Origin of the sequence: Nostoc sp., assembly GCF_036917195.1 — a bacterium.
In the GTDB taxonomy this organism is placed as follows: Bacteria; Cyanobacteriota; Cyanobacteriia; order Cyanobacteriales; family Nostocaceae; genus Nostoc.
Genome location: NZ_JBALDG010000032.1, coordinates 1 through 57,671, shown reverse-complemented (window position 1 = coordinate 57,671; position 57,671 = coordinate 1). Strand labels below are relative to the sequence as shown.

The window sequence follows — 57,671 nt, the reverse complement described above, 5'->3', positions numbered from 1 at the left end:
TGGCAAATTCCTAGCTTCTGGCAACATGGATCGTAGTGTCACCGTTTTGGAATGGAACAATCCTGACCCTTGGGTAATGCGTGGCTTCCCTGGTAAAATTCGCCAATTGGCATGGTCACAAGCTACAACCAAAGTGGGTGCGCCGATACTGGCATCTTCTAGCGTTGAAGGTATTGTGGTGTGGGAAAAGCTAGAGGATGATTCCTTAGGTTGGGAAGCGCGAGTCTTAACTAATCATGTAGATGTGATCAATGCGATCGCCTTTGCACCCAAAAGCTTCCTTCTCGCTTCTGCTGCTGCTGACGGCTGGTTGTGTTTGTGGAACCAAGCCAAGGAAGTATCCCAAATTATCACAGGTGTCTCAGGAGGCTTTTCTAGCCTGGCTTGGCATCCCCAAGGCAAGTTACTAGCCGCAGGTGGTGAGAAGGGCGAATTAGTTGTTTGGTCAAAGGTTTTGCGGGGTCAAGGATTTGGGCGTAGTTAAGCAATACTCACTACTTGAAGTTGAACCCTGGCAATTTATTAGCTATCCTGTATCAGCAAACGTATCTTTGTGAGAATTATGAAAATAGTCAAACTGATTTTACTTGCCTGTCCTGCCCTTCTGGCATTTATGCTGTTGGTAGTCAATCCAGCACACGCATCCAGCCTGAAATCTGCATATGCTACACAAATTATTCCGGTAGCATCTACACTACAAATTCCTGATTTAGCAACACCAAAGTTGACTCAAATATCTAATCCGATTATTGATCAACTTGGTTGCAATTGTGCAAACTGTGTTAAAGCTAAATTTCAGTCGCTACAAGGCAAACTGCCATCTGTCGATTTTTAATAAAGTTAGTAGTTATGAAAACTATAGGGGCACAGCAATGCTGTGCCCTTATTAATTTTAATCAGCTTTTTGTCCGTGGCGATTGCCTACGGCACGCTATGCGAACGCCTACAGCACGCTACGCGAACGCGCTGGCTGTGGCATGATTATTTATGTAATCAAGATATTCGCTGAAGGTCACACCTTAAAAAAGAAGTAGGAAAGCTGTTCAGTGAATTCTTAGATACTGAGAAAGCCACTGAAGTTGGTGCAATCGCCTATCTCTACCCAAGCTGTTAAGCTCTTGAACAAAAGAGCTAGTTTCTTAATTAGAAAACTTGCTAGAGTGAACAGAGTTAGCCTTAATGTCTAATCGCCAAAACCTATACATCTCATGGATTTTGCTAATATTGCATCCCAGTTAAATGCTGGAACGATTTTACCAGAGGGGATTGTTATTCTCACCCTCTTGGGGGTTTTGATCGTTGATTTGATTTTAGGGCGTACATCCGCACGCTGGATTGGATATCTAGCGATCGCAGGTTTGCTGACTTCGATCATCGCCCTATACTTCCAATGGGATGCGCCAAATCCCATCTCCTTTACTGGTGCTTTCATTGGTGATGACCTCAGTATCGTCTTTCGCGGCATCATTGCTTTATCTGCCGCTACCACTATACTGATGTCAATCAGCTACATTGAACAGAGTGGCGCTGCTTTAGCAGAATTCATCGCTATTTTGTTGAGCGCTACTCTAGGAGGAATGTTTTTATCCGGGGCTAGTGAGTTGGTGATGATTTTCATCTCCCTAGAAACCCTGAGTATCTCCTCTTATTTATTGACAGGTTATACTAAGCGTGACTCTCGCTCCAATGAAGCGGCGCTGAAATACTTGTTAATTGGAGCTTCCAGTACGGCAATATTTTTGTATGGGGTATCACTGCTGTATGGACTATCTGGAGGACAAACGGAACTGAGTGCGATCGCTAATGGTATTGCTACAGCTAAAGTTGGTCAATCTTTAGCTTTAGTGATTGCCCTCGTTTTTGCGATCGCAGGTATTGGCTTCAAAATCTCCGCTGCACCCTTCCACCAGTGGACACCAGACGTTTACGAAGGCGCTCCCACCCCAGTAATCGCCTTTTTATCTGTCGGTTCCAAAGCAGCTGGGTTTGCCCTAGCCATCCGCTTACTGACAACAGCCTTCCCCCTTGTTGCTGACGAGTGGAGGTTTGTCTTCACTGCTCTGGCCGTTCTCAGCATGATCTTGGGTAACGTAGTCGCCCTAGCCCAAACCAGCATGAAACGGATGCTAGCTTATTCATCCATTGCCCAAGCTGGGTTTGTGATGATTGGTTTGATTGCTAGTACACAGGCAGGGTATGCCAGTATGATATTTTACCTACTGGTTTACCTGTTCATGAACCTATGCGGCTTTACCTGCATCATTCTGTTCTCACTACGGACAGGAACCGACCAGATTGCCGAATACTCTGGTTTATACCAAAAAGACCCACTCCTAACATTGGGGTTGAGTATCGCCCTGCTTTCCTTGGGTGGTATTCCACCATTGGCTGGGTTTTTCGGCAAGATTTACTTATTCTGGGCTGGTTGGCAAGCAGGACTTTATTGGTTAGTCTTACTGGGCTTAGTTACCAGCGTCGTCTCCATCTACTACTACATTCGCGTAGTCAAGATGATGGTAGTCAAAGAACCCCATGAAATGTCCGACGCGGTGAAGAATTATCCACAAGTGCGTTGGGACTTGCCTGGGCTGAAACCTTTGCAAGTTGGGTTGGTGGTAACATTAATTGCTACTTCCATAGCAGGAATTTTGTCAAATCCACTGTTTACATTGGCTAACAATTCCATCTCCCATACCCCAATTTTGCAAGCAACAATCAACAGTAATCTAAAAGCACAAAATTTACTGCTTGTACCAAAGTTAGATTCGGTTAGTCAGTCTCAACCTTCAGTTGATTCTACTACCAAGATTTAACCGAGTCTCACTCAATAGAACTTTGTGCTATAGGACACGCCTGTCTGCTAATTAGCAGACAGGCGTTTGTTATATCTTTTAACTTAATATTGAGAAAAGCTTGAAACGACCAATTTTGGTTAATTCATATTCCTGGAGTAGAAAAACACCTAAGTTGTTTTCTTGGCTAAAATAGAGCGAACTTGCTGCCGTAACTGCTGAGGGAATAGCCACATAGTTAAGTACAAGTATATGTCAATCGGTCGGAGCTTGCCCCATCGTATAGCTTCCCCCAACAAAGGAAAGAAGGCTTTCCAATCACCTACAAAGGATGCAGAAGGAGCGATAATTGTTGCAATGAAGCCTGAATAAGCCTTTGGTGTTACTAAATTGCGGTTGTAACGAATCCAATCCAAGGAATATTGCCAGTCCTTGATGTTGCTTAAACGCTTGATTCCCATTTCTGAATGCCAGATTGACATAGGCTCAGGCACAAACTCTATTCCTACACCTTCGATAGCACTAACCCGAAGCAACCACTCCCAATCCTCATGTCTGTAAAATTTTTCTTCTAAAGGCATTTTTTGCATTAACTCTTTTTTCACGAAAAGAGTTGAGGTTTGTATGCAGCCCTCTCCTTTAAAAAAGGAGTTACGCGCAAAAAGATATTCACTTAAATGTTCCGAGAGGTTAGGTAACCTTCTCGGACAAATAAACTTACCTTTGTGAGTATGGGAAATGAAACGACTGGCGACAACTGGAAAATCATAATGGGAATTATTTGCTACTTCAAGTTGACGCTCCAATTTTTCTGGAAGCCATTCATCATCATCATCTAAAAAGGCTATCCAAGTGCCTTTAGCCTCTCTCACACCAGTATTTCTAGCCCCTGATGGCCCAACATTTTTTGGTAGTTCTATTACTCTCAATCTTGGATCAGCTATCTGAGATAGTCCATTGACTGTTTCCTGATCGGGACCGTCTATGATCACAATCACTTCAATTGATTCCAGCGTTTGAGTTAATGCAGTCATGACACTCTTTGCAACAATTTGTGGTCTATTGCGCGTAGGAATCACGACGCTGACTATTATTTGGTTAGTTTCATTTACCATTGCTAATTTTTTGGGTAGTGATTAAGATGGAATGATAGATAGAATAGAGGTGATTGCTATTACTCTTTACCCATGCCTGTCTGCCCAAACTGTGCTTCTTGTAAAAGGGTTAAAAATGGTCGCATCCACAACGGGAAACAACGATTCAAGTGTCATGAATGCGGACGGCAATTCGTTGAGCATTCGCCAAAGAAAGTGATTGATTTGGGGACACGAGAATTGATAGACTAACTGCTGCTCTCACGTATCTCACTTGCAGGAATTGCTCGTGCCACGCAGGTTTCTGAGCCAAGGCTGAAAACTACGTGAATGAGAAATATACGTTAATGCCCCGAAGCGTACAAGTGGCATCCAAAAAAAGGGAGTTTAACGATTCAATGCGATGAATTGCGGTCATTTGTGGACAATTTGAGTAACAAGCAATGGGTTTAGTTAGCGCTCGATGCAGACACGGGCGAAATTGTTGGTATTTATATTGGCGCGGGACCAAGCCTCTGCCCGTCAGTTATGGAATACCTTACAATACGGTCTATCGCCAGTATGCGATCTTACATCGATTTTTGTCCTGTATATGCGGCAGTGTTACCGAGCAAGCGGCATCGAACAGTGAGAAAAAAGACGGGAAAAACGAGCTACATTGAGCGATTTAACAATACAACATTGAGACAATGTATGTACTGATTAGTCCGAAAAACCCTGTCCAATTCTTACGTCGTTAGAGAATCACATTGGTGCCATTTGGTATTTCATTCATTACTACAATACATCATTACTTGTTTAGTACTTCCACAGTCCGAATCCTGATGTGATTCGGATTGTTAGAAGTTGTTTGAAAAGTGTTTTTCTGTAACTTTAGGCACTTTTAGATACCCTATAATCCCCCTTAAAAAGGGGGAAACCGGAATCAAAGTTCCCCTTTTTAAGGGGGATTTAGAGAGAACTAGAACTTTTGATACCGACAAGAGGACTTTTCAAACATCCTCTTATACGGTCGTTTTTTTTACTTATAAAATAAACTTAGCACATTGTCAAACATTCACTGACATCTTGAGAAATTAAATATTAATTGACTGAAATGGCTGATTCACACCCGAAAATCCCCGAATCGGGAAAGAGCAAGTCACGCAGGGGATACCTGCAAAAGGAAGATATAAAACTGCTTCGATAAACAATCGATTGTCTTTAGCGGTAACTCCCACATCACCCTCTCGCCCAGGTAGCAGGTCTTTGATTCTCTCCCACTGGTCATCTCGTAGTGCTTATCGGCGTCTTATCGTTTTTTTATTGTCTATTCTTCTTTAGCAGTTCTGATTTCAGTTTAAGTAATTGATGACACGCCCTAGCGCTGTTTTATTACTCTCGTTAGAAAATATTATAAGCCTTGTTTTTCCATGCTTGATTAGGAGCAAAGATTTTTTTTGGTTTGATAAAACAAGGCTTTAAACAAGATTCTAGGTCAGCATCTTTTTTCTCTTGGCAGAGACATAAAAGAGCGCTAGTTACGATACTTCCCGTCTGTCGATGTTGTTTGAGTAATTTTTCAATAAAACTTAACGCAACTTAAAATTGCTTGGCTCTCACTGGATCGGGAAACACTATATGTAAATTTTTGTAACGAAAATTAAACTTTTGATGCATTTTTTTATATTATATATTTGCAAGTTTTGTTAATCAGTAATTATGCGTAAATAAACAAAGAACTTCTAAGCAAGACTAAATTAGTCTAACTAAACATGCTAAAGTTGGGATTCAAATAGGAATCACTAGCTGTCCAAGGTATTTATCGAGAAAGTCAAAAACGCTATGACTATTTCAATATTATCAAATCACTAACTTTTGCTCATGGATTAATACTTTTTGCTTGTTTATTGTATAAACCAGTTGTTGATATTACATGTCCCAGATTATTATCTTGGATGCTAAGTATATTATTTATTTATACTGGTATATATGCTGTAAATATTACTCTTGAATATCTACACAAGCAGGGAAAAATAGTTCGCTCTTCTGTATTCATTATTTATGAACCTTAAGATCATGAGCAGATTGCTAGCTTTATAAAAAAGAAAAGCATTATATTGTATTTGGAACGGCGAATGCTAATTCATTAGACAAATATCAACGTCAGCAAACCTTGAATTAACTTAATCAATTAGCTGTAACAGAAGTTTTTATACTTTGGGATGCTCTAAAAAACAGAATACTTTTATGCTATCCATTGGATGAGAATACCAGAATCCTTGCTGTCAAATCATTTCAGCAAAGTTTTTGTATCTCACTCAACTGCACACCGCTATATAAGTGCAATCGCATTGCGAGGTATTATTGCTTCGACAGCTATTCTGCGAGCAACAGTACCTTGCTGAATATTTAGAGTCAGTAAGCGAGTATTATATATAACTCTTAATTTCAGCAAATTAACTTCATAGTACACACGTTCGTATCTGAGCCAAATGTTTACTGCTATAAGTAATTCCCTATCAATGATGATCAATCGGTTAGCACAAAGCATTACAGCCTTTGTATTAACCGCTGCTATTGCTAAGACTCTAGGAGTTGAGGCTTTAGGGCAGTATCTACTAGCGTATAGCTTCTACTATATGTTTATGGGCATTGCTTCACAAGGGCTAAAAGTATTGTTTACCAGAGAACTAGCCCGTGAACCAGAAAAAACATCTGTTTGTTTAATAAGTGGTAGCTGGTTGCAATTAATATTTAGTTTTTTCAGTTATGGGGCTTTGGTAATTGTAGTGTTTTTACTTCCCTATAGCTCTAAAACCTCGATGATTTGCTACATCATGGGCTTCACGATCATTCCTTTTGCACTTTCCAATATTACTGAGGCAATTTTTCAAGCTCAAGAAAAGATGCATCTGATTGCCATCGCTACAGTGCCAGTGTACATTGGACGCGTAATCGTAATGATTTGGGCGATGCAACTGAAATATGGAATTGAATATGTGGGGGCAATCCTATTTTTTTCAGAAACACTAATTCTGGTAATTGAATGGATTTTTATTACACAGTCAGTCAAAATCCAATGGCAGATTGATAGAATTTTTGTATGGAATACAATTAAAAATGTACGGACATTTGTTGCTATTGAAGCAATGGCTGTAGTCAGTAGCAGAATGCAAATCTTGATTCTTTCATTGTTAGGAAATGAATTTTTAGTTGGTCTTTTTGGTGGAATAGGACAAGTGCTACAACCCTTTTTGATTATTGCCAACAGTATCAGTGTAGGAATGTTCCCGACACTCTCAAAAGTAGCAAATCAAGGACAGGAAAAGCAGCAGCAGATCGCTGAAAACTTTATTGAAATTATACTAACTATGGGATTACCCTTATTCCTTGGATTGTTATTTTTTGGTAAAGATTTGCTGGTTTTTATCTATACCCCTAGTTTTGCTCAAGGAAGTTTAGCTCTGAGTATAACTGCTGTATCATTGCTTTTATTGCCCTTCATACGCACACTGTGCAATCTACTTGTAGCCAATCATTTTGAGATAGTGAACCTGCGTGAAGTCTTTATTACAACTATATTAGCAAGCTTGGTAGGTGTGGCATTAGTTCCGCAATATCATTTACTAGGTGCAGCTATAATGACATTGGTAATGACTGTTCTTGGCTTTGGCCAGTATGTTTACTTTACTTATACTCTCTTATTTCCATTAAATTTTTGGCGAATTATTCGCCGTCCAATTATAATCGGCACTTTGATGCTAGTTATATTTTTAATTTTAAAAAATATTAATTTAGACTTTTTATTAACTCTGATTATTGCGACTTCCTTTTATATTTTATTTGTTATTTTGATGAGTATTCATGTTTTAGGTGGAATTCATATTATCTGGGAAAAGTTTGTAAAAAAGGTAAAAAAGGGATGAAGTTTCAATGCTTGGCCCTGCTTAAAAAATAGCAATTTTGCAAAATCTTAAAATAACTAAACTAATGAATATTGAATATCTTCAACCAGAAAAAGGAGCAACCAAAAAATTAGTAACGGTAAATGAAACTAACCAAACCATCTAGGGCAAACGCATCTATATAAAAATCATTTTTCTGCAAGAGTTCCAATCTTGAGCATCAAAAACTATTTTTGAATTAAGATTTTTATCAAGTAAGCATTTTATAAATCACGTGCGTTTATCCTGACGGATAAATCCGCTAGATTCATAAATACCTGATTCAGTTGTGCTGGGAAGCATTTTACTAGAGGAAATTTACCATAATCTTTAACTACTTGAATATCAGGACGAATCTTATTAGCTTTCAAACGATGCTTGAGAATTAGGAGAGTACTGTTAATACCTTCATGAAGGTTAAAGAGAACTTTTTGTTCTGTATCTCCTCTAGAGAAAGTTTGCAAGCTGTTACTAATGTTATAAATGCGATCTGTACCCACCAATCAACTCAATCCCCGAAAAAGCCTGATCAATTTGCTGCAAAATGAGGGAATGTTCAAAGTCAATTGCAGCAAAAATAATCCTAGCTTTTGGTATATCTCCTGCAAAAGAATTGGTACATTCCTGAAGAACTTCTTCAACTGCTGATAGAGAATCTGGATCGTTACTGTGACTTACTACTGCTTTGAACATAAATTTACCTTTTATATTGATGAACGTGATTTGCTATGATTCTTAAATGGGAAGCTTGATAATAAACTCTGAACCTTGTCCTATTGCTGAATTTACCTCTAGAGTTCCTCCATGTTTTTCGACAACAATTTGACGGGCAATTGATAATCCTAATCCTGTACCTTGACCCACAGGCTTGGTGGTGAATAAATGGTCAAAGATTTTTTGCTGGATATCAGCAGACATTCCCATGCCATTATCTTTAATGCGAATCAAAATATGATTTTTGTTTTCATTGAGGGTAGTCTGAATCAAAACTTGGTTGGGATTTGCTTCAATTTCAATATAGGTGCGTCCTACATTAGACTCCTCTAAAGCATCAATAGCATTAGCTAACAAATTCATAAATACCTGATTTAGTTGTCCGAGAAAGCATTTTAATTCTGGCAAATTATCGTAATCTCTAATTACTTGAATATCGGGTCGATCCTTAGATGCTTTTAAGCGGTATTTGAGGATCATGATTGTGCTGTCTATGCCATCATGAATGTTGCAAGAAACTTTGCGATCGCTATCTGCTCGAGAAAAGGTTCTCAGACTAGTACTAATGTTGCGAATACGCTGAACACCCTCTTTCATTGAGGAAATTAAATTAGGTAGATCAGAAAGCATATACTTCAAATCTATCGCTGCAATTTCCTCTTGAATTTCTGGAACCGGATTAGGATAGTGCAGCTGATAGAGATCAATGAGGTTAATCATGTCTTGGAAATATACTGAAGCGTGTCTGAGATTGCCATGAATGAAACCAACGGGATTATTAATTTCATGAGCAACTCCTGCTACTAATTGACCAAGAGCAGACATTTTTTCCGTCTGTACAAGCTGAAGTTGAGACTCTTGTAGGTCTTTTAATGCCCTAGACAACGCTGTTGTCCTTTCTGCAACTCGTTTTTCTAAAGTTTTTGTGAGATTTCGTAATTGAAGATGGGTTTTGATTCTAGCTAATAACTCTTCTTCATGAAAGGGTTTTGTAATGTAATCAACTGCCCCGATACTTAGACCCGTTACCTTACTATCTGTATCAGAATTTGCCGTCATAAAAATTACTGGAATATCACAAGTTGCTGAATTTTGTTTCAACTTTTTACAGGTTTCAAATCCATCTATTCCCGGCATCATTACATCTAATAAAATCAAATCGGGTAGTATAGATTCAGCCTGTTGAAGCGCTTTTTTACCATCCATCTCTGTAGCAACTTCAAAGCCTACATTAGTCAATATCTCAAAGACCATTTTTAAATTAGTATTAGTATCATCTACCACTAAAATTAAACTATCTTCTGGTACATTCGGCATTTTTATAACTCTCTTATAATTCATGTATTGAAATTAATTTAACTCCTTGTTACTTGTTCACTATTCGCCCTGTGAGCGCAGCTAAGTCACCTCTATTTTATTGGCAGACTGATTGAGAAATTTCTAGTCTGACAATCCTATAGTTCCCAAAAACTCTGATAACAGCAACATTCTCATACTAAATTGCCCTATGCAATCACGGAGGCGATCGCTACAGGGTGGAAATTAACCAGCAATCTGCGCTTTCACTGAAGTTGAAGATCCTCTTTCATGAAGGCGATCGCTCTGATATTAGCGATTATTACCCTTGTCTTTTTATAAAAGTAGTGCTATATAGAATAATATTGTTGATGCCACAAGTTAACTTTTTCAGTTAATAAAGAGTATTATTATGAGTTCATACAACCATAACTATTTTTCAAAAAAATTATAATTCCGGATAATTTCGGTTATTTTTTCTAAAAAAATTTAACAGCAAGTAGGTAAACTTTGAAATATTCATATATTTACATATCAATGATGAAGATGTAAGTCATATATTATCTACTGAAAAAATATGTGGATATAGTAAATTTTTAAAAAAGGTCTTTATCAACCCTTAATAAATATATCGTCTTTGTTCTCCTATAATTCATGTTTTTTGCTTTGAACTAATACATACATTTTTTATGAATAAATTACTTCTTAGCGAGTTTATAATGCCCATACTCACCCCAGATCAATAACCATATTGATATTTTGAAAAAGCACACTCTGGAATGGGTACTTCACTTTAACCTCTTGGTCAATGAATTATTACTACCAAATTTATCTGGCAAATATTGGCTCTTGCTGCTTTCGATCTGTGGACTAGCTATCAAGTTTTGATGCAGATTTTGGATGCAAGAGACTAAACAACAAAAAAGCCTGCCGTTCTCCTTACCCTAAGAGTAAACTGTGGCAGGTTTAGTGAGTTTAGAAGTGCTTTGCTAAACTGTCAACCTCTTCTCCTGCGAAGACGCTGCATAAACGGGGAATTCAAAATTCAAAATTTATAGAGGCGCAGATAATTACTAGTACAACATGGCGTAAATCCACCTACTATCTCAATTAACAATACTTGGGGCTTAACAAGGGGCAAAATCCCTTGTTAAAGGTAGTCAAACTCGCCACAGTGTACTAGTTATTTTTCCCGGTTTTTGAATTTTGTTGTCAATCATGATTTTTCAAGATAAGTGTTTTTGAACTAACCATTTTTACCCGCTTTTAATGGGACACGCGTTATTAGAGACGGGGTATTTTGGCTGTGATAATAACGAGTACAAATGCTACTTGATTTTTTGTTTAATAAAAGTCACAACCTGAGTTAGCTGTTTCTTCAAACCATCAATTTCTGCTTGCATTTTGACAATTTTCTCGTTCAACGCATTAATTTCTGTGTCAGAGACTTCTCCAGCGCTAGGAGTTGCGATCGCAGTATTTGCAGCAGTAGGAGTTGCGATCGCAGTATTTGCAGCAGTAGGAGTTGCTACCGTACCATTGGTGACACCAGAAGTTGTATTTGTGCCATTTTTAACAGCAATTCCTGCTGCTACTGGGACTAATTCGGGGCGTGGCTGTTTCGCCTTGGTCATAGCTAACTTAATCGCACTAATTAGTTGCTTCTGATCAAAAGGCTTGCCTAGAAATTCAAAATATTCAAAAGGTTCTGTGATTTTCTCGGTCACCTCTTCCTTGCGACCAGACATGATCACCAAAGGAATTTTTCTTAACTCCGGGTGGGCTTGAACTTGCTGAAAAACCTCCCAGCCACTCATTTTAGGCAACAGGAAATCTAGCATAATCAGGCTGAGTTTTTCCTGAAGGATGAAATTTAGTCCTTCCACACCGTCTTTTGCTTCCAGTACCTCAAAATTGCCCGGAGGCAACATTTCTCGTACTTTTACCCTGACAACTGTAGTGTCATCGATAACTAAAATCTTGTTGCTTGCCACGACTGTTTGCTCTAACAGAAACTTTAAGTGTAAATAGCGGTTTTGCTGATTGTCCTTGAGAATTCTCCCACTATATACAAAATTTCTATGAATTGGGGGATAGTATATTTCGGTATAAATGACATTGCTAGAAGTGTTTTGCAAAACTTTTGCTTGCGCTGTTTTCAATTTGTGTCATGGTGATATTTAAGGCTTTAGCTTTGATCTAGGGCATAAGGGACATGAGGACACAAGGACACAAAGACATGGTGACTTTATTAAGAGCGTCCCTGCGTCTGGCGCTTCCTGCGTCTATATCTTATGCATCATTTGTTAATTGACAGACCACTACTCTATATCCGCATCTTGCTTGGATGTCTATGATTTCATCACAACAAGCCGAACTAAAGTCTGAAATTACGGCAATGCCTAGCTGGTTACGTCGCCCTATTGGCAAAGCCAGTGAAATCTCTACCGTACAACGCATTATTAAGCAGCGCCAAATTCACACGATTTGTGAAGAAGGACGCTGTCCCAACCGGGGAGAGTGCTATGCCCAAAAAACTGCAACTTTCTTACTAATGGGGCCAACATGTACACGCTCTTGTGCTTTCTGTCAAGTAGATAAAGGTCATGCACCAATGCCTATTGATTTAGAGGAACCCCAAAAGGTAGCACAGGCGGTGCAGCTTTTGGGATTGCGTTATGTGGTGCTGACTTCTGTAGCCCGTGATGACTTGCCCGATCAGGGCGCAGTCCACTTTGTGAAGACGATCGCGACTATCCGCCAGTTGAACCCAGAGACTCAAATTGAAGTGCTGACCCCAGATTTTTGGGGTGGTGCTGGTGTTGGGGAGTCAGGTCAACGCCTGCGGATAGCTATGATTGTAAAAGCCAAACCAGCTTGTTTCAATCACAATATCGAGACAGTGCGACGGTTAACTGGGCCGGTACGCCGGGGAGCCAAGTACGATCGCTCGCTTTTGGTACTGGCTGTGGTCAAAGAAATTGATCCGACAATTCCCACCAAATCAGGTTTGATGCTGGGACACGGTGAAACTACCGATGAAGTCGTCGAAGCAATGGCTGATCTAAGGGCTGTGGGGTGCGATCGCTTGACTATTGGGCAGTATATGCGTCCTTCTCTAGAACATCTGCCAGTCCAAAAATATTGGACTCCAGAGGAATTCGATCAACTCGGCAGATTAGCATGGGAAATGGGATTCAACCACTTTCGTTCTGGGCCTCTGGTTCGCAGTTCCTATCATGCTGGAGAGGAGGGAGTAGGGAGTGGGGAGTAGGAGAGAGGCGGGAAGCAGGAAGCAGAGGGAAAAGAGGTAATTTTAATTCTCCCCCTTGCCTCAGCAAAAACTGCCCCTCTGCCTCTTCTCATGCTCAATTCCCAACTTCACACAAATATTCTTAAAGAATTTGGATATTTGGTACACCAGTTTGGTATTTCTTAAAAAGTCCTGACATTAGGAGAACCGCATTATGACTGCTAAAGCTAAGAATTCCCCAGTTGCCGACAGTGGAGCTAAACCTCCCTACGCCTTTCGCACAGGCTGGGCACTGTTGTTGTTAGCTATCAATTTCCTGGTAGCAGCCTACTATTTCCACATTATTCAATAGTTAGAAGTGGAGTGGTGCTGCTCAAATCGTTCCTTTGAATAAACCTTTGGGACGAATGAGCAGCACCAAAATCATGATCAACAATGCTACACCTTGTTTGTACTGTGAACCCAGCCAAGGGGTGCTGACTTCTTGGACGATACCAATGATAAAAGCTGCTGCGATCGCACCGTAAGGGTTGCCAATGCCACCAAGAATCACTGAGGCAAATAAAGGTAAAATTAAAAACCATCCCATATTCGGGCGCACGGCTGTAATTAACCCATACATACTGCCCCCTAATGACGTAAGAGTGCCGGCAATTAGCCAAGTCCAGAAAATTACTCGGTCAACATTGATACCTGAAACCCTGGCTAAGTCCAGATCGTCAGCAACTGCTCGCATCGCTTTACCAATTTTGGTATTTTGCAGCAGGTAATGCAGCGCCAAAATTGCTAGCACCGCCAACCCCAATACCAATAATTGATTTTGCGGTATCTTTAAACCCAAAATATCTAAAGCTGGAGTAACAGGTAAATCATAATTTTGGTTCTTGCCACCCCAAATAAAAATAATGCCATTGCGAAGAAATAAGGCAAGCCCGATAGAAATAATAATCAGCGTAGTGGAAGTAGCACGGATAGAGCGCATCTTTGACCAGAGTAACTTTTCCGATAACAGCATTGCTGCTACAGTTCCCACCGCGGCCAGGATCATCGACAGCCAAATATTGACTCCAATAGTGTTTATCAGCCAGGTTAGATAGGCTCCCAAAGTTAGAAAATCACCATGAGCAAAGTTAGATAGCCGTAAAATTCCATAAGTAAGAGTGAGTCCAACTGCGGCTAGAGCAATAATGCTCCCTACCGCAATCCCATTAATGATTAGTTGGGCGAATTGTGTATCCATAAGGTTTAAGTTGCTTTAAAAAATTTTAGGTGAGTGATTCATATAATAATTTTTTTGATCTAGCTGCTAAATTCGACATCGTTCGACATCATAAGTTATGGTTGATAACAACATAAGTTATGGTTTATAAATAAAAAAGAATTGTCCGCTAATATACAGAGAATCCTATTAGGATTTTTATGCGAAGCTAAACTTGTTCAGCGGTCTAGTTGACCATGCAGCAGTATTCAAGCTTACCAGACCAGAACTCACAGATAGATGCAAGGCCAAAACCTTTGACAATAATTCAGCAACTTTGCGCCAAGTTGTGGCTGGAGAGCAGCTTGAACCAGTTGCAAAGTTGCCTTAATGATTGCCTGCTTTCTGCTTGTAACACTGTCCGACCGACAAAAGCCGCAGAAGCAGAAATTTTTAAAACTGTGGTTCAAGAGATTAACATTGCTTTGGACAGCAGTAATGTGGCTTTCACGCATTGTGCCGTAGGCATTGCTCTATTTCAAGGACAAGAAACTGTTGCCACAGTTTGCTATGTTTCTTGTTCTCCCTCCCCAAACTCACAACCTCCATTTTTAGAAGTGCTAACAGCAGAGAAAAAGCTGCCGTTGAGGTTGCAAGAGGTTATAGAACTCGAAGATTTACAGCAGCTTGAGAATCAACAACCGCCGAGCGCTTGGCGGTTAGCTGATGATTCTGACAACCTCATGGGCTGGCTAATTATCGCCGCAGCGCCCCTAAGCTCTGATCGTGAGTCGCTCATAGAATTACAAGCGAAACTCAGATCACAATTGATGGCAAGGTCTGCCAAGCATTGTACTACAGCCTTGGTACAACTTAGACACATTTTATCTTGGCAGCAACGGTATCAACAGTTCAGTAACTATAATCAAGAATTGGAGCGCACCAATCAACTCAAAAATCAGTTTCTGGCAAACACCAGCCACGAAATTCGCACACCGCTTGGTTCTATTATTGGGTTTACCCACCTGCTTTTAGCCCAAGGGTACCAACCAACCAAAGAACGTCAGCAAGAGTATTTAAATATCATTCAGTCTAGCGGCAAGCACTTGCTAGCTCTGATTAATGATATTTTGGATCTGTCTAAAATTGAAGCAAATCAGATGGAAGTGCAGTGGGAAACAGTAGATGTGCCACTGCTGTGTATCAATGTTTTAGCAATGGTGAAAGAGAAAGCCGCTAATAAGGGTTTGAGACTGTGCCTAGAACTTGAACCTGATATTACAACCCTAGTAGCCGACTCCTTACGACTCAAGCAAATGCTATTGAATTTGCTTTTTAATGCTCTAAAGTTTACTAGTAAAGGAAGTGTTGGCTTACAAGTTGCTCCCAAAGGTGTATTTGTGCATTTTACAATTTGGGATACTGGCACTGGCATTTCCCAACAAGACCAGGCTCAACTGTTTGAACCCTATTTCCAAATTGCCAAGGCTGTCGCTGGTGGTGTTGAAGGTACAGGTTTGGGTTTAGCAGTGACTCGCAAACTCGCCGAAATTCATGGTGGTTCCGTGAAAGTGGAATCTGAAGTAGATCGCGGCTCCCGTTTTACCCTCATACTTCCCCTTAAGCAAGAAGCGGGAGTGGGAGGAGATGAGGGAAATGAGGGAGATGAGGGAGATGAGGGAGATGAGGGAGCAGGGGGAGCAAAATACTCCTCATCTCCTTTGTTTTTCACCCCTAGTTCCTCTGTAGAGATTTTGCTGGTAGAAAATGACTTACCCAACGCTGATTTAATGCAAATTTATTTACATCAATTGGGATATCAAGTGACTTGGGTTAAGAATGCTGCCCAGATGTGGGAAGCTCTAACACAGTTAGACCCAGCAGTGATTTTAATGGATGTTTATCTGCCAGATGCAAATGGTCTTAAGTTGGTACAGCAACTGCGAGAAAATCGGCAATATCGGACGATTCCGATAATTGTTCAAACAGCAATGGCGATGAAAGGCGATCGCGAAACTTGTCTAGCAGCTGGAGTAAATGACTATATTTCTAAACCGATTGATTTACCACTTTTAGCCAGTCTGGTGGCCAAGTACAGCGAAGCATCAACCTCGGTTGATGGGGAGATAGAGTAGAAAACATCTGATAATTTGGGATAATTTCGGACTTACGCACTTTATAAACTCACCCTAATGTGAATTATGTAAAATGTCCGTTTCTGGCTCTGCTCACAACGCTGATTTGGTCGGATATTTACTGTGTTGGGTGTTAGATATGGCTCAAAAGCTCAAATATATAGTACATATGTATGATGCGTAAGTCCGATAATTATCTGTGTTTAGCTGCTGTGCAAAATTCCACATCCTCGGAATTTGTGCCTAGAATGGAATTTGTTGGGTGCTATAGGGTTTGGGCAGGATTGGGAAATGATGCTGATAGAAAAATTTGAGCAATTAAGAGCCTTATTTATAGAAATGGAGCAGGCGTTGATTGCTTACTCAGGGGGCGTTGATAGCACTTTGGTTGCCAAAATTGCTTATGATGCGCTGGGCGATCGCGCTTTGGCTGTCACGGCTGTTTCTCCTTCGCTGTTGCCAGAAGAGTTGGAAGATGCCAAAATTCAAGCCGCAACTATTGGGATTCCTCATAAAATTGTCCAGACTCACGAGATGGAAAATCCCAATTACACTTCTAACCCGGTCAACCGCTGTTATTTTTGCAAAAGTGAGTTGCACGACACTCTCAAACCTTTAGCTTTAGAGTTGGGTTATCCCTATGTGGTGGATGGGGTAAATGCCGATGATTTGCATGATTATCGCCCAGGAATTCAGGCGGCGAAAGAAAGAGGGGCGCGATCGCCTTTAGCGGAAGTGGGTGTTACCAAAGTTGAAGTTCGGCAACTTTCGCAACAACTCGGTTTACCTTGGTGGGATAAACCTGCTCAACCGTGCCTCAGTTCTCGCTTTCCTTATGGTGAAGAGATTACTGTAACTAAGTTACAACGAGTTGGTAGAGCAGAAATTTTCCTGCGAAAGCTAGGTTGGCAGAATTTGCGCGTGCGATCACAAGAGGATACAGCACGGATTGAATTACCAGCAGAACAAATTAAAGAGTTTGTGTTGACTAACGATTTACAGAAAGTAGTTTCGGCATTTCAGGATTTTGGATTTATCTACGTAACCCTGGATTTAGAAGGTTATCGCAGTGGTAAGTTGAATCAGGTTTTGAATCGGGAAGCCTTGAGCGTTAAATTATAAGATTTTGGTTCTATAGAGATAGAGTTTATTTTATTTACCTTCTAGAGAAACTAGAAAACAACCGTTAATCCTCCAGGTATTATCTGGCTGTTTTTCCATTAAATATAAAGCCTTCAAGGGAACTCCATCAGGAGCAAGTAGTAGCACTGGTTGAGTTATGTTTCCCTGAATGGTTGTTATCTTCTCAAAAAAGACAGAACGAGGACGGTATACTGCTGGGTAGCTTATCTTCACCATCTGCATAAAATTTTCTGGGGTTCCAAATTGCGCCTGAATTGCCGGACTGGCGAAGGCAAAAGCGCCTTGGGCATCATCCTTTTTAAAGGCTGCCAATTGGTGTTCAATTAGAGAACGGATGGTAATGGCATCGTTGTCGGTAACTTCCATAAAAAATCTAAAATTGCGTAGGCACAGCCTGTCGTAGACATCGCTCCAAGTGTCGGCGTAGCGATCGCTCAATTTTCGCGCTGAGTGAGCTTGTATTCTATCTGCTGTAGTGCGGAGCGCCACACATCATAACCCTCTTGAGACAGATGCAACCCATCTGTAGTCAACTCTGGGCGCAAATTGCCTTCCATATCCGTAAACCAGCTATAAATATTTAGATAATTAGCGCCTTCTTGTTTGGCAATCTGGATTAGTTGTATATTAATGTGACGAATGCGGCTATTGGAAAGTTTTGCTAGGCGAGTAGGCAAAATTGATTGGACAATGATTTGAGCTTTTGGGTGAGTCTGCCGTAAACGACGGATAATCCGGCGATAATTACGCAAAATTGTGTCATCACTAGCGCCTTTTCGTAAGTCGTTAATCCCAGCCATGACGTAAATCACATCCGGCCGCGTTGCCGAAAATGCCCCCAATCTTTTTAAAACTCCACTGGAAGTATCTCCAGATATGCCTTGATTCAGCCACAATTTCCCAGCAGGTAGTTTTTCTCTAGGAAACCACATGCTCAAAGAATCACCCACTAAGATACTTAGATGATTTGCACCTTGACCTTGAGCGATCGCTCTAGCTTCTAAAGCTAGTAAACTTTTCCAGTCATCATAAGTTAGTTGACGCTTCTTGATCGACTCCCACAATGATTGCAAATTATCACTATCCACGCGTGTATAAATCTGACCTGTTTTCAGAGCCGCCAATCTTTGGTAGTAAAGTTGATTACCAGATGTCAGTGAGATACCAGTTGCTTGGGCGCTGGGGTTGACTAATGATTCTGTTGGGACTGGTAATCCCTGACTACTCAGTTCTGGTAGGGAGAGATCAAAGCTTTTGATATTTTTCTCACCTGCTGTTGGCTGCGAACTTTTTAGGGGTTGGAACGTTTGGCCACTGAGTTCTGGTAAGGAAAGATCAACACTGGGGATGATTTGTCTACTTACTATTGTCTGCGAACCTTGTTTTAAATCCCACAGGAATCCAGAATTTTCTGGCAGGACAATCGACAAATGTGGAAGAGCCGATGCTGGTATTGCTAATCCTGTTAACAAGCCTATTGCCAACAGATAAGGGTCCCTCATCGCTTTGTCTCTCCTCTACTCACTGCTTTTCCCTATGACAGCATTAGTTGCCTGTATTCAGGAAAATTTTACTTCGGTTAAGTATTATTCTTATTTACACCGTATAGTTCTGTAAAGCCTATTAACGAGATTATATTAGACAATTCACGATCTCTTTAAAGTACGGTTTTTTCGGTGGTATACAAGTCTTATTTGTGAGGATACTTTTCCTGAAAGCACTATTTTCACAAGCCGACCATTTTTTATAACCAGTGGTCACAAATATTGCAAGTGGATGTAAACTCGGTCATTAGTGGATAATTTTTGATTATCTCAGGACAGAGTTTTTTGCTTTTGATGTTGCTACTATAAGAAATAACCATTTGATTTCAGGTTTCCATATCTCCGGAAATTCTGGCGATCGCATAATAGTTTGCTAAACTGCTAGGCGATGTCTGACTACAAAGCGCTTCTCGTCTATGTTTTTTAATTTCTCATATTAAATTGAGCGGTGCAAATGCATCAGTTATCAAATATGAAATTATTAAAGATTCCAGAATTAGCAGAAGAGAAAGCATGGATACTAAAACAACTTTCTGACCGTTCTGAGGTAATTTACAGCACAGTTAGAAGTTATGCCCGTTGTTCAGGAATGACAACAGTTGACTTTACTGCTATCCCCAAATTAGCTCACACCTTTGATGTGACGATTGAAGACTTAGTGGAAATTCTAGAGCAATAGGCAAAAGTTTAACTGTTTGAGGATGTTCATAAGCTAATGGGCATTTAAGTTGCATAAAACCCGGGCTGTAGCCGCTTACTACAAGCGAATCAGTCTGGAAAAATAAATGACGATTAGCTTATCATACGATGATGTGGCCTTAATGAGCAAGCAAAAGGTTAGTCCTACTGAGACTTCGAGAACTTACTCAAAAAAAGGTTAGACTCTCAAATTGGTTTGGGAGAATTCTGGAGTAATCTACAGCGCTGTTAAACACTGTACACGTTACGCTGAGATAAAAAAAGTTAAATTTATTTTCATCCAAAAGTTGGCTCTTACCTTTGATGCGATGATTAAGGGTTTGATGCAGATTATCCAGTAGTAGAAAAATTCCCTGTATTTCTGTTGTAGTTATATATATACATAATTAAAAATTTATGTTTACTCATTGAAGTATGAGTTTAAACACATTTAAATTAAGTTTTAACTATAGAAAATAACTTCATTGGAAGTGCTAAGATTTAGGCTGAATCATTAGTGTTTTCCTTTTCTTCCGTGGCTAGAGCTAGTACAGCGATTGGTGTCAGTCCCATTATTAAAGAGATTGTGCAAAAACAGGCACATTCAACACGTTTGACCCTGAAAGAAGTTATTCTCATGGGGATGTTAGCAATTGACAAACTAGATGATCAAGGTCGTCAAGAGCTTGCGGATCAAGTTCATCAAATGCAGGTGAATGGAGAAATTTGAGTGAGTAGTTATGAGTTACGAGTTATAAATTATATATTTTAACTCCTCAGTCCTGACTCTTTACTGAATTTGCTTATTGGCTAAATCGATAACGACTTCCCGTTACATAATCTTCATTAATTTCAAAAGATATCCATCGGCGTTGCAGAGTTTCAGCAACAAACCCGGTTGTATTAGAACCTGCAAATGGATCTAAAACCATATCATCTTCATCAGTTAAGAATTTGATGAAGAACTCGGCGAACCCTTGAGGAAAACGTGCTGGATGGGGTCTAATTTCTGCTGCTTTGCAGCGTTGTAAATAAGCGCTATTAGATTCAGTATTAGCAATTTCTAGCAAATTTGGCGGAATTGCACCTTGATTATCCTTTTGAAATTTATCAGAAATATTATGTCCACTAGGACGTATTTTGGCCTTATAGCCATTTTTGAGTAATTGTTTCATACTTTGACTATAAGGCTTTAAAACTTTTCTGTTATCTGCTTTAGGATTAGGTGTTTTAGACAACCACCAAACCGTATTTACAGAATCTTTCACACGAATCCGCCTAATTGTCACCCACTCAGCAGGGGTTGGCAGTCGAGCCGGATTATAGTGGTAAAATTCTTGAGCAAGAAAGAAACCTACTTCTTTGCATAATCTAACTAAAAGTTCGTATTGGTAGATACTCCGCACAGGATTACCAGGAAGGTAAGCACCGCCTAAATCTAGTACGAATGAGCCATTCTCTGCCAGTACTCTTTTAAATTCATAGGCAAAAGGTAGAAACCACTCAATATATTTTTCAGCAGTTTCATTACCGTATTCTTTTTTTCGTGTCAGAGCAAATGGAGGCGATGTAATAATTAAATTAATACTATTATCATCAATGAATTTAATAAGTTTAAGGCTATCACCTAAATATGCTGCTCCGTTTTGCTCGGTATAAGAGGCATTAAAAATTATTTCTTTTGCTGGCGTTATTGGTTCTTGTTGCAAGAGTAATAAGATTATTTTGTTTTTTATAGTTATAACTTGTTTTAGTATTGTCCAACTATTTAATTTTAAAAATTATTTTTTTAACGCAGAAGAACACAGAGGGAAGCATAAAGTAACCCAGAGGAGTATATTAACTTTTGGCACGCTTTGCGATCAATCGCATAGCGTCTCCGACACATAACATATATTTGGGTTTTGAGTAATGCCTTCTTGCCAGTTTGTCATGGTTAGGCGATCGCTCTTTAGATTAGCCTGATAATTAGATTGTGCTAAATCTTTTCTAGACTGGAATTGATTTTTTCATAATGTAGGCAACCTCACCATAACCAGGATTTCCAGTTAGCCCTTGTAAATTATTATGCTCTATATTTTCTAGTGAAACTTAACCCAAGCGTTATTACCTAGCACCTGTAGCCTCTTTGCCTACCCCACTCTAGCCAAGCTTTAGTCATCTCCTTTACCTTTCCCCTATATTCTGGAGGAACAGGATCTTCTCTGCTGATGGATTTTAATGCCCAAAACCAGTGTCCAGATTTCTTTTCCAGTTCCCTAAGTAAAAGTGGGATTACAGGTTTTCCCATACCAATAATTTGCTGGTATGCAGGGCGCATCGACATTTGGTTAGTAGATGATATACCAAAAGTTTCTTCACGCCATTGCTTAACAAGCGCTGTAAAGGTAGCTTCTATTTCTGAGTTTTGCAGTTCTTCCATATTGCTGCTGATCACTAAGTTAATTTTAGGCGATCGCTTTCTTTTTAAATAAGTTCTCCATGTTTTAGTGAGTATATGTCTGGTTCATCGTTAAGAAATTGAAATACCCCACCAGTTTGAGCAAGTTGCAGTCGCATTAAATCACGAGTTGAAGGCTCTGATGAATCGAAAAACAATTTTTCTTCCAATAGTGATTGCTCCTCATCAGAGAGAGATAGGATAACTTGCAACAGTGATTCAACAAGTTTAGTATTCATCTTCAGTTATCAGATGTTATGCTAGTCTGTCATAATTATGACCACTTACAACTAAAATTTATTTTAGGCGATCGCACTTTTAATTAGCCTGGTATTATAACCAAATTAATTTTAGGCTGGATAGAGCAATAGGGAAACGCAGCAAATGTAATCTATATGGATATGACGTTACCATATACGGAGCGATTAGCAGTTGCTTTAGAGTATGTTTATCGACTAAGGACATGGTTAGGCAATGGTATTGATGTAGAAATGTGGTGGAAATCACCAACTGGAGAATGCCACTTTTTTCAAAGTTTAATAGGTGAAACAATCGAAGAGAATCCTGTACCAAAGATTTACAGAGATACAGAGATCACTCTAGATAAATTTGACCTCATGATTAAGCGTTTAGTAGCTAATGGGGTAATGGAGCTACAATCAGACACCGAACATGGAATAATGACCAATTGTAATGAATTTTATTATGTGTTGCTGAAAGATGGTTCCTCCAACTTTTTTCTGGCGATGTGCGGTCATCATCGTGACTTTAGGTTTCCAATCATAGTTGACATACTTGTTGAAAATATTAAACAGAAAAACTAGAAGAGAAAAAAGTAGCTCTGCTTTATAGAATTTAGCAGATGGAGTTATACCAATTCGCTATGAAGATGCACTTAATTATTAAACGAACCGCCCTACCCTGCGGGAACGCCAAGGGCGAACGGGTGAAGCTCGAAGACTCGCTCTCCGTGGCGCTAACACCAGTGGCCTACGGCGGGAAACCCGCCGGAGAGCGCTGGTTCACCAAGTACGCCTTGTACGCCTTGACAGAAGGAGTAATCATTAAGTGCAAGCTCACGGAGAATTGGTATTAGAAGTCTCGTAATTTTAAACTTAATTAATTTCACAAAAAATCCCCCACCTTTCGGCAGGGGATTTTTATTACTTACCTACAAAACTAGCAGCCGAATTAACCGAACTTACCAGCAGTAGAAGCAATCAAGAATGCTGCGTAAGTCACGATGTAGCCAACTGTGAAGTGAGCTAGACCAACTACACGAGCTTGAACAATTGACAGAGCCACGGGCTTGTCTTTCCAGCGAACTAGGTTAGCTAGAGGAGTGCGTTCGTGTGCCCAAACAAGGGTTTCAATCAACTCTTGCCAGTAACCTCTCCAGGAGATTAAGAACATAAAGCCAGTAGCCCAAACTAGGTGTCCAAACAGGAACATCCAAGCCCAGACAGACAGGTTATTCACGCCGTAGGGGTTGTAACCGTTAATCAACTGAGCGGAGTTAGCCCAGAGGTAATCGCGGAACCAGCCCATGAGGTATGTAGAGTTCTCATTGAACTGAGCCACGTTGCCTTGCCAAATACCTAGATGCTTCCAATGCCAGTAGAAGGTCAACCAACCAATGGTGTTGAGCATCCAGAATGTAGCCAGGTAGAAGGAATCCCAAGCTGAGATATCGCAAGTACCGCCACGACCGGGGCCGTCACAAGGGAAGGCATAGCCGAAGTCCTTTTTATCGGGCATCAGCTTAGAACCACGGGCATCCAAAGCACCTTTGACCAAGATCAAGGTGGTGGTGTGGAGACCTAAGGCGATCGCATGGTGTACCAAGAAGTCGCCAGGGCCAATTGTTAAGAACAGGGAGTTTGTACCAGCATTGATCGCATCTAGCCAGCCTGGTAACCAGACGTTAGCGTAGTTGGGCCATGCTGTGTAAGCAATACTATCTGGGTTAGATAGCAAGGTGTCTAAACCGTACAGTACCTTACCGTTAGCAGCTTGGACGAATTGAGCAAATACTGGCTCAATCAAGATTTGCTTTTCAGGAGTGCCGAAAGCAACTACTACATCGTTGTGTACGTACAGACCAAGAGTGTGGAAGCCCAAGAAAAGGGATACCCAGCTAAGGTGGGAAATAATCGCTTCTTTGTGCTTCAATACGCGCTCAAGGACGTTGCCCTTATTTTGCTCTGGGTCGTAATCACGTACCCAGAATATCGCTCCGTGAGCAAAAGCACCAAGGATCAAGAAACCAGCAATGTATTGATGGTGCGTGTATAGCGCTGCCTGAGTTGTGTAATCCTTCGCAATAAATGCGTAGGAAGGCATGGCGTACATGTGCTGCGCTACCAGAGAGGTGACGGTTCCCAGAGCAGCTAGGTGAATACCCAACTGGAAGTGCAGCGAATTGTTATAGGTGTCGTACAACCCTTGGTGAGGCAGGTTGAACTGACCTTCACTGTTGGTACCAGGTACTAAACCAGATTTGGAGTTCAGCATTTCTTTCATGCTGTGACCAATTCCGAAGTTAGTCCGATACATATGACCGGCAACGATGAACAGGACTGCGATCGCTAGGTGGTGATGAGCTATGTCAGTCAGCCACAAAGCTTCTGTCTGAGGATGAAAGCCACCCAAGAAACTCAGAATCGCAGTTCCTGCACCTTGCGATGTCCCGAATATATGTCCAGGAGTGTCAGGGTTTTGAGAGTAAACACCCCAATTACCTGTAAAGAATGGTGTCAAACCAGCTGGGTGGGGTGGGGTAGATAGGAAGTTATCCCAACCTACGTGCTGACCGCGAGATTCGGGGACAGCAACGTGAATTAAGTGACCAGCCCACGCCAAAGAACTAACACCAAACAAACCTGCTAAGTGGTGGTTTAGGCGATGTTCAGCGCTCTTAAACCATGCCAAGCTAGGACGATACTTGGGTTGTAAGTGCAGCCAACCAGCGAACAATAATATCGCCGCGAATAACAGCAAGAACACTGAACCGTTGTACAGTTCGCCGTTCGTCCGCATTCCGATGGTATACCACCAATGGTACAGACCAGAGTAGGTAATGTTTACCGGATTGCTAGCACCAGCTTGCGTAAAAGCTTCGATCGCTGGTTTACCAAAGTGAGGGTCCCAAATCGCGTGGGCGATCGGACGGATGTGAAGGGGATCTTTAATCCACTGTTCAAAGTTACCTTGCCAGGCTACATGGAACAGGAGGCTGGATGCCCACAGGAAGATGATTGCCAAGTGACCGAAGTGAGTTGCGAAAATCTTTTGGTAAAGATTTTCTTCCGTCATGCCATCATGGGTTTCAAAGTCGTTGCCTGTAGCGATCGCATACCATATCCGACGAGTCGTCGGGTCCTGTGCGAGATCCTGGCTAAATTTGGGAAATTTTGTCGCCATAGGTTTAATAAATCCTCTGACCTTTAGCCATCAAGTATCAGTTCAATTTCGGATTTTAGATTTTGGATTTTGGATTAAATCTAAAATCCAAAACCCAAAATTTTGCTGATTGCTACCCTACTGAAAGGATGTGTGCATGGAAGAACGCCCAAGTTGTGGCAATCCCTCCCAAAAGGTAGTGAGCTACCCCTACAGCCCGACCCTGAATAATACTCAGAGCGCGAGGCTGAATTGCTGGTGCTACCTTCAGTTTATTATGCGCCCAAACTATGGACTCAATTAGTTCTTGCCAGTAGCCACGACCACTGAACAGGAACATCAAGCTGAATGCCCAGACAAAGTGAGCGCCTAAGAAGAGTAGACCATAGGCAGACAGCGCACTGCCGTAGGAATTGATGACTTGTGTAGCTTGTGCCCACAAGAAGTCCCGTAACCAACCGTTGATGGTGATGGCGCTTTGGGCAAAGTTACCACCAGTGATGTGAGTCACAGTACCATCTGCATCTACGGTTCCCCACACATCTGATTGCATCTTCCAGCTGAAGTGGAAAATAACAATCGACAGGGAGTTGTACATCCAGAAAAGTCCGAGGAATACGTGATCCCAACCAGACACTTGACAGGTACCACCACGACCAGGACCGTCGCAGGGGAAGCGGAAGCCCAGGTTTGCCTTGTCTGGAATCAGACGAGAGCTACGGGCGTATAGCACACCTTTGAGCAGAATTAGGACGGTGACGTGAATGGTGAAGGCGTGAATGTGGTGAATTAGGAAGTCCGCTGTACCCAAAATAATGGGTGCAGCTGCCACTTTACCGCCAACAGCCAAAATACCGCCGCCAAAGACATAGCTAACTGGTTCTACGGCATTGGGTGCAGTTGTACCAGGAGCCAAGGCGTGGATATTTTGTATCCACTGGGCAAATACTGGCTGCAACTGAATTCCTGTATCAGAGAACATGTCTTGAGGACGACCCAATGCACGCATTGTGTCGTTGTGGATGTAAAGTCCAAAGCTATGGAAGCCGAGGAAAATACACACCCAGTTCAGGTGAGAAATAATCGCGTCACGGTGACGAATCACCCGATCCAGCAAGTTGTTTTGGTTCACAACTGGATCGTAATCTCGCACCATGAAGATAGCAGCGTGAGCCGCTCCACCAACGATCAAGAAGCCACCGATCCAAATATGGTGAGTGAATATGCACAACTGCGTGGCGTAGTCAGTTGCCAAATATGGATAGGGGGGCATCGCGTACATGTGATGCGCGATGATAATGGTCAACGAACCCAAGAAGGCCAGGTTAGTAGCCAACTGAGCGTGCCAGGATGTGGTCAGGTTTTCGTAAAGACCTTTGTGACCTTCACCGGTGAAAGGACCTTTGTGGTTTTCTAGGATCTCTTTAATGCTGTGACCAATACCCCAGTTGGTACGGTATTGATGACCAGCAACGATAAAGACAACTGCGATCGCTAAGTGGTGATGGGAAATATCAGTCATCCACAAGCCGCCTGTTACCGGGTTCAGACCGCCCTTGAAGGTAAGGAAGTCAGCATACTGACCCCAGTTCAAGGTGAAGAAAGGTGCTAAACCAGCAGCAAAGCCAGGGTACAGTTCGGTCAACAAGTCTTTGTTCAAGATGAACTCGTGGGGCAAGGGTATGTCTTTGAGAGCAACGCCTGCATCCAAAAGCTTGTTGGTCGGTGCGGACACGTGGATTAAGTGACCTGCCCATCCTAAGGAACCACAACCTAGCAATACTTGCAAGTGGTGATTCAGCATCGACTCCACATTCTGGAACCATTCCAGTTTGGGAGCGCGTTTGTGGTAGTGGAACCAGCCAGCAAATAGGAATAAGCCTGCTAATACCAAGCCACCGATCGCAGTGCAGTAAAGCTGGAAGGAGTTTGTAATCCCCCAACCACGCCATACTTGGAACAAACCGGAGGTGATTTGAATACCGTGGAAACCACCGCCAACATCACCGTTTAATATGTCTTGTCCCACAATGGGCCAAACGACCTGGGCACTAGGCTTAACGTTTAACGGGTCGGTTAACCAAGCTTCGTAGTTAGAAAACTTAGCGCCGTGGAAAATCATCCCGCTCAACCAAACCATCACTACGGCTAAGTGGCCGAAGTGGGCTGAGAATATCTTGCGGGATATGTCTTCTAAATCGCTTGTATGTGTATCAAAATCATGGGCGAGTGCGTGCAGGTTCCAAATCCATGTGGTGGTTTTGGGACCTCTGGCTAAGGATCTGTCGAAGTGTCCAGGTTGTGCCCATCTCTCGAATGAGGTAGGAACCGGATCGTTATCGACGATTACTCTTGCCTTTTTTTCCTCTCGCTCCGGAGGACTTATTGTCATTCGACCTCCTCTCTTGATAAGGAATGAGGATTCATGGATACCACAAAATGAACCATTACCACATACTCCAGAATTTTACTGAAGCCGCGATGAAGACCCGATGTGGAGAGTTGTTTCTCGTTGAATTATAAAGTCTTCACTTGTACTTTGTTAGAGATATTTTAACAATAATTCAAACTTGTGGAAATATTGCTGAAATTACTGCCTGAGCTAGCTTTTCACTCCAAACTAGTTGTACAAAAGTCAATAGATTATCTATTTAATTTACAAAGAATAACAATTCGTAAAATTTATGGTTTGGCTGTATATAGAGGATGTTCCAGCTTTTGCTGCTGTTACTCGTGAATATTTGTGTCATGTTTTAATTGTTACAAGTAAATAGATGTAATAAATATGACTTGTTTTAAAATTTACTGAGATATACAGAAAAACTTATGGGAGGTGAGGCAGATTTCACCTTTTGGGCTATAGTTCCCTATGGACAGTTTGAGCCAAAATAATCTGTCAATCAATTTTGGATTTTGGATTTTGGATTGACACTTTGGCTTCGCTCAGTGCTGACCCCGACCAGTGTCTTCTCTAGGAGATGCTCCGCCAAGGTAGCGGGACGAAGTACAGGTACTTGGCTCTGAGGATTTTGGATTTCCAATTTTGGTAAGCGTTAGCTAGTCATACGCTCCTACGGATGCTCGTTCATCGCTAACGTTAAAGCTACGCTATCGAGCGAATGAGTGGATTTGTTCCGCCCATGCTTAAACAGGGCATAAACAGGGCATGAACCAAAATAATTTAAAATTTAAAATCTAAAATCTAAAATTGATATGGTCAATTGTCGAAGACTATCACTGGGTGCAACGCATGAACTCGTGGCAGAAAAGGGTGTTAGAGAAGCTCCTCCCTAAGAGGTTCCCGATTTTCAAGTGGGTAATGACATTGGTGCTGGTATTAAGCTTGACCAGTTGTGGGGAGAAAGTCGGAAGCCAAGAAGTATCGACTGGCTATAGAGAAAACCCTGCACAGATTTCTCAAATTTCAAAGCAATTTTTGGAAGTTTCCCCACCATCTGTTATCCAAGAACTGCGGACAATTTTGGAAGTTTATCAGCCACAAGTGACAATTGTTACTCCAAAACCTGATGAAGTTTTTCAAGACAATAAAATCACAGCTAGTTTTCAAGTTAAAGATCTACCAATATTTAAAGACCCAGAATTACAACTGGGTCCCCATCTACACGTAATTTTGGATAACCAACCTTATATACCTGTTTACGACCTGAATCAGGCCTTGCTTTTGCCAGACTTGTCTCCAGGGACTCATACCCTGCGTGTCTTTGCCTCCCGTCCTTGGCATGAAAGCTTTAAGAATGAAGGCGCTTATGCCCAGACAAGATTTCACGTCTTCACCAAAACCGACGACAACAACCCAGATCCCAAATTACCGCTGCTAACTTACAGCCGTCCTCAAAGCAGCTACGGAGCAGAACCAATCTTACTAGACTTTTACCTAACTAACGCTCCTCTGCACCTCGTCGGCAAGGAAAACGCCAATGATGAATTCAGTGATTGGCGCATTCGCTCCACAATCAATGGTGAAAGCTTTATTTTTGATCGCTGGCAAGCAATTTATCTTAAAGGCTTCCGTCCAGGAAAAAACTGGGTAAAACTAGAATTTCTCGATAACCAGGGAAATCCTGTCAAAAATGCCTTTAATACCACAGTCAGACTAATTGACTACCAGCCAAAGGGTAAAGACACCTTGTCGAGAATTGTCAGAGGGGAACTTACGGCAGATGAGGTGCGCCCCGTTGTAGACCAGAATTATAGACTTGTACCTAAACCTACACCCACGCCTTCTGTTGAAAAAACACCCCAAATACAACCGGAGGTAGAAAAACAGCCTATTCCTGAAACTGAAATTCCGAAACAATCCAAAATACAGCCAGAACAACCAAAATTAGAAGTTCCAACGGCTGCACCATCTCCCAGCTTGTCCCCAACACCACCAGAAATAATTACGCCAACACCAGGATCACAGCCAGAGGTAACACCAACACCTGAATCAACGCCGTTACCCGAAAAAGTTATACCTCAGCCAACAAAACCGAGATTTGGCGGATTTTTTAACCGTCGGACGGGCAAGACGCCTACTCCACAAGAAACAGTTGCACCATCTCCTAGTTTGCCACCCACGCTGCCAGAGATTATCGAGTCTCCTGCACCAGAAACAATTACGCCAACACCAGAAGCACAGCCACAGGTAACACCAACACCTGAATCAACGCCGTTACCCGAAAAAGTTATACCTCAGCCAACAAAACCGAGATTTGGCGGATTTTTTAACCGTCGGACGGGCAAGACGCCTACTCCACAAGAAACAGTTGCACCATCTCCTAGTTTGCCACCCACGCTGCCAGAGATTATCGAGTCTCCTGCACCAGAAACAATTACGCCAACACCAGAAGCACAGCCACAGGTAACACCAACACCTGAATCAACCCTGTTACCCAAAAAAATCGCTCCTGATTCAGAAAAACCAGAATTAAAAAGATATTTCAACCCGCGTCAGTTCCCAAATGCGACACCATCTCCCAGTTTGCCAGCTACACCTACCCCAGCAGTTCCAGAAGAAAAGTAAAAAATAATGATTAGCCTAACCAAAGACACTCAACTGTAACTCTTGCGCTAAAGCCTCAACAAATGCGATCGCTGCTACAGGATTACCAATATTATCCAACCCAGGACTATAGCAAGCGATCGCACCCTCACCTGGTACTATTGCTATAAGTCCACCACCAATCCCTGATTTCATCGGTAGACCAATCTTGACTGCAAACTGGGCAGAAGCTTCGTACAATCCACAAGTTAACATCACAGCATTGACAATCTGACGGTTTTGTGCCGAGAAATAGCTATTTTTATAAGCTAGGAGTTTTCCCAAAAAGGCTAAATCTTCAACTCGCCCAGATATACAGCATATTTGCTCGTAAGTGTCAAGTGCTGTTTCCAGATTTTCTAGATGGCCAGCTTGGGCGAGATAATTAGCGATCGCTAGATTGGCTTTTGAGCGGGTTGATCGCACTGAAGCCAGCATTACCTCATCTAACCTGAGTTGACAACCTGCTAATTGATTGAGCCATTGACAAAATAAAAGAGTGCGATCGCTTGCGTCCTTTCCTGGTAATTTATCAGCGAGGGTAATTGCCCCACTATTAATCATCGGATTGCGGGGGTGGCCGCGATCGGCAATGAGTTGTTCTAAAGAATTGAAGGGTGTATCCGATGGTTCAACCCCAACCCACCCAAAAACTGTTTCTACGCCAAAATGTTCTAGTAGATAAAGTAGAGAAAATGTCTTAATAACGCTCATTAGCGGGAACACACAAGCTGTATCCCCAAAGCTGATAGTTTTCCCCGATTCACAGCAGATGTGAACTGCAAAACAATCAGGATCAGCCAAAGCTAATTGCGGAATGCGATCGGCAACTTGTCCTTGTTCAGCTTGGGTTTTGGCTAGTTGCACCCACGCTGATAACTTCGTAGTAGTTAGTTTATCAAGTCCTTTCAAATTGTAAATTTTCTAAAAGTTTATTTATTAAATAGCAATTATTTTAGCTTTAACCTTGTTGGCGTTTTAACTCTTATATCAATATTTGGCAGCGCTTACTGGCTTCTCTTGCCTGTTACCTGAACTGTTTAGCTTGCTCTTGGTTAGTTAAATATACTTCAGATGCTTTTTGCCTGAGTTCAACAGCTTGTTTACTGAGTTCCTGAATACGAGTTTTTAATTCTTCAATTGTTTTCATCTTTGCTTTTGTTCTGAAATCACAATTTCCAAATTTTCGGCTTCTTCATAAAGTATATCTGCTCTACTAGCCAGCTAGCATCATCAAAATCATTGTTTACTATTGCTCTGTCATCAGCTTCGTACAACTCATCAATGATTTTTTGTAATTGTGCCTAAGCTTGTCATAATACATTGCGGGTTTCTGACTTCATATTGACTGGTTAAATATCTTATGACTTACGCACGAGTCACGGAAGAATCAAACCGCAGAGGCACAGAGAAGCCAGTGCGCCCTTGCGGTTCCACGACTTGCAGCAACTGGCGCGGCACGGAGGAATAAGAGTTAGAGAGGTATTTTTGTCTAAGCTTTTAGTAGCAACACACGGTATATATGTATGATTATTTTTCATCGACCTATTTCAGAAAATTAGTATAAACATCCTCTAAGAGCAAAGTAGACTTTATGATTCCCCGTGTCAGAGCGCCAGAATTAGCGCAAAATTACTCTTGGCTCAACACCGATAAACCCTTGTCTCTCAAACAACTTAAGGGTAGAGTCATAATTTTAGACTTTTGGACATATTGTTGCATTAATTGTCTGCATATTCTGCCAAACCTAAAATATTTAGAACAAAAATATAAAGATAGCCTTACCATTATCGGCGTTCACTCCGCCAAATTTGATAACGAAAAAGAAATAGAAAATATTCGCCAAGCTATCCTGCGCTACGACATTGAACATGCAGTTGTCGTTGACAGAGGTTTTCAGATTTGGCAAGAGTATGCTGTGCGTGCTTGGCCTACGTTAATAATTATTGATCCAGAAGGTTATGTGATTGGCCAGATTTCTGGTGAAGGAAATCGTGAGACTTTAGACGAATTAATTCAAAAGTTAATTCAGCAACACCATGAGAAAGGTACAATTAATTTCCAAAAAATTAGCTTGACTTTAGAAAAACAGCGCCAACCATTAATCACACCCCTAGCCTTTCCTGGTAAAGTTCTAGCTACCCAAGCGGGTTTATTCATTGCTGACTCTGGACATCACCGCCTGATTATGAGTAGCTTTGATGGGGAAATTTTGCATTTGATTGGTACCGGAAAATCTGGCTTAACCGATGGTTCGTTCAGCGAAGCGCAATTTTTTGCACCACAGGGAATGGTATTTGATGCAGAAAATCAAATTCTTTATGTTGCTGATACAGAAAATCATGCCCTACGGCGAGTTGACTTGAAGCGGCAAGTAGTCGAAACTATAGCCGGAACTGGTAAACAAAGCCGCAATATCCGTCCTCATGGCGGCGCTGGTTTAGAAACTGCGCTGAATTCTCCTTGGGATTTAGTCAAAGTGGGACATACCCTGTTTATTGCAATGGCTGGGCCCCATCAGATTTGGGAAATAGATTTAGAAACTAGCATCATTAAAACTTATGCTGGTACTGGTGCAGAAGCTTGCATTGATGGTTCACTTGCTGAATCTGCCTTTGCTCAACCCAGCGGTATCAGCACAGATGGGCAAGAATTATATATTGCTGACAGTGAAGTTAGTTCAATTCGTAGTATTGGAATTGTAGAACCGTACCAAGTCCGAACCGTTTGTGGTAGTGGAAGTTTATTTGATTTTGGTGATGTTGATGGACAAGGTGAAGATGTCCGTTTACAACACTGTTTAGGAGTGGAATACGTCCAGAATTACCTGTGGGTAGCAGATACCTACAATCACAAAATTAAATTAGTGAGTCCCAGTGGGAATTGTCAAACAGTTTTAGGAGATGGTACTAGTGGCTTACAAGATGGCAAGGGTCAGAATAGCCGCTTTTTTGAACCTTCGGGATTGAGTGCGATCGCTTCTTTTTTATATATTGCCGATACCAATAATCATGCCATCCGCCGTGTAGATTTGAATACTCTTGAGGTGACGACGTTGCAATTTCCTGGTTTATGTGCGCCAGATGTTTGTATTCCGCCTAATTTCTAGAATGATTACCTCACGCAAAGGTGTAAAAAAAGCTGTGTGTCTCTGCGTGAGATTTAAAAAAGAACTAATTTAGGACTTACGCACAGGTAACGGAAAACGAACCACAGAGGACGCAGAGATCACGGAGTAATGAGAGTTTGAGAGGGTTTTTGTATAAGTCCTATAATTAAATAGTGCTACTAAATTTTGAGAATCAACCAAGCTAGTCAAAGGTTACAGATGAACTATAGCAATCCTATTTGATTTGCTTTCCACCGAGAGGCTCAGATCCCCGACTTCTTGAAGAAGTCGGGGATCTTTTTGTTCGTAATATCATTTCTTTGTGAGGCTGCGCCAAATTTTCTTGGTTTCTTATTTCTTTCTTTGTGTCCTACCGTGCGGGAAGCCACATCGTGTCTATGCGTCCTTTGCGGTTCCTTCCTTATTTCGTTTGGCGCATTTTCATACAGAATTGGTATAACTCATTTAAGATTGCTATATCAAGTATTTTTAATGACTTAAGTATCAGTATTTTAACTAAATTGATGTTGACAACTCGATTCTGAAAACAACAATCCTCTGGTTTAAGCCAGAGGATTGTCAATTGCACCACTAATAACTTTAGTCTCATCACATCTAAATTTTAACTTTTATTCAGGGCAGCCCTTAATTGCTTAAGCAGCTTACCAACTTCTAAAAATTGTGGATCTTTTGCAAGTTTTTGGATAACTTTAGGACTGCTTTCCATCACAATCTTGTTGTAAGCAGTAATAGCATCATTTAGTTTTTTTATATCCACATTTGGTGTTTCTCCCTTCTGGGCTATCACTGAATCTGCCATTAATCCTTTAGTGCTGGCAACTAGCTGCATTGGTTGTAATTGTCTTACAGGAACGCCTAATACAGATGCTGATTTATTTCCGGCTAGAGCTAATAAAGCATTTACCAGTGATGCTACTGATGGTGATGATACTCCTAAACTAACTATAGAAACCTGTAGCTGATTAGCTGCTGCTTCTGCATTCACCCCACCCAGTAAGATAACTAGAATGATAGCAGCCGGACTATTTGCATCCGGATTTTGACTGAGTATATTAATGACAGTTTCATTCAAATTATTCTGAACTTCTGTTGCTACGCTAATGCTACCATCACCACTAAATTCAACTTTAACCCCAGGTGCAGGTTCAACAGATGACTCTGAAGATCCTGGGTTAAAATTATCCCCTGATGAGGAAGTAGAATCTTCACTAGTTCCCGTGATGCCAGCAGTACCAGCATTTACTCTAGTAAACCCACCCACTAGATAAGTGAATAAGATTAACGTTAGAGTAAGAATAAGCGAGAATTTTTGTTTCTTCATTGTTTTTATTGTTGATGAAATTCTAAGATAACTCAGCAGTTAAAACTGAAAACTGTACCCTGCACTTAGAGAAAAACCTAAACCACTATTAAGATTGCTAGTAACATCCGTGAAAATAGTATTGATAACTACAGGTGTCTTCTTGAAAGGAGCAAAAGATGCACCCATATTGAGACGATTTCCAGTCCAGCTACTTACTAAAGATACTTCAGGTATGACTCTGAAACCTAAACTAGCAAAAAGATTCACAGGATTTTCATCTGCTGCTATTGCACCTTTAGAACGAAAAGCACCACTGCCAAGTCCTACAGAAACAGTCAAAGGTAATTTGTTATTAGGGTTATTTGATTGCAGTGGAAATGACTTAGTAACTACTCCATAGATAGTATCTTTAGCTTTGTTAACATCTCCCCATTTAATAGGATTTGACCAACCAATAGCTACAGCTGTACCATCACCCAAATATTTGTGTAGCTTAAAACCTACACCGCCACTATCACCAAAATCAAAACTCTCACCACCACCTACACTAGTAATATTGACATTAACTTCCAATCCTACAGATTTAACTGCATCTCCAAAACCAAAACCAACAGACAAAGAACCATCTACCCTATCTTTATCCTCATCTAGAGGGAAAAGTAAACCACCGCCAATATAGGCTTGGCCAAAACTTGCACCATAGGCAGAAGGAGTACCAGCTGTTGAACCTGGGGCGGCTTTTGGCGATTTACCTAGCCTCACGATGGGATCAATTAAAAGTTGTTGGCGTAATTTATTAGTCTCACCAAAAGTATCACCCGAAAATTCTGAAGAGTCTATTTGTACGAAAATTTGAGTTTTTTTCTGCTTCAATATATTAGTCTGCTGTTTTAAATGCAAATCGGTATTACTAATTGGAGAAGCAAATAACTGTTTCGCTAAATTATCATTAATTTTTATCTTTTCTTGAGATTTAAGCCAAAAAATTTTTCCAGAAAAAGAATTGCTGAATGTTTTAGACTTAAAGTTAGCAGTAAAACCATCACTAATGCTTACAGTCTCTAATTTAGTCACAGTATTACTTTTTTTAGATGCCAACAACCTTTGCCGCGATCTGATCTTTTTTTGCTGTGAATTAGGTTTCGATACTATAGAAGATGCTTTTAAATTTTGAGACCTCAATTGAGCCTCTTGATTTTCAGAAATAATATTATCTGCTGCAACTGCCGAGTTGGTAAAAATAGCTGTCAACAGTACAATAAAAGTTATCAAGATTGTCCCTAAATTCCAGTTAGCATAGTTAAAACTAATAATTTGATAAATATTACCACCATTGATAATTTTTTGTATTTTATCCATCAAAATATTCCTTCTATAAAAGTATTTACAGTAATACAACAGCAATTTATACGTCAAACATCCCAATTGAAACTAGTAATATTACGGAAATGTAGCAAATTAACCCGGATTTCTCTTGTAAGAAATCCGGGCATAGCTGTTCTGATTTCATACATCCCAGGCGTAAAGCTCTCCAGCAGTTCACATAAAGTTAAGTCTGGCTGCTGCTGCGGCTTGCTCATCGTCAGAGCATAGTTTACCGTACTTCTCTACGAGACACTGCGCGTAGCTTGCTTCCCCGTAAGGGTACTATAGGCTACTTCGACACTTCGACAAGCTCAGTGCATCGCTGCGCTCAGTACAAGTCAGTGACCACCGTGGGCATCGCCTATTATTCAACTTTTTGTTAAATCAATATCAAAATCTTTAGCTGCACAATAAGTAAGTAGGCAAGAATAAATGAACCTATGTTACGCAATGTAAATGTCCACTTACTTAAATCATCCCTGCCCCAGGCTTTCTATATCTAAGGCGAATTATTTTAAAAATTGGGATGCTCCTACTCTAATTTGCCTTGGAGCGAAGGTATACAGGCACAAACTATAAGTATCAATGCTGCTTGATCTCTCAACATTTCAGGCAAAATTTCATACACAATTAAAGGAAAATAATAACTCTTTAGTTTCAGCACTTTTTCAAATGCTGTGCATAAACGAAGTCAATTTTCAAGCTGAAGATATCACATGGCAATCTTCTGACGAAGGTATAAACTGTAAAGTTTTCAGAGTTGGGTCGTCTACAGGCTGGCAACTAGAAAAACTCAGAATCAAAGTATCTACAGAAATTTTTCCTCCATCAAATAAATTTGAAAATCACAAACTGAACATTACTATAATGTTAGAATTTTATCCTGATAATCCTAATGAACCCGAATCACCTTTAGATGATATTCGTAAAATGATACAAGCAACATGAACACTATTTTCCACATTACCAAATATCAACAATGGGAACAAGCAAAAAATATCGGTAGCTATCGCGCTGATTCGTTAGAGAGTGAAGGCTTTATCCACTGTTCAAAATCAACGCAAATACTCAAAGTTGCAAATAGATTTTTTGATAATCAACAAAAATTGGTGCTACTTTTTATTGATTCTAAAAAAGTACAAGCTGAAATTCGCTATGAACCTGCTGAAATAGACGAATTATTTCCTCATGTTTATGGTGAGTTAAATATTGATGCTGTGTATCAGGTGATAGATTTTGAAGCTGGGGAAGATAGTTTATTTGAGTTGCCGCAAGAAGTTATAAATTTAGAATAACGAACCGCAGAGGACACAAAGGAGGAGAGATGAGAAGTCAGGGGTTTGATGTGGGTGTGTATATTGATAAAATGGCGAGACAAACTCTCGTCCGCCTTCGCAGACTAAGGGCTAATCAAGATTTTGAAACCTACCGAGGTGAGTAAAGCCTCGTGTAGACGCGGTTTCTAATCGCCCAACTATAAGCATTCCGCGCTTTACTTAAAGAACGGGAATTAATCTAGAGCAATTGTGACTGAATTTAATTTACAAATCCAAGAAAATAGCGATCGCTTGTCAACTCCACTGGAGAATGCTGCACCTAGCTTACTTCCCTCCAGAAATACGATCCACTGCGTCAACACCAAAGGCGATCGCCTTGACCGTTACCTTTGCCAAGAATTACCAGACTTATCTCGTTCCCGCATCCAACAGTTAATCGAACAGGGTAACGTCCAACTTAACGATAAAGTTTGTACATCCAAGAAGATTAATGTCAAGGTAGGCGATCGCATCACTCTCGAAATACCACAAGCCCAACCCTTAGAACTGCTTGCAGAAAATATCCCCCTAGATATCCTCTACGAAGACGACCAGTTACTTATTCTCAACAAACCCGCAGGCTTAGTTGTCCATCCTGCGCCCGGTCATCCAGATGGCACCTTAGTAAATGCCCTGTTGGCACACTGTCCCAATTTACCAGGAATTGGCGGAGTCCAACGTCCAGGAATCGTCCATCGATTGGATAAGGATACAACGGGGGCGATCACGATCGCTAAAACAGAAATTGCCCATCATCACCTACAAGCACAACTCAAAGCAAAAACAGCACGGCGAGAATACTTGGGTGTAGTTTACGGTGCGCCAAAAGCTGAAAGTGGCACAATTGACTTACCCATTGGTCGCCATCCCCAAGACCGTAAGAAAATGGCTATTATGTCTGTTGAACAAGGTGGACGATCTGCCCTCACTCATTGGCAAGTACTAGAACGCCTCGGTAACTATACATTAATTCACTTCCAACTAGAAACCGGACGCACCCATCAAATTCGTGTCCATAGCGCCAAAATGGGTCATCCCATTGTCGGCGACCCAGTTTATAGTTCTGGTCATTCAGTGGGCGTAAATTTGCCCGGTCAAGCACTCCACGCCTGGCGACTAAAATTACAGCATCCTCTATCTGGCGAGATGATTGAGGTGACAGCTACCCCTCCCACCCAATTTACAAAACTTTTGGAGATGCTAAAAAGACGAATTGCATCTTAACCTTTTTTTATTCAAAGGCGATCGCCCCCGCTCTCACCTCGGTACTTAACGCCGGGGTTTTTGGTAGTGGAGTGCGTTAGCGTAGCTCACCGTAGGTATCGTGCTCAAGCACTTAACTAACAATTTTTCTTAGAGGAAAGGCGATCGGGTCTGAGGCTGCGGCTTGTTTTTTGTCTTGCCTGATCGTACCTATAAGACGCATAGTATCCTCTTGACAAAAGTGCAATTATCTTAATGTCTCACTCATATCCACTGTGGATTCAAGCACTAGTAACAAATCCTGTCTCTTTGAGCAGCAAGCGTAGTTCTGCATGACGAAGTTTCGTATCCTTCTTGTTATTTTCCCACATATCAGAGAAGAAGTCTTGCATCAGCGCAATGATGCTGCGGTATTTGACGATGCTGGCAACATAGAACTTATCTAACTTCATCACCCCATCAGAATGTATTTGATCGATGTTGTCAAGTAATATAGACCTCAGTTCATAAGGTTTTAAGGCTTCTTTTATGCCATATTTTTCCATTATCTTGCGTTTATCGTTCTTTGAACATAAATCATACGGCGATCGAATAAGGTGACTAAGATTCCGCAGGACTTCACCATAGTCGTAAAATCTGTTCTGCTTAAAGAAAGACTCTTCATCTTTAGTCAACGTAAAACTCTTGTCAAGTACTAAACCAAAATCGGTCAAATATATTTGCTTGCCGTCGGTGAGGATGTTGCGAAAATGTACATCGAAGTGGATGATTCCCTTCCTCCTCAAAAAGGTAATCGTCGTGCGTAAGTCATCCAAGGGTTTCTGAAGTTTGTTGGGGTTTAAGAGGAGCCATCTTTCTAAAACATGGGGTATATACTCTAAAAACAGAACTAACTCATACTTGGCGTTGACTCTATCTAACACATAATTCCCGGCGTTCGTACTATTGCCCCAGTACTCCACATAAGCTTTTATACGCGACTTATCCACATCTGCACGCCGCCTGTTCAGGGGAATAATCCGATAATGGTACATTAGTGGGAAGCTGGCAATTGCCCCGGACAATACCCAGTTGGTCGTCTTGATATGGGTCACAAGTTCCCGAAAGACCCCAAAACCAGTGGAACCGAAGCCGTAATTACAGTAAGTCGGCAGGTCATAGAGGTTTCTGGTGGAGAACAGGTTGTCAAATTCGATGTTCGTAACCGGAATACGTTTCACAAAGACCTTGGATTTCCCAATGACGATGGCGTGATTCATCCCCCAACCCGTGCTTGACTCATTCGACTCACTATGGTCAAACAGAGAAGGCAATTGTACATTATCCAACTGAGCGATTTGTGAACTGAGCTTGAAGTATCTCTTCCTTCTAATTTCTATATGATCCTTAGCCATTTTCCCTATCCAGCCCCAGGATAAGAATCCCTTGGTGCTATTTGATTCTACTCAAATCTGACTTTATCTAGTTTGAAATCTATCAAGCGACGACCGGGGAAGGTAGTTAGGCAAAGTGCCTAAAGTCACAGCGAAACACTTTTCAAACAATCTCTAAGACGTGCATCTAAAAAAACGACTAGCGTGCATCAGACATGGGATAGAGTCTGTTTCACTAGTAATACCTAAATGAAACTCCTACGTAACCCAAGGCTTATGCACGCTATAAAATTATCAAATGGATGTATTAGCCAGCCACCGACCAAAAATCGTTACTTAATTCCAGGTAACTGGCGATAAGGTACAGACTTTTCGATATCGATGTTGTATGGCGAGAGCCTTTGTGGAACGTTGCCAGTTGCATTGATACTTTGTGCCAAAGCCAAGAATAAAGCTGGATCGCCAGCCTTGGGCTTTTGCTCTTGTGGGAGGAATCTGCGTACTTCGACCTGCCAAATGATTTGGGGGAAACCCAGTTTGGCACGGTGGTAATCTTCGTATCGCGGAGACTTGATGTTGAATGGCAACTCACCTTCAGATTGGGATGGCAGTATCCGACGGCGCTGATAGGGCACTGTAGAGTATCCAAAATTGCTCAGGTACTCTTCAGTATTCAGAACTTGATCAATAAAGCCTACAATACCCTTGGTAGCAACTACAATTGACCAAGCGATTTTTTCGCGCTCGTTGTATGGGTCGCGTCCTAGAACCCGCTGGATTACTTGCTCAACAAAGCGATAATTATTGTTGAGGTCGTAGAAGCTTTTCTTAAAGGTATTGGAAAGCACCAACCCACGAACAAAGTCCCGCACTGTAATTTGTCCATTACGGAGTTGGGATTCTAGGAATGTTTCGCGATCGGCAGCAAAGGCATAAAAGAAAAGTTGACGATATGCTGCTTCGATCAGATCACCTAAATCTGACGGGGACAGTATATTGTCTGTAGTAAAAATCCTGGGCTGTTCATCACCCGGTACTTCATATGCAGCTACACGCTGATTTTGGCTTGAAGGGTCATATGTTAATAGAGGAATTGCCACTCTTAGGCCTCCATGTTCTTAATTAAAGTTAACAACTTTAAATCATATATTAAGGGAGTAGTTGGATCAGAACCTGAGATTCTGATAAAATTTCACGAAACTTAACTAAGGGTAATTTAAGTATTCGTAGGAAAAATCATTAGCCTGCTGGATTCAAGCCATAGCTAATTAATAAAGGGGTGGGGCTTGCGGCTTAATGACTACGTAAATGACTAAAAAACTTTGTGCACATATTTCAGATTAGGAGATTCAGTTTCACCTTTTTTAATTGAAGCAATAATTTTTAACATTTAGCAAAAGAAATTAATGGGGTATGGGGCATCGCATTAGTTATTCTCCCTCATTTATACCCCCTGCCTCCTTCGGTGACCTATCCAAAATTCCAAGGGATCCATGGTTGACTTACAGTGAGGCCAGCTACGCAAAGTTGCTTCCATCCCTGCCTCCCAGTAGGGTGGTTCCAATCCCAGTCCTAAACATAGATGAGATAAGATGCTAGCAAACTGCTGATTATGACCAAAGTCTCCTAGATGGGCATGGGCGTATTCATGGACGACTACACCAAACCAGTCTCTAGGTGCAACTCGACCGACATCTACCAGAATAGTGATTGGGTTTGTGAGAATATTGCACAGCCCGTCTATGCCGAAGGATTGAGCTATGGGGACTGCAAAAATTTGGATATGGCGACGCTCTTGGGGATGAAAGCACTCATGACAAACTTCTAAGTAAGTATTGATCTGAGCGTTAACGGTGTTAATATTCTCACCGATCCAAGTGCAAATGGGGATGCGATCACGCAAGTTATCAAACACATCCACCATGCCCGGTTCTAGAGCAAGTCCCTGTACCCGATGCAGATAATCTCGCCCACGAGTAAAAGCATCAGTTCCCTTAAGAATCATTCACCAGCCCAAAACTGAATAAAACTCTCTTTTTTCCAGAACATCCTCCCCAAGTCTTTCTATTACCTGTTCTGTGTTGGAAACCTCAACAGAAGTTTCAATGCGGGTTTCAGTACAAAACGATGCAGTGCTAAAGCCGCCAAACCGTTTTACCGTACTAGTTCGCAGCCGCGTATTTGGGCTGGCGAACCAGAATCTCTCAATGGAACTCATTGTTTCGTATTCGGTTGTCAACACTAGTCCATCTTCATCATCCATGTGAAAAAGACCGACTACAGGCATAATTTCGGCGTAGCCTCTTTCGCGGAGTAATTTGCCAATCCTTGGGTTATCGCCATCAGGCACGATCGCAAATATGGTTTTCCCCTGATGGTTCTCCTCATCCTCTCTGTCCCAAGCCATTGTGCCTAGCCAACGCACCCGTGACCCCCCTACTGACAGGCTGGGGTCAATCTGATGATACTGGCACAGTTCAATGATTTCTGGATGATTGGCATCCAGAGTTTCTACCTGTATATCCGATTCTCCCGTCTCTGAGCGCTTGAAGGCTAGGTGATGAGTTGCCCGTTGCGATCGCCACTTACCAGCACTTAGCTGAAAAAATTCCATTGCGTCTATCAATCTTCTGACTCCTACTTATTACTCCTGCGGATGATGTTTTACAGATTTTTTCTTTTTAGAGTTGTTGGTATATAAACATTCTAAACTTTACAGCGATTAGTGGTCAGCTTTAATAAACTCCCTACAAAAGGAGAGACAGACGTGTTGTTATCTAATTGTAAAGTTTTATTATATTGATTTATTATGGCTTGACAATATGGAAAATATAATATCTAAGTGCTAAAATAGTTGAAAGCGATGTTTACGACGCCCTACGCGTTCACACTAGCAATAACAACAAAATACCCTTCGATTCAGTCAATCAGAGGAATGGCTCATGGACTTCCCAGTCGAATTAACCTTAGAGCAACAGTTTCGCTTACAAAATTTGAAAGACCAGGTAAAGAATTTGAATCAACAAGAGGCTCAGGAATTTTTGTTAGAAGTTTTACGCCAGATGATGGTGAAAGATAATTTGGTTAAACATCTACTAAAACAAGCTTGATCAAGTAAAAAACAAGATTTTTTCCTTAAGACTTACGCAGTGGTCGAGTTCCATTAAAATGTGTAAGTCTTATTTTTTTGTCCAATGACGCCAGTCGCCTCAAGTCGGAAAACCATGCACGGGAGTTCCTCCTGGGTAGCCACTACGTTCGTTCGTTCCCGGGATTCCCCTGGTTGAAGCATATGGCGCTACCACAGCGCTGGTTCCCCAATGCCCAATGCCTATTTAGGCTAAATTTGATTTTTTCGTCAGACTAGCCGAATTACAGGTAAATATTACAGATTATTACTTTGTCTCTCATAGTAAAGACTAGGGTACTATTGATCCCCTATGTTTTTCATTGGCTACTCGCAGTTAATCTGATCGAGAACAGTCCAGAAATAATATCCGCCATTTGTGAATATTAAGGAGAACTCATGGTTCTTGACGCTTTTTCTAAAGCTGTAATTACAGCAGACGCCAAAACTGCTCCTATCGGTGGTGCTGATTTAGCAGCCCTCAAGACTTTCATTTCTGATGGCAACAAGCGCCTTGATGCTGTAAACGCGATCGCTAGCAACTCTAGCTGTGCCGTTTCTGATGCCATTGCTGGGATTGCCTGTGAAAACCAAGGTTTAATTCAAGCTGGTGGTAACCTGTACCCAACTCGTCGTCATGCTGCTTGCCTACGTGATGCCGAAATCATGCTGCGCTACGTGACTTATGCGCTATTGGCTGGTGATTCTTCTGTTTTGGATGATCGTGCTCTCAATGGGCTAAAAGAAACCTATACAGCTTTGGGCGTCCCCACCGGCTCTTCTGTACGTGCTGTAGAGCTCCTAAAAGCTATCAGCGTCGCTCACATCACCAACACCAACACTGAAGCTAACGCTGGTAAAAGGTTCCGCAAGCAAGAAGTAGTTCCAGGCGACTGCTCTGCTCTAGCTGCTGAAGCTGCTAGCTACTTTGATCGCATTATTTCTGCTCTGAGCTAATAGCTCATGGCTAACGGCTATTAGCCAAACGAACTGAAATTCAAACCCGATCAAATCCCATCTGGAGTATAAAAAATAATGAAATCAGTTATCACCACGGTTATTACATCTGCTGATGCAGCAGGTCGTTTCCCATCCACCTCTGACCTAGAATCTGTCCAAGGTAGCATTCAACGTGCTAACGCTCGTCTAGAAGCTGCTGAAAAGCTGGCTTCTGGGATCGATGCTGTAGCTAAAGAAGGTTATGATGCAGCCTTCAAGAAGTATCCTTACTTGAACCAAGAGGGTGAAGCTGGCGACACCCAAGGTAAGAAAGATAAGTGCCTCCGCGACATCAAGCACTACCTGCGCCTAATCAACTACAGCTTAGTTGTGGGTGGTACTGGACCTTTGGATGAATGGGGTATTGCAGGTGCTCGTGAAACATATCGCTCTTTGAATCTGCCTACTGCTCCCTATGTAACCGCAATGACTTACACCCGCGATCGCGCTTGCGCTCCTCGTGATTTGTCTCCTCAAGCATTGGTTGAGTTCCGCAATCTCCTCGACTACGTAATCAACTCCCTGTCATAGTGACACGGATTGACTAGACTTAGAGGAGCGATTGTCATACTCTAGAACTAGGGACTCTCAGTCTGTTGCTTTGCCTAAATTAGGTTGAGTAATCGACTTGGAGTCCTTCAGTTGTGATTAACAGTGAACAGTTATCAGTTAACATTTATTTCAGTTAATTCCCATGTATTGAACTCATTGTCATTACCCACATCTTTTCAATCTCTGGCTTCATTGCTATCGCGCTTGGGTAATAAATTCCAAAGCTAATAGCTCAAGTCCGTTTCAACGGACTAATTGGAGTGAGTTTTAACTAATGTTTGCTATGCATTCCCAGATTTGAATTGTAGGCAAACTATGGTTTGGTGAGTATTTTACTGTTATAAAAATGTGAGTAATGACAAGAATTGAACTTGGGGAATTTAAACAGGAAAATTTTATTTTATGACAATAGATTCTCTATTTGAACAGTTGAAACACCCCAACCCCAATCTGCGGGAACGAGCCATGTGGGAACTGGCTGATGTCCGTGATGAAAATACTATTCCTCGGCTGATGAGTATTTTGGATGAAGAAGATGTAACCTACCGTCGAGCTGCGGTAAAGGCGCTAGGTGCGATTGGTATAGATGCTGTACCATCACTAGTAGAGTCATTAGTGAACAGCGATAATGCGACCATTCGGGGCAGTTGTGCTAAGTCCCTGGCACAGGTCGCCGCCAACCATCCAGACGTACCCTTCCCAACTGAGGGCTTACAGGGATTAAAAACAGCGCTTAATGATCCAAATGGTGTAGTTTATATTGCATCTGTGATGGCTTTGGGTGAGATTGGTTCCCCTGCCTTTGAAATTTTAACTGAGGCTCTCAAAACAACGGATAATGTTGCGGTAGCTGTAGCGATCGTGAATGCACTCGGTTCGATGGGTGATATCCGGGGAGTGGAAGTGCTGACGGCATTGACTAATAATGAATCTGCCGATCCATATGTTCGAGAGTCAGCAGTGAGTGCCTTGCCTCGATTAGATCAAGTGATTAATTATAACAGAGGGTAGCGATCGCTCTTAAATACAACTCCCTTGATCAATCCCAGTAAGGCAGATACATTAAATCAACAAAGGCTCACCTCAACCGAACAATAGCGATACCTAAGCTGGCTACGCCGAAGCATCACAATTATTTCTAGTTAGGAAAATCAAAATTCAATTGAAAATGTCCCCAGAACAGTAAAAGGAGCGCCAGGAGTGATTTGTTCTCTGCTGTAGGTATTCTCAATGTAATCCACATCAAAAATATTTTTGAAGTTAATTCCCGCCCGCCAGTTATTTCTCTTGTAAAAAATACTGGCATCGGTACGCAGATAGCTACTTAGTTCATAGGTATGCTCCAAGTCGCCTTCCCTTTCACCAACGTAAAATAACCCCAAGCCAAAGCCTAACCCTTGCAAATCGCCCCGCTGGATTTGATAGGTTGTCCACAGACTTGCCCCATTATAGGGCACATCTTCAAATCGATTTTCTTGTAGGGGACTATTGTCTTTTGTGACTTTGGCATTGGTGTAGCCGTAGTTGGCAATAATATTCCAACTGGGAAGAATTTCTCCAGCAACATCCAATTCAATACCCTGACTTCCTTGTTCTCCAACCGCAATGCTATAGTCTGTATTATTTGGATCGGTTGTGGCAACATTAGTCTTAGTTATGTCATAAGCAGCTAAATTGGCCGAGAGTCTGCCGTTGAGAAATTCTCCTCTAATCCCCACCTCATACTGAGTGCCGCGCTCCGGCTCCAAAATTGAACCACTGACTGTTGTGGCAGTATTTGGACCAAACGATTGGCTATAACTGGCATAGAGTGACAGTGGTGGTACGGGTTGGTAGACAATGCCAATTCTCGGTGTGAAAGCGTTGGCCTGTACCTGGGTATTAGTGTTAGCCCCTGCACTGTTTGTAAAGCTGCTTTCTTGATCTACAATATCGAAGCGCCCACCCACTAACAGTTTTAAATTATCAGCTAGAGCGACCTGATCTTGGAGATAAATACCTAGATAGTCTAGACTATTATTGAAGGTAACTTTATTTGGAAGATCTCCTTTTGTACGTAGGGGGACGACACGGTAAACCGGGTTGAAAATATTAATGCTAGGGGCACCATCACCAAAGTAGTTAAGTAAGTCGTTCACATCGCGATTGAGATCGACACCTAATAAAAGGGTATGTTTGACTGAGCCTGTGGCAAACTTACCAATCAAGTTGGTTTGGAGACCATAGCTCTGGTTATTTCCATTATTATCGCTCCAACTCCTGGTCAAGTTGCCAGTCGTTTCATCAAGGGTGTCATATCTTGCTCCAACAAACCTCTGCTCGCTTGAAGAGAAGCGGAAAGCATTGCGAAGCGTCCAATTTTCGCTGAAGCGATGTTCTAGTCGATAACTTGCGCTGAACTCATTCCTGAAAGAGAAATTGTCTGGCTCATCCACAACGCGACTATACGGAATGTCTGCAATTTTTCTACCAATTGGTGGGATTCCTGTGATGTCGAACGGTCGCGTATCATCCAAATAGGAAAATTCAAAGGTCAGATCGGTGCGAGCGCTAATCTTCCAAGTCACTACAGGCGAGACAAAAACCCGATAAATGCCTTGGTCAAAGTCGCGAAAGTTTCCACCCCTTTCATCAACGGCATTCAACCGATACAGCAATGTGCGATCACTATTCAACGGACCAGAAAAATCAATGCTCGGTCGAACCAGACCAAAGCTTCCTGCTTGCAGTTCAGCAGAGTAAAAAGGTTCTGATAAGGGTTGCTTCGTCACCAAGTTAATGATTCCACCTGGTTCGACGGTACCAAATAGTACCTCAATTCTCTCCAGATTGGCAGTTTCATTGATTATTGTTCGATCACCATTCTGCCTGAAGCCATCTCGGAAAATAACGCCCCCAAAACCTCGAATGGAAAAAACGTCCCGTGTGCCTCCAAACGAGCTTCCTGATTGAACCCCAGATACATTTCGCAGAGCATCCGTGAGGCGGAAAGTTTGCTGGTCTTTAAGTACCTATTGCGGTACTACCTGAATCGACTGGGGAATATCGCGTAATGGAGTATCGGTTCTGGTAGCTGTTGTCGCATTAGGTGCGTTATAGCCATCTTGCTCACCTGTCACCACTAACTCAATTGGCTCATCACCCTGTGCTGATGGCTGACTTGGTTGTGTCTGACTTGGCGGCTGTTGTGTTTGGGGTTGCGCCTGTTGCCCTCTTAGTGCAGTACTCGCAACGCTGAAAATAATACCCTCGTTAGCACTGTTATACAACTCTACAGTCGGTATACTTTTTTCACCTGTCACACTCACCTAGATAGTCTTAGCATCGAAGTTTGTGACGGTGATGTCAGTAACACCTGCAATTGGCTTATCCGAACGGAATGTAAATGCTTCGCCCGACGGTAGGCGCAGTTGAGCATTGGGAACATCAACAATAAAGATATTACCAGCACTACGATTTACGAGTTGTAATTGTTGACCAAGTAAGGTCTGTAAAATAATATCCACACCTTTATCTGTGGGATTTGCCTGAACTTGAGTAACTTGTACAACTTCTGATGTTGGAGACTGTACTAACATTTCGGCCCTAGTGAGCGGAAGTTTGATTTCGCGGATACTAGGGATATTAGCGAGATCAAATTTTTGCGCTTGTGTTTGTGCCAACCCAAGCGCAATACCCAATAGATACAGAGTGCTTACCATCAACACCACTTGTTGCAATTTATTTGTGATCACTCCACACACCTTTCGTTAAAAAATTTGAGAAAAATTCGCTCAATCGACAATTAATATCAAGAATCTTACCTCAAATGGAGTTGATGTTAATGAGTGCGTCTTGTTGCAGCCGGACTTTTTTAGCAAATTTTCAGCATCGTTTCAAATAATCTCCAGGATTGATGCCGAATTTTTTGCCCAATGCTGCATGAAATGAAGTTGGACTTGCATAGCCCACAACCCATGCAACGTAGTTTTTCATTCAACTGCCCCACAACGGATATATCTTTCGTGCATTGGCTGCCTAACTAGATGTTTTAGCTGTGGGGAAACTTCTCCTCCTACATTGCCTGCTAAAGAACGAAGTAGCTGTGTTGAGATAATGCGTAGAAGCTCTGCTTGTTGTAGCCAGACATCGCTATTTGACACCAGAAGAACAAGCACAAAAGTTAGCGTGGTATCGACACTGATAATTTATACATAAGTCAAATACAAATTTATAATCAATTTTTTGATGTCAACTTAATCGTTTCTGTAGTATCGGGGAGCGATTTTTTACCTTATAGCGATACCACCACATCACAAAGCCAGTAACAGATAAGATTAACGGTGCAAGTCCAACAAATAGGTAGAAAATGCGAGTAGGCCAGCCACCAAATGTACCATAGTGTAGAGGACTAAAAGAATTGAGGATGCGATCGCCCAATGACTGCTTCAAAGAATTATCCACTCGCAAAACTTTACCACTGTACTGATCAAGATAAACACTGCTTTGACCATAGTCTTCAGTTTCTTGGGGAAGTTTAAAGGCTACATTTAAAGCTTCTTCTGGTTTAGTTGGAAAATAAATCCTCCTGAGTGTTCCAGTCGGTAAAGTAGCTTGAGCCGTTTTTAATTGTTCTTTTAGTCCGAGTGGAGACTTACCAGCAACGACAACAGAAACAGGATCTGGTTGCTGCTTGGAGAAGGTGAGTGTGTAGATTATTGGATTGGCTACATCAGAGAAGTTCCAGCAAAATCCCGTGAAAAATGTAAATATCAGAAATACTGCTGCAATCACACCAGCAACTTTGTGAACATCAAAGTTCACTCGCTTGACATGGGCATTCCACTTGATTTTGAATCCAGATATTAACTTGCGCCAACCAGGCCAAAGGATAATACCTGTAATAGTCAGAAACGACATTAGTAAACCAATAATGCCCACAAACTTATTGCCAATATTACCGCCTAAAAGCTCATAGTGGAGTGGGTAGACGATATCATAAAACTTTTGGATGAAGGTTGGTTTCAAGTTATTGCCGAAAATCTTTCCTGTGTAAGGGTTAACGTAGTTTTCTGTCCATTCGTTTTGTTTGGTTTTCAGAATAACATTCATCGGCTCATTTGGCTTTGAAGGTAGATAAATCCTTTGCACTGGTGCGTCTGGTTGATCGGCATAGGTTTTTTTAACAGTGTTGAGAATAACTTCAATAGGTAGTGGTTCACCTTGAGCAGTAATTGTGCCAATTCGGCGCTGCTGATCGAAGTTGCTAATTTCGGAGTGAAAGACTAATAAAGTACCGGTCAAACCGACAATAATTGTAATCAGTCCGACCGCTAAACCAATGTAACGGTGTAGGGTAAATACCAAGTCGCGTAGTTTTTTAGAGTTCATATCAGGTTCCTTAAAATATTCTTGTTTCCCAAGCCAGAGGGAAATTTAGCCGTGGAGAGTGGGGTCAAAACTGCCAAGAAATCGTTCCCTGCACTGTAAAGGGCGCACCAGGAAAGACTTGGCATCTGTTCTGTACGCCTTCGTAATAAGTGGTGTCAAATAAATTCTTGAAATTGATTGCGGCTCTAAATTTGTCAGCAGTCTAGTAGCCGCATCAACACGGGCATAGCTTGACACTTCAAAGGAGTTGTCCAGATCGCCTGCTCGTGAATCGACAAAAAATACACCCCTACACTTACTCTCCACTCACCACTTTCTCTAAACATTGCAGCAAATAGCTGTTAGTTCCTAAGATTAATAATCAGCTACTTGAGAATAAATATTACAGGGGATGAGTTATCAATTGCAAATAATTGTCAGCTTTTTTTAACAAGGATAATTTATAGATAAGTAGGTCGGCGTAAATAATTATCGTTGGGATAAGGCAGGAGGCAGAAAGCAGGAAGAAAAGGGTTTTAGCTTTGTTTACTTTTCTTCACATAGCTTGATTTTATTGTGGCGACTTACTTAATAAGTTTTTAATTAAAATACAGCGATTTCAGTCAATTGAGGGACTAAGTTAGGGGAGGAAAAATTGAACGCACAACCAAACACAGTTTGTAAGCAAAACAATCTTCAATATCTGCCTTAACACCATGTGTCATCCCTACACTTACATCCTCACTTGCTATTAACTCTAAACATTGCAACAAATAGCTGTTAGTTACCGAGATATTTTATAACTCCCAAGAAATCGTTCCTTGAACTGTAAATGGATCAGCCGGATCAACTACACCCCCAGTTGAGCCATCGAAATATCTGACATCAAATAAGTTCTTAAAGTTAACAGATGCTCTCAAGCGATCCTTTTTATAGAAAATAACCGCATCAGTCCGTACATAACCAGGTACGGTGTACAAGTCATCCAGATATCCATAAGCTTCGGTAGCTGCAAAGATACCTCCACCAAAACCAAACCCTTCTAATGTTCCTTTTTGAAAGGTATAGGTTGTCCACAATGAGCCACTATGTCGGGGTATACCACCTAGAGTATTTCCGACTGGATATGTATTGTCTTTAGTGATTTCTGCATCCGTATAAGCGTAGGAAGCAATTACTTTCCAACCAGGTAAGATTTCTCCAGCAATATCTAACTCAATTCCACGAGCGCGTTGTTCGCCTACCTGAATTGAAAAATTGCGATCGCTAGGATCTTCAGTTAAGACATTAGTTTTAGTAACTGTGTAGAAGGCTAAAGTAGAAGAGAGACGATTATTTAAAAAGTCTCCTTTGATGCCGACTTCGTAGCCAGTTCCCCTTGTAGGCTCAAAAGCATCACCGTTTTTACTGCTACCACTCACAGGAACAAATGAGCGACTAAAGTTAGCAAATAGCGAGATTTCTTTTGTCGGTTGGTAAACGACTCCGACACGCGGTGAAAACGCATCGCTATCTGTGACTGTGCTTGAGGCATCAAGAAAATTTTGAAATTCGGAATGATAAGTGTCAAACCTGCCACCCACAAGGAGTTTGAGATTATCAAACACACTTATCTGATCTTGGAGGTAAACACCGAAAGAATCACTATTTTGTGCGTTATCAACACCCCGTTCAGATGGACCATAAGAAAAGTTGTAGACAGGGTTAAAAATGTTCGAGCTACCAACATCAACAAAATCGTACACTTCTCTGTCATACACTTTACCAAGCTCTACACCAAACAAAAGTGTATGCTTGACGAAGCCAGTATTGAATTTTGCAGTTAAGTCATTCTGTAGAAAGTAAGTTTCATGGTACTGATTGTAAGCAAAGCTAAAAAGATTGACAGTTCCATCGTTACTGGCAACATCTCCTCTAAGGGAAAAACGATTTTCTCTTTCTAATGCAGTCGTCACCCGAAAAGCAGTACGCAGGGATAAATTTTGATTAAACTCATGATTGAGAGTCAGGTAAGTTTGTGATTGATCTATAACAAATCGACTTCTAGGGTCGTTGAGATTGCGGCTAATTGGAACATCTGGAATAATCGTACCGCCAAGTAGATATAGCCCATCATCATAAGGATTTTCGGAGTGGAAATATTCACCTTTCAAAGTCAGGTTTGTCTTGTCACCAATTTTCCAGTTCAGTACAGGAGCGACCAAAAATCTTTCTTTGTGGACAAAGTCGCGGAAACTTCCAGAATTTTCGTAAGCAACGTTGAGACGATAACCCAACTTTCCGTCTTGGGTTAATGGAGCGGAAAAATCTAGGGCGGGGCGATAAAAACTATAGCTACCTGCGGTAAAACTTACATTGTAATAGGGTTCAGCTAATGGCTTCTTGGTGACAAGATTGATGATACCCGAAGGTTCCAAGCGTCCAAACAACACCGATGCTGGTCCTTTAAGAACTTCAACTCGCTCGATATTGGCGCTGTCTCGAAAGCCGCGAGTGGCGGAACCATCATCAAGGAAACCATTTTTATAAACGTTGGCATCGAATCCCCAAATTGTGTAATTTTCTCCGCGATCGCCAGCAGTTTGTGAGAGTGCTACACCGCTCACATTACGTACGATGTCAGTCAAACGAACCGCATTTTGATCTTGAATCACTTCACGGGGGATAACTTAAATCGATTGGGGAATGTCGCGTAAGGGTGTATCGGTTTTGGTTGCAGTTGAGGCATTGGATGAATTGTATCCATCTTGCTCACCTGTCACCACCAACTCAATCGGTTCATCACCCGATGCTGATGGTTGACTAGACTGTGTCGGGTTTTCTGGCTGCTGTGTTTGGGGCTATTGTGTTTGAGGTTGCGCCTGTTGCGTTGGTGCAGTACTCGCTACGCCAAAAATCAAACCCTCGTTCGGACTGTCATACAACTCGACAATTGGTACAAAAGTTTCCCCCGTCACTGTCACTCGGATTGTATTGGCATCTAAGTTAGTTACTGTTATCTCAGTAATCCCCGCTAGTGGCTTTTGGGAACAAAACGTAAACCCATCGCCATTAGGTAAACGCAGTTGAGCATTGGGAATATCAGCAATAAAGTTATTACCAGCACTGCGATTAGTAACTTGTAACTGTTCCCCTTTGGTTGTTTGTAAAATCACCTCCACACCTTTGGTGGTGGGATTTGCCTTAACTGCTGTGACTTGGACTAATTCAGGAGTTGGCGTATTTGGTGGTGCTGGTGACTGCACTAGTAATTGTTGAGCGCTGGTGTTAGTCAGTTCTATTTCACTAAGTCTTGGAATTTCTTTAATCACCCTGGAATTGCGTAGTACTTTTGCGTTCCCGTTTCGGGTTGCCGCTGGCATCGCAGATTTATCTTGTACTTGTTGAGCAATTGCACTGATTGTAAGGCAGAACCAAATAGAGCTTGTGACCAAAAAGAATCTTTAATATTTGCTTCAATACCATTTTTCACCCCTACACCCTAACACCTACATCCCCACTGAGCATTACTCTCAAAAACAGGCTATTTGCTGTTTTTTTATTGAGATTAGTAATCAGCTATTTGAGAATAAATCTTACAGTAGATGACTCAGCAGTTGCAAGTAATTATCAGATATTATGGACAAAGGGAATTAACATATAATAGTTTAAATAGCTATTCTGCCCACTTCATGCGTTTGCTGGTAAAATAGCCAAATACAGTTAGTTCTTAAAATCCGTGTTGCAGAGTGCGTAAACGCGTTGGCGTAGCCTCTGGTAGAGAAGCGGCTTGTCGTACCCCTACGGGGAAGCAAGCTATGCGATAGCGTCTCTGAAAGAGAAGACATCGCTCATCCCTACATGTATGCTAACTCCAGTGATAACGGCGGATTTTTTAGACAAGACTCTAGAATTTCTCTAGCTTGATGAATTCGGTTAATGCTTGAAGTTTTCAGTTTAGCGATCGCTGCAAGTTACTTTGTTCTGCCAAAATGGGCGCTAGTTGCAATGTGATTAATTTAATTGCTTTGCCCTGCAAATAAAGTTGCTTTGTAGTGCCTTAATTATGACAGTTGATAATTTGTCTTGCCACTAATTGCAATGCTGGGTTGATTTATAAATAAAGCAGCGTCTGCCAGTCATTGCCCTTGACTAAAAAACTTAAATCTGGCTTCATAGCTCCATCTGCTTTTGGAAAAAACCTTGCTCACAAATCAGGAGAGATTTAAATATTCACTCCCAAAATTCTGTCGTTTTTCTAAGATTCTATTGTCCATGAGCGTTGCACACCACTATCATAAATCAATGTACAACTTTCACTAAAATATTGTCTCTGACTATCTCCTATGGAGCCAGAAAAGAGAATACTAAACTCAACTAGGTAATCCCAAGTTGGAACCCTAATCAACAACTTCTGTCCACAGTTCTAAATTATCTTTTAATGTCAGGAAAATAGTCATAGTTGGCGACTGATGATTGGATTAATGCTATTAATTTGCAATAATTTTACAGGAATCAGTGCAAAAATTAGTGATAGTAAATGTGCATTGCTCTATTCCCAAGCATCTTCCTCTAACTGTCTCTCAATTTGAGAAATCGCCAACTTGAACACTGCCTGAACCCCCGCTTCCTCTTCCTTGGTCAATACGGCTTGCAGGGGTTCTAAAGCAGCCCCATCGCCAATCTTCATCAATGCCAAAGCTGCCGCTTTTCGAGTTTCCCAATCGGCATGATGCAGTAACTCAATGAGGTTAGGAATCGCTGGCTGATAGGTCAGGCTACCCAAAGCTGCTGCTGCTTCACACCGGACAATTGCAGATTGATCGGTGAGAGCATTAACTAAAATATTAAATGCTCCTTCTTGGGTACTTTCTTCAGCTATTTTGGCGATCGCACCCACCACCGCAGCACGAACTTCAGGCGAGTCAGAGTTAATCTCTTGATATAAGTGCTCCTTCGCCTCTGCTCCAATAAATCCCAATGCCCATACTGCATATCCTTTGGCACTTTCTGGATACTCGTTTGATGCTAAGATTTTTAGTAATGCTGGCACAGCGGGCTTACCTATCTTGGCCAGCGCTCCCACCGACGAGGCTTTGACCACCGTATCTTCATCATTTAATAGAGCCTTGAGCAAGGTTGGAATTGCGATCGGATCAGCGATCAGTGTCAAGGTTTTGGTGCTAGCTCTTCGTACAACTGGGTTTGGGTGATTTGCTACAGCTTCCATCAATAAAGGGGCCGCTGGTTTACCGATTTTACCCAATGCCTCGGCAAAACTCAACCTAACCATCCCCCGTGAGTCTCCCATACTCTCAATCATCTGCTTGAGTAGGTCTTGGTCATCAGGATTGAAGGTGTTTAAGCCTAATTGCTCACTCACCGCTGCAAATAAAGCATCAGTTTCTGCCTGAGACAGATTTAACGAATCCTCCCCGGATTGAGTTTTGGAGTTGAGCATATGACTTATAGCTAAATTATCAAAATGGATTACTAGTTGCTGACGTTTAAGGCAGCTTGGTGATTACGGAGTTCCTGGATGGCAGAATCAATCTTGGCAAGCTCAGGCTCCAGTTTTGCCATAACATTTACTCTCATCAACTTAGCCCGTTTTGCTGTTTCCATAGTTTCTTGGACTAAACGTTCGCGATACTGCTCAAGTTCTGCAATAACTTCTGCTACATCTTGAGCGTTTACGTTATCGGTTGTTGTGAGTTCTGAAGCTTCATCCATAACTTTTGTTTCCTAAATATGTGTTTAGATGAATGATATCTGGTCAGTGTTCGACTATCGTTTGTATTTGGTTACTCGCTAAAAACCAGCACTTAGCTGTTACATACAATTGAGCAATTGGCAAGAGGCAACTGACTAATAGCTAACAAATGCATATATTCCGATCTTCTCAGATCGCGTAACCACTGGTAAAGCTTTTGACGCAAATCTTCAAAAGTCGAACCAAATTATAAACTTCGATCCAACTTATGATAAGTCTTTTAGGCTTTTTTGAATGAAAGTGCCGCAGCTACGCCCATCGTAGACATCGTGCTGGCATGGTCTAACACAGTACAACAGGAGAAGTCGTGATGATTACCAATCCTTGTCTTCAAGCTGTTATAGAACCCATTTGACATCTTTTACTGTCTTGAAGTAAAGTGAGCGCAAAAGTCGTATCCAGCAGTTATGCCATACTCTAGCAGCCTGACAGACGAAGAGTGGATAATCCTCGAACCCTTACTGCCTCAAATATTGTTGACTAAGAAGCAGACGAGACCACCTAACTGGACAAAGCGAGAAATTTTGGATGGTATCTTTTATCAACTCAAGAATGGCTGCAACTGGGAAGACTTACCCAAGGACTTACCCCCTTACTCGACGGTATATTGGCATTACAAGCAGTGGCGGGCCCAAGGAGCGATCGATAAACTAATGAGCATTTTACATGGGCAAGTGCGTGAGCAAGTTAAAAAAAAGCCAAGTGGACAACGTTGTTGATCATCGACTCTCAAGCGGTAAAAAATACCTGTAATGCTAGCACAGCATCGCTCATGATATTGTTTCTACAAGTCGACAAATGGTATTAAAAGACATCTAGCCGTTGATACCCTGGGATTTCCCTTTTTTACTCACTGCACTCAGGCGAATGTATCTGATGATATGGGTTTGATTGAGACGTTGGCTAAAAACATTGATTATTTCAAGTCAAAACCCGTTAATATTCCCAAGATCACCATCCTGCTAGACCACGGTTATCACCCTGAACATCTGAGGGAGGAGTTAGAAAAGGTTTATTCCCAAATCATGACGAAAATCAGGTTTGAACTTTCGGCAAAACCATCGAAACAAGAAAAGAAAGACCAAGGTAAATCGGGGTTTGTTCCGGTTGCAGCGAGGTGGGTGATTGAGCGGTCAAATGCTTGGATGGAGAGATGCAAAATTCTTGTCAAGAACTTTGAGAGAACTCTAGCTAATGCGACTACCAAAGTTAATCTTTGTTTTATTCGGCTGATGCTTAAGAGGCTTGCGGTCTCTTCTTAGATGTCAAATGGGTTCTATATCCTTGGACTCCATAAACCTGTCAGTTCACAGATAAGGGCACTCTACTGCCGAGGCAAGGTCGGATCAAGTTATCCGGAAACTTCTCAACGTCTCCCCTCTATCAGGTTTCTGCGATGCGATCTGCTTTGCAGCAACGCTAGGCTAACGCCTCGCTTCGCTAACGTGATCGCTTTCAGCCCCGAATCATCCCGAATCAATCTTCCAATTAGGCGTATAACCAGAAGTAACTTGGCTATACATTTGCAAGACCGATGCAGAAA

53 protein-coding genes and 3 pseudogenes (1 of these 56 running past the window's edge) are annotated in these 57,671 nt (G+C 41.6%); 24 read left to right on the top strand and 32 right to left on the bottom strand.

Annotation, left to right across the window (positions count from 1 at the left end):
* From V7K40_RS11210 to V7K40_RS11200, 3 genes are all read left to right on the top strand, one after another.
* On the top strand, nt 1-484 hold the 3' portion of the coding sequence (locus tag V7K40_RS11210) for a hypothetical protein (RefSeq protein WP_334959445.1). 578 nt of this gene lie to the left of the window's left edge; only the last 484 of its 1,062 coding nucleotides appear in the window; its start codon lies beyond the left edge, outside the window; its stop codon occupies nt 482-484.
* 78 nt (nt 485-562) lie between these two features.
* A complete protein-coding gene (locus V7K40_RS11205) occupies nt 563-835 on the top strand; it encodes a hypothetical protein (protein WP_334959443.1) in 273 nt (90 codons plus the stop codon).
* A gap of 373 nt (nt 836-1,208) precedes the next feature.
* Nucleotides 1,209-2,813 (top strand): NAD(P)H-quinone oxidoreductase subunit N, encoded by a 1,605-nt coding sequence (locus V7K40_RS11200; RefSeq protein WP_334959441.1) that lies wholly within the window; start codon nt 1,209-1,211, stop codon nt 2,811-2,813.
* 149 nt (nt 2,814-2,962) lie between these two features.
* On the opposite strand, the gene V7K40_RS11195 is transcribed toward V7K40_RS11200, so the two are convergent.
* Nucleotides 2,963-3,907: a glycosyltransferase family 2 protein gene (locus V7K40_RS11195; protein ID WP_334959439.1), complete on the bottom strand. Its 945-nt coding sequence runs from the start codon at nt 3,905-3,907 to the stop codon at nt 2,963-2,965.
* Nucleotides 3,908-3,979: 72 nt separating this feature from the next.
* Between V7K40_RS11195 and V7K40_RS11190 the strand changes: the two are divergent.
* Nucleotides 3,980-4,688 (top strand): annotated as a pseudogene (locus V7K40_RS11190) (IS1 family transposase).
* Between the two features lie 346 nt (nt 4,689-5,034).
* Here V7K40_RS11190 and V7K40_RS11185 read toward each other — a convergent pair.
* Nucleotides 5,035-5,139: pseudogene (locus V7K40_RS11185) on the bottom strand (IS5/IS1182 family transposase); the annotation flags it as partial.
* Between the two features lie 1,251 nt (nt 5,140-6,390).
* Between V7K40_RS11185 and V7K40_RS11180 the strand changes: the two are divergent.
* Nucleotides 6,391-7,794, top strand: a complete 1,404-nt coding sequence (locus V7K40_RS11180; RefSeq protein WP_334959437.1) for an oligosaccharide flippase family protein — start codon at nt 6,391-6,393, stop codon at nt 7,792-7,794.
* Between the two features lie 242 nt (nt 7,795-8,036).
* On the opposite strand, the gene V7K40_RS11175 is transcribed toward V7K40_RS11180, so the two are convergent.
* From V7K40_RS11175 to V7K40_RS11160, 4 genes are all read right to left on the bottom strand, one after another.
* Nucleotides 8,037-8,315 (bottom strand): hypothetical protein, encoded by a 279-nt coding sequence (locus V7K40_RS11175; RefSeq protein ID WP_334959435.1) that lies wholly within the window; start codon nt 8,313-8,315, stop codon nt 8,037-8,039.
* A complete protein-coding gene (locus tag V7K40_RS11170; RefSeq protein ID WP_334959433.1) occupies nt 8,290-8,505 on the bottom strand; it encodes a hypothetical protein in 216 nt (71 codons plus the stop codon). Before V7K40_RS11170 ends, V7K40_RS11175 begins: the two co-directional genes overlap by 26 nt.
* A 42-nt stretch (nt 8,506-8,547) precedes the next feature.
* A complete protein-coding gene (locus V7K40_RS11165; RefSeq protein WP_334959431.1) occupies nt 8,548-9,843 on the bottom strand; it encodes a response regulator in 1,296 nt (431 codons plus the stop codon).
* A gap of 1,307 nt (nt 9,844-11,150) precedes the next feature.
* Nucleotides 11,151-11,816, bottom strand: a complete 666-nt coding sequence (locus tag V7K40_RS11160; RefSeq protein WP_334959461.1) for a response regulator — start codon at nt 11,814-11,816, stop codon at nt 11,151-11,153.
* A gap of 359 nt (nt 11,817-12,175) precedes the next feature.
* Here V7K40_RS11160 and lipA point away from each other — a divergent pair, with 359 nt between their 5' ends.
* Entirely contained in the window at nt 12,176-13,096 is a 921-nt protein-coding gene (gene lipA, locus V7K40_RS11155; RefSeq protein WP_334959429.1) for a lipoyl synthase, read from the top strand.
* Between the two features lie 193 nt (nt 13,097-13,289).
* Entirely contained in the window at nt 13,290-13,427 is a 138-nt protein-coding gene (locus V7K40_RS11150; protein ID WP_104907558.1) for a photosystem I protein PsaX, read from the top strand.
* A 21-nt stretch (nt 13,428-13,448) separates the two neighbouring features.
* Here V7K40_RS11150 and V7K40_RS11145 read toward each other — a convergent pair whose 3' ends face one another.
* Nucleotides 13,449-14,315 (bottom strand): branched-chain amino acid ABC transporter permease, encoded by an 867-nt coding sequence (locus V7K40_RS11145; RefSeq protein WP_334959427.1) that lies wholly within the window; start codon nt 14,313-14,315, stop codon nt 13,449-13,451.
* A gap of 215 nt (nt 14,316-14,530) precedes the next feature.
* Between V7K40_RS11145 and hrmK the strand changes: the two genes are divergently transcribed.
* Nucleotides 14,531-16,408, top strand: a complete 1,878-nt coding sequence (gene hrmK / locus V7K40_RS11140) for a hybrid histidine kinase/response regulator HrmK (protein ID WP_334959425.1) — start codon at nt 14,531-14,533, stop codon at nt 16,406-16,408.
* 294 nt (nt 16,409-16,702) lie between these two features.
* Nucleotides 16,703-17,530: an ATP-dependent sacrificial sulfur transferase LarE gene (larE, locus tag V7K40_RS11135; protein ID WP_334959459.1), complete on the top strand. Its 828-nt coding sequence runs from the start codon at nt 16,703-16,705 to the stop codon at nt 17,528-17,530.
* A gap of 30 nt (nt 17,531-17,560) precedes the next feature.
* Here larE and V7K40_RS11130 read toward each other — a convergent pair whose 3' ends face one another.
* Together V7K40_RS11130 and V7K40_RS11125 are read right to left on the bottom strand one after the other, a co-directional pair.
* On the bottom strand, nt 17,561-17,917 hold the full coding sequence (locus tag V7K40_RS11130) for a DUF4864 domain-containing protein (RefSeq protein ID WP_334959457.1): 357 nt from the start codon (nt 17,915-17,917) through the stop codon (nt 17,561-17,563).
* A 68-nt stretch (nt 17,918-17,985) separates the two neighbouring features.
* Nucleotides 17,986-19,053 carry an SGNH/GDSL hydrolase family protein gene (locus V7K40_RS11125; protein WP_334959423.1) on the bottom strand — a complete coding sequence of 356 codons (1,068 nt, stop codon included), beginning with the start codon at nt 19,051-19,053 and terminating at the stop codon, nt 17,986-17,988.
* A 514-nt stretch (nt 19,054-19,567) separates the two neighbouring features.
* Here V7K40_RS11125 and V7K40_RS11120 point away from each other — a divergent pair.
* Together V7K40_RS11120 and V7K40_RS11115 are read left to right on the top strand one after the other, a co-directional pair.
* Nucleotides 19,568-19,774 (top strand): XRE family transcriptional regulator, encoded by a 207-nt coding sequence (locus tag V7K40_RS11120; protein WP_334959421.1) that lies wholly within the window; start codon nt 19,568-19,570, stop codon nt 19,772-19,774.
* 516 nt (nt 19,775-20,290) lie between these two features.
* Nucleotides 20,291-20,503, top strand: coding sequence for a hypothetical protein (locus V7K40_RS11115; RefSeq protein ID WP_190728355.1), 213 nt, complete (start codon nt 20,291-20,293; stop codon nt 20,501-20,503).
* Nucleotides 20,504-20,576: 73 nt separating this feature from the next.
* Here the strand turns inward: V7K40_RS11115 and V7K40_RS11110 are convergent, their stop codons facing one another.
* The 3 genes from V7K40_RS11110 to V7K40_RS11100 form a co-directional block, all read right to left on the bottom strand.
* Nucleotides 20,577-21,482 (bottom strand): site-specific DNA-methyltransferase, encoded by a 906-nt coding sequence (locus tag V7K40_RS11110; RefSeq protein ID WP_334959419.1) that lies wholly within the window; start codon nt 21,480-21,482, stop codon nt 20,577-20,579.
* A gap of 401 nt (nt 21,483-21,883) precedes the next feature.
* On the bottom strand, nt 21,884-22,195 hold the full coding sequence (locus V7K40_RS11105) for a hypothetical protein (RefSeq protein ID WP_334959417.1): 312 nt from the start codon (nt 22,193-22,195) through the stop codon (nt 21,884-21,886).
* Between the two features lie 44 nt (nt 22,196-22,239).
* Nucleotides 22,240-22,452, bottom strand: coding sequence for a hypothetical protein (locus tag V7K40_RS11100; protein ID WP_334959415.1), 213 nt, complete (start codon nt 22,450-22,452; stop codon nt 22,240-22,242).
* A 156-nt stretch (nt 22,453-22,608) separates the two neighbouring features.
* On the opposite strand from V7K40_RS11100, the gene V7K40_RS11095 reads away from it, so the two are divergent.
* Nucleotides 22,609-23,037 carry a hypothetical protein gene (locus tag V7K40_RS11095; RefSeq protein ID WP_334959413.1) on the top strand — a complete coding sequence of 143 codons (429 nt, stop codon included), beginning with the start codon at nt 22,609-22,611 and terminating at the stop codon, nt 23,035-23,037.
* Nucleotides 23,038-23,404: 367 nt separating this feature from the next.
* Here V7K40_RS11095 and psaB read toward each other — a convergent pair whose 3' ends face one another.
* Together psaB and psaA are read right to left on the bottom strand one after the other, a co-directional pair.
* Nucleotides 23,405-25,636 (bottom strand): photosystem I core protein PsaB, encoded by a 2,232-nt coding sequence (gene psaB / locus V7K40_RS11090; RefSeq protein ID WP_334959412.1) that lies wholly within the window; start codon nt 25,634-25,636, stop codon nt 23,405-23,407.
* A 112-nt stretch (nt 25,637-25,748) separates the two neighbouring features.
* On the bottom strand, nt 25,749-28,007 hold the full coding sequence (psaA, locus tag V7K40_RS11085; protein WP_334959410.1) for a photosystem I core protein PsaA: 2,259 nt from the start codon (nt 28,005-28,007) through the stop codon (nt 25,749-25,751).
* Between the two features lie 858 nt (nt 28,008-28,865).
* On the opposite strand from psaA, the gene V7K40_RS11080 reads away from it, so the two are divergent.
* Complete coding sequence (locus V7K40_RS11080; protein ID WP_334959408.1) at nt 28,866-30,641, top strand: hypothetical protein; 1,776 nt, start codon at nt 28,866-28,868, stop codon at nt 30,639-30,641.
* 15 nt (nt 30,642-30,656) lie between these two features.
* Here the strand turns inward: V7K40_RS11080 and glsA are convergent, their stop codons facing one another.
* On the bottom strand, nt 30,657-31,571 hold the full coding sequence (glsA, locus tag V7K40_RS11075; protein ID WP_334959407.1) for a glutaminase A: 915 nt from the start codon (nt 31,569-31,571) through the stop codon (nt 30,657-30,659).
* A gap of 115 nt (nt 31,572-31,686) precedes the next feature.
* Nucleotides 31,687-31,809 carry a hypothetical protein gene (locus V7K40_RS11070; RefSeq protein ID WP_334959405.1) on the bottom strand — a complete coding sequence of 41 codons (123 nt, stop codon included), beginning with the start codon at nt 31,807-31,809 and terminating at the stop codon, nt 31,687-31,689.
* Nucleotides 31,810-32,253: 444 nt separating this feature from the next.
* Between V7K40_RS11070 and V7K40_RS11065 the strand changes: the two genes are divergently transcribed.
* Nucleotides 32,254-33,768 carry a thioredoxin-like domain-containing protein gene (locus V7K40_RS11065; protein WP_334959403.1) on the top strand — a complete coding sequence of 505 codons (1,515 nt, stop codon included), beginning with the start codon at nt 32,254-32,256 and terminating at the stop codon, nt 33,766-33,768.
* Nucleotides 33,769-34,390: 622 nt separating this feature from the next.
* On the opposite strand, the gene V7K40_RS11060 is transcribed toward V7K40_RS11065, so the two are convergent.
* Both V7K40_RS11060 and V7K40_RS11055 read right to left on the bottom strand, forming a co-directional pair.
* Nucleotides 34,391-35,110, bottom strand: a complete 720-nt coding sequence (locus tag V7K40_RS11060; protein WP_334959401.1) for a hypothetical protein — start codon at nt 35,108-35,110, stop codon at nt 34,391-34,393.
* A gap of 39 nt (nt 35,111-35,149) precedes the next feature.
* Nucleotides 35,150-36,451: a hypothetical protein gene (locus V7K40_RS11055; RefSeq protein WP_334959400.1), complete on the bottom strand. Its 1,302-nt coding sequence runs from the start codon at nt 36,449-36,451 to the stop codon at nt 35,150-35,152.
* A gap of 591 nt (nt 36,452-37,042) precedes the next feature.
* On the opposite strand from V7K40_RS11055, the gene V7K40_RS11050 reads away from it, so the two are divergent.
* From V7K40_RS11050 to V7K40_RS11040, 3 genes are all read left to right on the top strand, one after another.
* Nucleotides 37,043-37,405, top strand: a complete 363-nt coding sequence (locus tag V7K40_RS11050) for a KGK domain-containing protein (RefSeq protein ID WP_334959398.1) — start codon at nt 37,043-37,045, stop codon at nt 37,403-37,405.
* Nucleotides 37,402-37,752 (top strand): DUF952 domain-containing protein, encoded by a 351-nt coding sequence (locus V7K40_RS11045; RefSeq protein ID WP_334959396.1) that lies wholly within the window; start codon nt 37,402-37,404, stop codon nt 37,750-37,752. The genes V7K40_RS11050 and V7K40_RS11045 overlap by 4 nt, the downstream gene beginning before the upstream one ends.
* Nucleotides 37,753-38,079: 327 nt before the next feature.
* Nucleotides 38,080-38,997, top strand: coding sequence for an RluA family pseudouridine synthase (locus V7K40_RS11040; protein WP_334959455.1), 918 nt, complete (start codon nt 38,080-38,082; stop codon nt 38,995-38,997).
* Between the two features lie 260 nt (nt 38,998-39,257).
* Here V7K40_RS11040 and V7K40_RS11035 read toward each other — a convergent pair whose 3' ends face one another.
* Nucleotides 39,258-40,070: a hypothetical protein gene (locus V7K40_RS11035; RefSeq protein ID WP_334959394.1), complete on the bottom strand. Its 813-nt coding sequence runs from the start codon at nt 40,068-40,070 to the stop codon at nt 39,258-39,260.
* Between V7K40_RS11035 and V7K40_RS11030 the strand changes: the two genes are divergently transcribed.
* Entirely contained in the window at nt 40,062-40,253 is a 192-nt protein-coding gene (locus V7K40_RS11030; protein ID WP_334959392.1) for a hypothetical protein, read from the top strand. The two genes, V7K40_RS11035 and V7K40_RS11030, sit on opposite strands and share 9 nt — an antisense overlap.
* 428 nt (nt 40,254-40,681) lie before the next feature.
* On the opposite strand, the gene V7K40_RS11025 is transcribed toward V7K40_RS11030, so the two are convergent.
* The 3 genes from V7K40_RS11025 to V7K40_RS11015 all read right to left on the bottom strand — a co-directional run bounded on the left by V7K40_RS11025 (nt 40,682) and on the right by V7K40_RS11015 (nt 42,972).
* Nucleotides 40,682-41,449, bottom strand: coding sequence for a phycobilisome rod-core linker polypeptide (locus V7K40_RS11025; RefSeq protein ID WP_334959390.1), 768 nt, complete (start codon nt 41,447-41,449; stop codon nt 40,682-40,684).
* 344 nt (nt 41,450-41,793) lie between these two features.
* On the bottom strand, nt 41,794-42,354 hold the full coding sequence (locus V7K40_RS11020; protein WP_334959388.1) for a hypothetical protein: 561 nt from the start codon (nt 42,352-42,354) through the stop codon (nt 41,794-41,796).
* Entirely contained in the window at nt 42,355-42,972 is a 618-nt protein-coding gene (locus tag V7K40_RS11015; RefSeq protein WP_334959453.1) for a phycobiliprotein lyase, read from the bottom strand.
* 319 nt (nt 42,973-43,291) lie between these two features.
* Here V7K40_RS11015 and V7K40_RS11010 point away from each other — a divergent pair, with 319 nt between their 5' ends.
* From V7K40_RS11010 to V7K40_RS10995, 4 genes are all read left to right on the top strand, one after another.
* Nucleotides 43,292-43,459, top strand: coding sequence for an NblA/ycf18 family protein (locus tag V7K40_RS11010; protein ID WP_273763921.1), 168 nt, complete (start codon nt 43,292-43,294; stop codon nt 43,457-43,459).
* A 416-nt stretch (nt 43,460-43,875) separates the two neighbouring features.
* Entirely contained in the window at nt 43,876-44,433 is a 558-nt protein-coding gene (locus V7K40_RS11005) for a bleomycin hydrolase (RefSeq protein ID WP_334959386.1), read from the top strand.
* Between the two features lie 78 nt (nt 44,434-44,511).
* Nucleotides 44,512-45,006: a bleomycin hydrolase gene (locus V7K40_RS11000; protein ID WP_334959384.1), complete on the top strand. Its 495-nt coding sequence runs from the start codon at nt 44,512-44,514 to the stop codon at nt 45,004-45,006.
* A 423-nt stretch (nt 45,007-45,429) separates the two neighbouring features.
* Nucleotides 45,430-46,038: a HEAT repeat domain-containing protein gene (locus V7K40_RS10995; protein ID WP_334959382.1), complete on the top strand. Its 609-nt coding sequence runs from the start codon at nt 45,430-45,432 to the stop codon at nt 46,036-46,038.
* A 140-nt stretch (nt 46,039-46,178) separates the two neighbouring features.
* On the opposite strand, the pseudogene V7K40_RS10990 reads toward V7K40_RS10995, so the two are convergent.
* From V7K40_RS10990 to V7K40_RS10945, 10 genes and pseudogenes are all read right to left on the bottom strand, one after another.
* Nucleotides 46,179-48,023: pseudogene (locus tag V7K40_RS10990) on the bottom strand (TonB-dependent siderophore receptor); the annotation flags it as partial.
* Between the two features lie 15 nt (nt 48,024-48,038).
* Nucleotides 48,039-48,329 (bottom strand): hypothetical protein, encoded by a 291-nt coding sequence (locus V7K40_RS10985; RefSeq protein WP_334959380.1) that lies wholly within the window; start codon nt 48,327-48,329, stop codon nt 48,039-48,041.
* A gap of 6 nt (nt 48,330-48,335) precedes the next feature.
* Nucleotides 48,336-48,761 (bottom strand): AMIN domain-containing protein, encoded by a 426-nt coding sequence (locus V7K40_RS10980; RefSeq protein ID WP_334959378.1) that lies wholly within the window; start codon nt 48,759-48,761, stop codon nt 48,336-48,338.
* A 237-nt stretch (nt 48,762-48,998) separates the two neighbouring features.
* Nucleotides 48,999-49,184, bottom strand: a complete 186-nt coding sequence (locus V7K40_RS10975) for a hypothetical protein (protein ID WP_334959376.1) — start codon at nt 49,182-49,184, stop codon at nt 48,999-49,001.
* Nucleotides 49,185-49,257: 73 nt separating this feature from the next.
* Nucleotides 49,258-50,397 (bottom strand): PepSY-associated TM helix domain-containing protein, encoded by a 1,140-nt coding sequence (locus V7K40_RS10970; protein WP_334959374.1) that lies wholly within the window; start codon nt 50,395-50,397, stop codon nt 49,258-49,260.
* A gap of 45 nt (nt 50,398-50,442) precedes the next feature.
* Complete coding sequence (locus tag V7K40_RS10965; protein WP_334959372.1) at nt 50,443-50,703, bottom strand: hypothetical protein; 261 nt, start codon at nt 50,701-50,703, stop codon at nt 50,443-50,445.
* 470 nt (nt 50,704-51,173) lie between these two features.
* Nucleotides 51,174-53,003: a TonB-dependent siderophore receptor gene (locus tag V7K40_RS10960; protein ID WP_334959370.1), complete on the bottom strand. Its 1,830-nt coding sequence runs from the start codon at nt 53,001-53,003 to the stop codon at nt 51,174-51,176.
* 213 nt (nt 53,004-53,216) lie between these two features.
* Complete coding sequence (locus tag V7K40_RS10955) at nt 53,217-53,738, bottom strand: AMIN domain-containing protein (RefSeq protein ID WP_334959368.1); 522 nt, start codon at nt 53,736-53,738, stop codon at nt 53,217-53,219.
* A 1,169-nt stretch (nt 53,739-54,907) separates the two neighbouring features.
* Entirely contained in the window at nt 54,908-55,816 is a 909-nt protein-coding gene (locus tag V7K40_RS10950; protein ID WP_334959366.1) for a HEAT repeat domain-containing protein, read from the bottom strand.
* A 32-nt stretch (nt 55,817-55,848) separates the two neighbouring features.
* Nucleotides 55,849-56,088, bottom strand: a complete 240-nt coding sequence (locus V7K40_RS10945) for a hypothetical protein (protein ID WP_334959364.1) — start codon at nt 56,086-56,088, stop codon at nt 55,849-55,851.
* A gap of 447 nt (nt 56,089-56,535) precedes the next feature.
* Between V7K40_RS10945 and V7K40_RS10940 the strand changes: the two genes are divergently transcribed.
* Together V7K40_RS10940 and V7K40_RS10935 are read left to right on the top strand one after the other, a co-directional pair.
* A complete protein-coding gene (locus V7K40_RS10940) occupies nt 56,536-56,847 on the top strand; it encodes a transposase (protein WP_334959362.1) in 312 nt (103 codons plus the stop codon).
* Nucleotides 56,848-56,931: 84 nt separating this feature from the next.
* Nucleotides 56,932-57,390, top strand: coding sequence for a transposase (locus tag V7K40_RS10935; RefSeq protein WP_334959451.1), 459 nt, complete (start codon nt 56,932-56,934; stop codon nt 57,388-57,390).
* The last annotated feature ends 281 nt before the right edge of the window (nt 57,391-57,671 follow it).

What these genes read in the sequence shown, in the direction of transcription:
- V7K40_RS10945 (WP_334959364.1), bottom strand. Translation starts at nt 56,088, where the DNA reads ATGGATGAAGCTTCAGAACTCACAACAACCGATAACGTAAACGCTCAA.
- V7K40_RS11130 (WP_334959457.1), bottom strand. Translation starts at nt 17,917, where the DNA reads ATGGAAGTTACCGACAACGATGCCATTACCATCCGTTCTCTAATTGAA.
- V7K40_RS11195 (WP_334959439.1), bottom strand. Translation starts at nt 3,907, where the DNA reads ATGGTAAATGAAACTAACCAAATAATAGTCAGCGTCGTGATTCCTACG.
- V7K40_RS11030 (WP_334959392.1), top strand. Translation starts at nt 40,062, where the DNA reads ATGGGTCACAAGTTCCCGAAAGACCCCAAAACCAGTGGAACCGAAGCC.
- V7K40_RS11005 (WP_334959386.1), top strand. Translation starts at nt 43,876, where the DNA reads ATGGTTCTTGACGCTTTTTCTAAAGCTGTAATTACAGCAGACGCCAAA.
- V7K40_RS11095 (WP_334959413.1), top strand. Translation starts at nt 22,609, where the DNA reads ATGGATATGACGTTACCATATACGGAGCGATTAGCAGTTGCTTTAGAG.
- V7K40_RS11180 (WP_334959437.1), top strand. Translation starts at nt 6,391, where the DNA reads ATGATGATCAATCGGTTAGCACAAAGCATTACAGCCTTTGTATTAACC.
- psaA (WP_334959410.1), bottom strand. Translation starts at nt 28,007, where the DNA reads ATGACAATAAGTCCTCCGGAGCGAGAGGAAAAAAAGGCAAGAGTAATC.
- V7K40_RS11105 (WP_334959417.1), bottom strand. Translation starts at nt 22,195, where the DNA reads ATGGAAGAACTGCAAAACTCAGAAATAGAAGCTACCTTTACAGCGCTT.
- V7K40_RS11070 (WP_334959405.1), bottom strand. Translation starts at nt 31,809, where the DNA reads ATGAAAACAATTGAAGAATTAAAAACTCGTATTCAGGAACTCAGTAAA.
- V7K40_RS11000 (WP_334959384.1), top strand. Translation starts at nt 44,512, where the DNA reads ATGAAATCAGTTATCACCACGGTTATTACATCTGCTGATGCAGCAGGT.
- V7K40_RS10940 (WP_334959362.1), top strand. Translation starts at nt 56,536, where the DNA reads ATGCCATACTCTAGCAGCCTGACAGACGAAGAGTGGATAATCCTCGAA.
- lipA (WP_334959429.1), top strand. Translation starts at nt 12,176, where the DNA reads ATGATTTCATCACAACAAGCCGAACTAAAGTCTGAAATTACGGCAATG.
- V7K40_RS11045 (WP_334959396.1), top strand. Translation starts at nt 37,402, where the DNA reads ATGAACACTATTTTCCACATTACCAAATATCAACAATGGGAACAAGCA.
- V7K40_RS11205 (WP_334959443.1), top strand. Translation starts at nt 563, where the DNA reads ATGAAAATAGTCAAACTGATTTTACTTGCCTGTCCTGCCCTTCTGGCA.
- V7K40_RS10995 (WP_334959382.1), top strand. Translation starts at nt 45,430, where the DNA reads ATGACAATAGATTCTCTATTTGAACAGTTGAAACACCCCAACCCCAAT.
- V7K40_RS11150 (WP_104907558.1), top strand. Translation starts at nt 13,290, where the DNA reads ATGACTGCTAAAGCTAAGAATTCCCCAGTTGCCGACAGTGGAGCTAAA.
- V7K40_RS10955 (WP_334959368.1), bottom strand. Translation starts at nt 53,738, where the DNA reads ATGCCAGCGGCAACCCGAAACGGGAACGCAAAAGTACTACGCAATTCC.
- larE (WP_334959459.1), top strand. Translation starts at nt 16,703, where the DNA reads ATGCTGATAGAAAAATTTGAGCAATTAAGAGCCTTATTTATAGAAATG.
- V7K40_RS11080 (WP_334959408.1), top strand. Translation starts at nt 28,866, where the DNA reads ATGAACTCGTGGCAGAAAAGGGTGTTAGAGAAGCTCCTCCCTAAGAGG.
- V7K40_RS11145 (WP_334959427.1), bottom strand. Translation starts at nt 14,315, where the DNA reads ATGGATACACAATTCGCCCAACTAATCATTAATGGGATTGCGGTAGGG.
- V7K40_RS11170 (WP_334959433.1), bottom strand. Translation starts at nt 8,505, where the DNA reads ATGTTCAAAGCAGTAGTAAGTCACAGTAACGATCCAGATTCTCTATCA.
- psaB (WP_334959412.1), bottom strand. Translation starts at nt 25,636, where the DNA reads ATGGCGACAAAATTTCCCAAATTTAGCCAGGATCTCGCACAGGACCCG.
- V7K40_RS11010 (WP_273763921.1), top strand. Translation starts at nt 43,292, where the DNA reads ATGGACTTCCCAGTCGAATTAACCTTAGAGCAACAGTTTCGCTTACAA.
- V7K40_RS11060 (WP_334959401.1), bottom strand. Translation starts at nt 35,110, where the DNA reads ATGAAGAAACAAAAATTCTCGCTTATTCTTACTCTAACGTTAATCTTA.
- V7K40_RS11020 (WP_334959388.1), bottom strand. Translation starts at nt 42,354, where the DNA reads ATGATTCTTAAGGGAACTGATGCTTTTACTCGTGGGCGAGATTATCTG.
- V7K40_RS11125 (WP_334959423.1), bottom strand. Translation starts at nt 19,053, where the DNA reads ATGAGGGACCCTTATCTGTTGGCAATAGGCTTGTTAACAGGATTAGCA.
- V7K40_RS11200 (WP_334959441.1), top strand. Translation starts at nt 1,209, where the DNA reads ATGGATTTTGCTAATATTGCATCCCAGTTAAATGCTGGAACGATTTTA.
- hrmK (WP_334959425.1), top strand. Translation starts at nt 14,531, where the DNA reads ATGCAGCAGTATTCAAGCTTACCAGACCAGAACTCACAGATAGATGCA.
- V7K40_RS11100 (WP_334959415.1), bottom strand. Translation starts at nt 22,452, where the DNA reads ATGAATACTAAACTTGTTGAATCACTGTTGCAAGTTATCCTATCTCTC.
- V7K40_RS11120 (WP_334959421.1), top strand. Translation starts at nt 19,568, where the DNA reads ATGAAATTATTAAAGATTCCAGAATTAGCAGAAGAGAAAGCATGGATA.
- V7K40_RS10950 (WP_334959366.1), bottom strand. Translation starts at nt 55,816, where the DNA reads ATGCTCAACTCCAAAACTCAATCCGGGGAGGATTCGTTAAATCTGTCT.
- V7K40_RS10970 (WP_334959374.1), bottom strand. Translation starts at nt 50,397, where the DNA reads ATGAACTCTAAAAAACTACGCGACTTGGTATTTACCCTACACCGTTAC.
- V7K40_RS11055 (WP_334959400.1), bottom strand. Translation starts at nt 36,451, where the DNA reads ATGGATAAAATACAAAAAATTATCAATGGTGGTAATATTTATCAAATT.
- V7K40_RS11050 (WP_334959398.1), top strand. Translation starts at nt 37,043, where the DNA reads ATGCTGCTTGATCTCTCAACATTTCAGGCAAAATTTCATACACAATTA.
- V7K40_RS11065 (WP_334959403.1), top strand. Translation starts at nt 32,254, where the DNA reads ATGATTCCCCGTGTCAGAGCGCCAGAATTAGCGCAAAATTACTCTTGG.
- V7K40_RS11165 (WP_334959431.1), bottom strand. Translation starts at nt 9,843, where the DNA reads ATGCCGAATGTACCAGAAGATAGTTTAATTTTAGTGGTAGATGATACT.